Source organism: Arthrobacter sp. ISL-69, assembly GCF_018613775.1.
In the GTDB taxonomy this organism is placed as follows: domain Bacteria; phylum Actinomycetota; class Actinomycetes; order Actinomycetales; family Micrococcaceae; genus Arthrobacter.
Genome location: NZ_JAGGPO010000002.1, coordinates 1 through 56,512, shown reverse-complemented (window position 1 = coordinate 56,512; position 56,512 = coordinate 1). Strand labels below are relative to the sequence as shown.

General features: G+C 66.3%; 54 protein-coding genes and 1 pseudogene (1 of these 55 cut by a window edge). 26 read left to right on the top strand and 29 right to left on the bottom strand.

What is annotated here, in order from left to right; translation table 11 throughout:
• The 5 genes from J7I79_RS00655 to J7I79_RS00635 form a co-directional block, all read left to right on the top strand.
• Positions 1–268 carry the final stretch of a carbohydrate ABC transporter permease gene (locus tag J7I79_RS00655; RefSeq protein WP_214949022.1) on the top strand. Its footprint begins 680 nt before the window's first position, so 268 of the gene's 948 nt are visible here — the last part of the coding sequence; its start codon lies off the left edge, out of view; it ends in the stop codon at positions 266–268.
• A 1-nt stretch (position 269) separates the two neighbouring features.
• The gene (locus tag J7I79_RS00650; RefSeq protein ID WP_214949020.1) at positions 270–1,112 is read left to right on the top strand and encodes a carbohydrate ABC transporter permease; all 843 of its coding nucleotides are present in this window, start codon (positions 270–272) and stop codon (positions 1,110–1,112) included.
• Between the two features lie 55 nt (positions 1,113–1,167).
• Complete coding sequence (locus J7I79_RS00645; protein WP_214949018.1) at positions 1,168–2,028, top strand: ketose-bisphosphate aldolase; 861 nt, start codon at positions 1,168–1,170, stop codon at positions 2,026–2,028.
• A gap of 8 nt (positions 2,029–2,036) precedes the next feature.
• Positions 2,037–3,230: an ADP-dependent glucokinase/phosphofructokinase gene (locus tag J7I79_RS00640; RefSeq protein ID WP_214949016.1), complete on the top strand. Its 1,194-nt coding sequence runs from the start codon at positions 2,037–2,039 to the stop codon at positions 3,228–3,230.
• A gap of 378 nt (positions 3,231–3,608) precedes the next feature.
• Positions 3,609–4,220, top strand: a complete 612-nt coding sequence (locus J7I79_RS00635) for an NADPH-dependent FMN reductase (RefSeq protein WP_214949014.1) — start codon at positions 3,609–3,611, stop codon at positions 4,218–4,220.
• Positions 4,221–4,223: 3 nt separating this feature from the next.
• Here the strand turns inward: J7I79_RS00635 and J7I79_RS00630 are convergent, their stop codons facing one another.
• The gene (locus tag J7I79_RS00630; RefSeq protein WP_311380485.1) at positions 4,224–5,009 is read right to left on the bottom strand and encodes an alpha/beta fold hydrolase; all 786 of its coding nucleotides are present in this window, start codon (positions 5,007–5,009) and stop codon (positions 4,224–4,226) included.
• 129 nt (positions 5,010–5,138) lie between these two features.
• The gene (locus J7I79_RS00625; RefSeq protein WP_214949013.1) at positions 5,139–5,462 is read right to left on the bottom strand and encodes an antibiotic biosynthesis monooxygenase; all 324 of its coding nucleotides are present in this window, start codon (positions 5,460–5,462) and stop codon (positions 5,139–5,141) included.
• Positions 5,463–5,661: 199 nt separating this feature from the next.
• Here J7I79_RS00625 and J7I79_RS00620 point away from each other — a divergent pair, with 199 nt between their 5' ends.
• A complete protein-coding gene (locus tag J7I79_RS00620; protein ID WP_214949010.1) occupies positions 5,662–6,264 on the top strand; it encodes a DUF1992 domain-containing protein in 603 nt (200 codons plus the stop codon).
• A gap of 31 nt (positions 6,265–6,295) precedes the next feature.
• On the opposite strand, the gene J7I79_RS00615 is transcribed toward J7I79_RS00620, so the two are convergent.
• Positions 6,296–6,937 (bottom strand): NADPH-dependent F420 reductase, encoded by a 642-nt coding sequence (locus J7I79_RS00615; protein WP_214949009.1) that lies wholly within the window; start codon positions 6,935–6,937, stop codon positions 6,296–6,298.
• A gap of 155 nt (positions 6,938–7,092) precedes the next feature.
• Between J7I79_RS00615 and J7I79_RS00610 the strand changes: the two genes are divergently transcribed.
• Positions 7,093–7,857, top strand: a complete 765-nt coding sequence (locus tag J7I79_RS00610; RefSeq protein WP_214949008.1) for a hypothetical protein — start codon at positions 7,093–7,095, stop codon at positions 7,855–7,857.
• A gap of 12 nt (positions 7,858–7,869) precedes the next feature.
• Here J7I79_RS00610 and J7I79_RS00605 read toward each other — a convergent pair whose 3' ends face one another.
• A complete protein-coding gene (locus J7I79_RS00605) occupies positions 7,870–8,184 on the bottom strand; it encodes a DUF6221 family protein (RefSeq protein WP_214949007.1) in 315 nt (104 codons plus the stop codon).
• A 6-nt stretch (positions 8,185–8,190) separates the two neighbouring features.
• Positions 8,191–8,340 (bottom strand): hypothetical protein, encoded by a 150-nt coding sequence (locus tag J7I79_RS00600; protein ID WP_214949006.1) that lies wholly within the window; start codon positions 8,338–8,340, stop codon positions 8,191–8,193.
• Positions 8,341–8,478: 138 nt separating this feature from the next.
• On the opposite strand from J7I79_RS00600, the gene J7I79_RS00595 reads away from it, so the two are divergent.
• Entirely contained in the window at positions 8,479–8,883 is a 405-nt protein-coding gene (locus J7I79_RS00595; protein ID WP_146072369.1) for a hypothetical protein, read from the top strand.
• 77 nt (positions 8,884–8,960) lie between these two features.
• On the opposite strand, the gene J7I79_RS00590 is transcribed toward J7I79_RS00595, so the two are convergent.
• The 4 genes from J7I79_RS00590 to J7I79_RS00575 form a co-directional block, all read right to left on the bottom strand.
• Complete coding sequence (locus J7I79_RS00590; protein WP_214949005.1) at positions 8,961–9,245, bottom strand: DUF1540 domain-containing protein; 285 nt, start codon at positions 9,243–9,245, stop codon at positions 8,961–8,963.
• 262 nt (positions 9,246–9,507) lie between these two features.
• Positions 9,508–10,851: an ammonium transporter gene (locus J7I79_RS00585; protein WP_311380484.1), complete on the bottom strand. Its 1,344-nt coding sequence runs from the start codon at positions 10,849–10,851 to the stop codon at positions 9,508–9,510.
• Positions 10,852–11,233: 382 nt separating this feature from the next.
• Positions 11,234–12,637, bottom strand: coding sequence for a GntP family permease (locus tag J7I79_RS00580; RefSeq protein WP_214949002.1), 1,404 nt, complete (start codon positions 12,635–12,637; stop codon positions 11,234–11,236).
• A gap of 53 nt (positions 12,638–12,690) precedes the next feature.
• Positions 12,691–13,236: a gluconokinase gene (locus J7I79_RS00575; RefSeq protein WP_214949000.1), complete on the bottom strand. Its 546-nt coding sequence runs from the start codon at positions 13,234–13,236 to the stop codon at positions 12,691–12,693.
• A 189-nt stretch (positions 13,237–13,425) separates the two neighbouring features.
• Here J7I79_RS00575 and J7I79_RS00570 point away from each other — a divergent pair, with 189 nt between their 5' ends.
• Positions 13,426–14,160: a FadR/GntR family transcriptional regulator gene (locus J7I79_RS00570; RefSeq protein WP_214948998.1), complete on the top strand. Its 735-nt coding sequence runs from the start codon at positions 13,426–13,428 to the stop codon at positions 14,158–14,160.
• Between the two features lie 51 nt (positions 14,161–14,211).
• On the opposite strand, the gene J7I79_RS00565 is transcribed toward J7I79_RS00570, so the two are convergent.
• From J7I79_RS00565 to J7I79_RS00530, 8 genes are all read right to left on the bottom strand, one after another.
• Positions 14,212–16,392: a transglycosylase domain-containing protein gene (locus J7I79_RS00565; RefSeq protein ID WP_214948991.1), complete on the bottom strand. Its 2,181-nt coding sequence runs from the start codon at positions 16,390–16,392 to the stop codon at positions 14,212–14,214.
• Positions 16,393–16,533: 141 nt separating this feature from the next.
• Positions 16,534–18,036, bottom strand: a complete 1,503-nt coding sequence (locus J7I79_RS00560; protein WP_214948986.1) for an NAD-dependent succinate-semialdehyde dehydrogenase — start codon at positions 18,034–18,036, stop codon at positions 16,534–16,536.
• A gap of 22 nt (positions 18,037–18,058) precedes the next feature.
• Positions 18,059–18,883 carry an aldolase/citrate lyase family protein gene (locus tag J7I79_RS00555; RefSeq protein WP_214948985.1) on the bottom strand — a complete coding sequence of 275 codons (825 nt, stop codon included), beginning with the start codon at positions 18,881–18,883 and terminating at the stop codon, positions 18,059–18,061.
• The gene (gene hpaH / locus J7I79_RS00550; protein WP_214948984.1) at positions 18,868–19,653 is read right to left on the bottom strand and encodes a 2-oxo-hept-4-ene-1,7-dioate hydratase; all 786 of its coding nucleotides are present in this window, start codon (positions 19,651–19,653) and stop codon (positions 18,868–18,870) included. The genes J7I79_RS00555 and hpaH overlap by 16 nt, the downstream gene beginning before the upstream one ends.
• A 3-nt stretch (positions 19,654–19,656) precedes the next feature.
• Entirely contained in the window at positions 19,657–20,742 is a 1,086-nt protein-coding gene (hpaD, locus tag J7I79_RS00545) for a 3,4-dihydroxyphenylacetate 2,3-dioxygenase (RefSeq protein ID WP_214948983.1), read from the bottom strand.
• A gap of 51 nt (positions 20,743–20,793) precedes the next feature.
• Positions 20,794–22,308, bottom strand: coding sequence for a 5-carboxymethyl-2-hydroxymuconate semialdehyde dehydrogenase (gene hpaE, locus J7I79_RS00540; RefSeq protein WP_214948977.1), 1,515 nt, complete (start codon positions 22,306–22,308; stop codon positions 20,794–20,796).
• Positions 22,309–22,346: 38 nt separating this feature from the next.
• Complete coding sequence (locus J7I79_RS00535) at positions 22,347–23,048, bottom strand: GntR family transcriptional regulator (RefSeq protein ID WP_214948973.1); 702 nt, start codon at positions 23,046–23,048, stop codon at positions 22,347–22,349.
• The gene (locus tag J7I79_RS00530) at positions 23,041–24,519 is read right to left on the bottom strand and encodes a fumarylacetoacetate hydrolase family protein (RefSeq protein WP_214948972.1); all 1,479 of its coding nucleotides are present in this window, start codon (positions 24,517–24,519) and stop codon (positions 23,041–23,043) included. The genes J7I79_RS00535 and J7I79_RS00530 overlap by 8 nt, the downstream gene beginning before the upstream one ends.
• A gap of 223 nt (positions 24,520–24,742) precedes the next feature.
• On the opposite strand from J7I79_RS00530, the gene J7I79_RS00525 reads away from it, so the two are divergent.
• Positions 24,743–26,659, top strand: a complete 1,917-nt coding sequence (locus J7I79_RS00525; protein WP_214948971.1) for an FAD-binding monooxygenase — start codon at positions 24,743–24,745, stop codon at positions 26,657–26,659.
• Here J7I79_RS00525 and J7I79_RS00520 read toward each other — a convergent pair.
• The 4 genes from J7I79_RS00520 to J7I79_RS00505 all read right to left on the bottom strand — a co-directional run bounded on the left by J7I79_RS00520 (position 26,649) and on the right by J7I79_RS00505 (position 29,094).
• Positions 26,649–27,506 carry a prephenate dehydratase gene (locus J7I79_RS00520; RefSeq protein WP_214948969.1) on the bottom strand — a complete coding sequence of 286 codons (858 nt, stop codon included), beginning with the start codon at positions 27,504–27,506 and terminating at the stop codon, positions 26,649–26,651. The genes J7I79_RS00525 and J7I79_RS00520 overlap by 11 nt on opposite strands.
• Positions 27,507–27,627: 121 nt before the next feature.
• A complete protein-coding gene (locus J7I79_RS00515; RefSeq protein WP_214948967.1) occupies positions 27,628–28,347 on the bottom strand; it encodes a GntR family transcriptional regulator in 720 nt (239 codons plus the stop codon).
• Positions 28,348–28,351: 4 nt separating this feature from the next.
• The gene (locus J7I79_RS00510; RefSeq protein ID WP_214948965.1) at positions 28,352–28,837 is read right to left on the bottom strand and encodes a PTS glucose transporter subunit IIA; all 486 of its coding nucleotides are present in this window, start codon (positions 28,835–28,837) and stop codon (positions 28,352–28,354) included.
• Between the two features lie 26 nt (positions 28,838–28,863).
• Positions 28,864–29,094, bottom strand: a complete 231-nt coding sequence (locus tag J7I79_RS00505; RefSeq protein WP_214948963.1) for a glucose PTS transporter subunit EIIB — start codon at positions 29,092–29,094, stop codon at positions 28,864–28,866.
• Positions 29,095–29,281: 187 nt separating this feature from the next.
• On the opposite strand from J7I79_RS00505, the gene J7I79_RS00500 reads away from it, so the two are divergent.
• From J7I79_RS00500 to nagB, 3 genes are read left to right on the top strand one after another with little or no spacing between them, the layout of a single operon-like run.
• Positions 29,282–30,556, top strand: a complete 1,275-nt coding sequence (locus J7I79_RS00500) for a PTS transporter subunit EIIC (protein WP_214948961.1) — start codon at positions 29,282–29,284, stop codon at positions 30,554–30,556.
• Positions 30,546–31,847, top strand: a complete 1,302-nt coding sequence (locus J7I79_RS00495) for an N-acetylglucosamine-6-phosphate deacetylase (RefSeq protein WP_214948959.1) — start codon at positions 30,546–30,548, stop codon at positions 31,845–31,847. The genes J7I79_RS00500 and J7I79_RS00495 overlap by 11 nt, the downstream gene beginning before the upstream one ends.
• The gene (nagB, locus tag J7I79_RS00490) at positions 31,828–32,646 is read left to right on the top strand and encodes a glucosamine-6-phosphate deaminase (RefSeq protein WP_214948957.1); all 819 of its coding nucleotides are present in this window, start codon (positions 31,828–31,830) and stop codon (positions 32,644–32,646) included. The genes J7I79_RS00495 and nagB overlap by 20 nt, the downstream gene beginning before the upstream one ends.
• A 150-nt stretch (positions 32,647–32,796) precedes the next feature.
• Here nagB and J7I79_RS00485 read toward each other — a convergent pair whose 3' ends face one another.
• Positions 32,797–34,206, bottom strand: a complete 1,410-nt coding sequence (locus J7I79_RS00485; RefSeq protein WP_214948955.1) for an aldehyde dehydrogenase family protein — start codon at positions 34,204–34,206, stop codon at positions 32,797–32,799.
• A 171-nt stretch (positions 34,207–34,377) separates the two neighbouring features.
• Complete coding sequence (locus J7I79_RS00480) at positions 34,378–34,971, bottom strand: TetR/AcrR family transcriptional regulator (RefSeq protein ID WP_214948953.1); 594 nt, start codon at positions 34,969–34,971, stop codon at positions 34,378–34,380.
• Positions 34,972–35,153: 182 nt separating this feature from the next.
• Between J7I79_RS00480 and J7I79_RS00475 the strand changes: the two genes are divergently transcribed.
• The 3 genes from J7I79_RS00475 to J7I79_RS00465 all read left to right on the top strand — a co-directional run bounded on the left by J7I79_RS00475 (position 35,154) and on the right by J7I79_RS00465 (position 38,433).
• Complete coding sequence (locus J7I79_RS00475) at positions 35,154–35,498, top strand: cupin domain-containing protein (RefSeq protein WP_214948951.1); 345 nt, start codon at positions 35,154–35,156, stop codon at positions 35,496–35,498.
• 8 nt (positions 35,499–35,506) lie between these two features.
• A complete protein-coding gene (locus J7I79_RS00470) occupies positions 35,507–36,811 on the top strand; it encodes an NAD(P)/FAD-dependent oxidoreductase (RefSeq protein ID WP_214948949.1) in 1,305 nt (434 codons plus the stop codon).
• A 146-nt stretch (positions 36,812–36,957) separates the two neighbouring features.
• A complete protein-coding gene (locus tag J7I79_RS00465; RefSeq protein WP_214948947.1) occupies positions 36,958–38,433 on the top strand; it encodes an APC family permease in 1,476 nt (491 codons plus the stop codon).
• Here J7I79_RS00465 and J7I79_RS00460 read toward each other — a convergent pair.
• A complete protein-coding gene (locus tag J7I79_RS00460) occupies positions 38,410–39,075 on the bottom strand; it encodes an AmiS/UreI family transporter (protein WP_214948945.1) in 666 nt (221 codons plus the stop codon). The two genes, J7I79_RS00465 and J7I79_RS00460, sit on opposite strands and share 24 nt — an antisense overlap.
• 205 nt (positions 39,076–39,280) lie before the next feature.
• Between J7I79_RS00460 and J7I79_RS00455 the strand changes: the two are divergent.
• Positions 39,281–40,365, top strand: a pseudogene (locus J7I79_RS00455) (hypothetical protein).
• A 30-nt stretch (positions 40,366–40,395) separates the two neighbouring features.
• Here J7I79_RS00455 and J7I79_RS00450 read toward each other — a convergent pair.
• Positions 40,396–41,355 carry a helix-turn-helix domain-containing protein gene (locus J7I79_RS00450; protein ID WP_214948943.1) on the bottom strand — a complete coding sequence of 320 codons (960 nt, stop codon included), beginning with the start codon at positions 41,353–41,355 and terminating at the stop codon, positions 40,396–40,398.
• Positions 41,356–41,483: 128 nt separating this feature from the next.
• Positions 41,484–42,080, bottom strand: a complete 597-nt coding sequence (locus J7I79_RS00445) for a TetR/AcrR family transcriptional regulator (protein WP_214948941.1) — start codon at positions 42,078–42,080, stop codon at positions 41,484–41,486.
• Between the two features lie 122 nt (positions 42,081–42,202).
• On the opposite strand from J7I79_RS00445, the gene J7I79_RS00440 reads away from it, so the two are divergent.
• Both J7I79_RS00440 and J7I79_RS00435 read left to right on the top strand, forming a co-directional pair.
• A complete protein-coding gene (locus J7I79_RS00440; RefSeq protein ID WP_214948939.1) occupies positions 42,203–44,122 on the top strand; it encodes a primary-amine oxidase in 1,920 nt (639 codons plus the stop codon).
• 9 nt (positions 44,123–44,131) lie between these two features.
• Positions 44,132–44,623, top strand: a complete 492-nt coding sequence (locus J7I79_RS00435) for a hypothetical protein (protein ID WP_251042225.1) — start codon at positions 44,132–44,134, stop codon at positions 44,621–44,623.
• Between the two features lie 33 nt (positions 44,624–44,656).
• Here J7I79_RS00435 and J7I79_RS00430 read toward each other — a convergent pair whose 3' ends face one another.
• Complete coding sequence (locus J7I79_RS00430) at positions 44,657–45,985, bottom strand: MFS transporter (RefSeq protein WP_214948937.1); 1,329 nt, start codon at positions 45,983–45,985, stop codon at positions 44,657–44,659.
• 268 nt (positions 45,986–46,253) lie between these two features.
• Between J7I79_RS00430 and J7I79_RS00425 the strand changes: the two genes are divergently transcribed.
• Positions 46,254–47,051 (top strand): IclR family transcriptional regulator C-terminal domain-containing protein, encoded by a 798-nt coding sequence (locus tag J7I79_RS00425; protein WP_214948935.1) that lies wholly within the window; start codon positions 46,254–46,256, stop codon positions 47,049–47,051.
• Position 47,052: 1 nt separating this feature from the next.
• Positions 47,053–47,985 (top strand): threonine/serine dehydratase, encoded by a 933-nt coding sequence (locus tag J7I79_RS00420; RefSeq protein ID WP_214948927.1) that lies wholly within the window; start codon positions 47,053–47,055, stop codon positions 47,983–47,985.
• A 23-nt stretch (positions 47,986–48,008) separates the two neighbouring features.
• Here the strand turns inward: J7I79_RS00420 and J7I79_RS00415 are convergent, their stop codons facing one another.
• Positions 48,009–49,379, bottom strand: a complete 1,371-nt coding sequence (locus tag J7I79_RS00415) for an LssY C-terminal domain-containing protein (protein ID WP_214948925.1) — start codon at positions 49,377–49,379, stop codon at positions 48,009–48,011.
• A gap of 90 nt (positions 49,380–49,469) precedes the next feature.
• The gene (locus tag J7I79_RS00410; RefSeq protein ID WP_214948923.1) at positions 49,470–49,943 is read right to left on the bottom strand and encodes a sensor histidine kinase; all 474 of its coding nucleotides are present in this window, start codon (positions 49,941–49,943) and stop codon (positions 49,470–49,472) included.
• Between the two features lie 336 nt (positions 49,944–50,279).
• Between J7I79_RS00410 and J7I79_RS00405 the strand changes: the two genes are divergently transcribed.
• The 5 genes from J7I79_RS00405 (at position 50,280) to J7I79_RS00385 (ending at position 56,273) form a co-directional block, all read left to right on the top strand.
• Positions 50,280–51,530, top strand: a complete 1,251-nt coding sequence (locus tag J7I79_RS00405) for a sensor histidine kinase (protein WP_251042224.1) — start codon at positions 50,280–50,282, stop codon at positions 51,528–51,530.
• The gene (locus J7I79_RS00400; protein ID WP_311380483.1) at positions 51,523–52,203 is read left to right on the top strand and encodes a response regulator transcription factor; all 681 of its coding nucleotides are present in this window, start codon (positions 51,523–51,525) and stop codon (positions 52,201–52,203) included. The genes J7I79_RS00405 and J7I79_RS00400 overlap by 8 nt, the downstream gene beginning before the upstream one ends.
• A 101-nt stretch (positions 52,204–52,304) precedes the next feature.
• Positions 52,305–53,393 (top strand): DUF222 domain-containing protein, encoded by a 1,089-nt coding sequence (locus J7I79_RS00395; protein WP_396020136.1) that lies wholly within the window; start codon positions 52,305–52,307, stop codon positions 53,391–53,393.
• 385 nt (positions 53,394–53,778) lie between these two features.
• The gene (locus tag J7I79_RS00390) at positions 53,779–55,620 is read left to right on the top strand and encodes a histidine kinase (RefSeq protein ID WP_311380482.1); all 1,842 of its coding nucleotides are present in this window, start codon (positions 53,779–53,781) and stop codon (positions 55,618–55,620) included.
• Positions 55,617–56,273 carry a response regulator transcription factor gene (locus J7I79_RS00385; protein ID WP_214948918.1) on the top strand — a complete coding sequence of 219 codons (657 nt, stop codon included), beginning with the start codon at positions 55,617–55,619 and terminating at the stop codon, positions 56,271–56,273. The genes J7I79_RS00390 and J7I79_RS00385 overlap by 4 nt, the downstream gene beginning before the upstream one ends.
• The last annotated feature ends 239 nt before the right edge of the window (positions 56,274–56,512 follow it).

The following is a 56,512-nucleotide window of genomic DNA, read 5'->3' as shown; positions in this document are numbered from 1 at the left end:
CATGAACATCACCCTCCCGCAGCTGCGCCCCATCATCATCAGCATGGCGCTGCTCGACCTGATCTGGACCAGCCAGCAGTTCGCCCTGATCTGGATGACCACTGGAGGCGGGCCCATCAACTCCACGGAAATGCTCAGCACGTTCACCTACAAACTTGCGTTCAGCGAATACAACTTCTCCATGGCGGCGGCAAGCGCGGTGATCATCCTGGCTTTCTCGATGGTGCTGGCCTTCTTCTACGTTCGCTACCAAAAGGCGCGTGATTGACATGATGACCACAAGACAGCGCCGCGAACAGGCCAGCAAGGCCGGCGTCTTCCTGGCGCTCTGCGTCGGAGCCGTATTTGCCGGGTTCCCCGTGCTCTGGATGTTGCTCAGTTCCTTCAAATCCAATACCGAGATCTTCGAATTCCCGCCCCGCATCATCACGGAGAACTTCTCCTTCGGGGCGTACGGAGCAATTCTGGGAGACCCCGCCAAGGTCCGGTTCTTCACGAACAGCTACGTAGTCTCGTTGACCGTCACGGCGTTGACCCTCGTCGTCGCACTGATGGCGGCCTACGCACTGAGCCGTTTCGAGTTCCGCTTCAAGAGCACCCTGAACGTCGTCATCATCAGCGTCCAGGCGGTTCCGCCGATCACGCTCCTGGTTCCGTACTTCGGCCTCATGGTTTTCCTGAAGCTCTTCAACACCTACCAAGGCCTGATCCTGACCTACATGGTGTTTACGCTTCCATACGCGATCATCATGCTGACGGGCTACTTCAATACCCTCCCCCGGGAACTTGATGAGGCGGTCAAGATCGACGGCGCCGGTCACATGGTGGCGCTTTGGCGGGTCCTGGTTCCCGTGTCAGTGCCCGGAATCGTCTCGGTGGGGATCTACACGTTCATGATCGCCTGGAACGAGTACCTGTTCGCCCTCACCCTCACCAAGACCCCCGACATGCGGACCGTTCCGATCGGCATCCAGCTCCTCATGGGCCAGAACTCCTACGAGTGGAACGAAATGATGGCCATGAGCATCCTCGGTTGCATCCCCATCCTCATCCTCTTCCTGTTTTTCCAGCGCTACTTCATCGGCGGCATGACCTCCGGTGCCGTCAAGTAAGAACGCTGTCAACTAAGCCGCCCATCGTGGGTCAACCAAGAAAGAAGATTAAACAATGTTGGTAAATGGAAAAGTAATGCTCGACGTGGCAAACGCCAATAACTTTGCGGTCCCGGCCTTCAACATCAGCGACTTCGCCATGATGAACGGGGTGTTCGAGATCAGCGAAGAGCTGGAGGCGCCGGTGATCATCGCAATCCACCCCGACGAGCTCAGCCACATCGGCGTGGACATGCTCCCCGCCATCATTTCCCGGGCACACCGCTCTACCGTGCCTGTCACGATCCACCTCGACCACGGAGCCACCCACGAGCAGGTCCTGACGGCCATCCAGGCGGGCTTCACCTCGGTCATGATCGACGGCTCCACACTCCCGTTCGACGACAACGTGACGATCACGAAGAGGATCGTGGAAACCGCCCACGCCGTCGGCCTGTCGGTAGAGGGCGAGCTCGGCACCATCGGCAAGACCGATGATGAGGCCGAGGACGGGACGGCGACGATCATCTACACCGAACCGGCGGACGCAGTCCGCTTTGTCGCGGAGACCGGCGTCGATAGCCTGGCCATCGCCATCGGCACCTGCCATGGCATCTACCCGGCGCACATGAAACCGGAACTGAAGCTGGACCTGCTGCGCGAGATCAAGGACGCAGTCAACGTCCCCCTGGTCCTGCACGGCGGCTCCAATAACCCTGACAGCGAGATTGGCGAATCCGTGAAGCTCGGCGTCAACAAGATCAACATCTCCAGCGACATCAAGGTGGCCTACCACCAGAAGATGCGCGAAATCCTGGCCGACGCCGGTGTGCGCGAGCCCAACACCATCCAGCCGCCGTCGATCGCGGCCATGAAGGTAGTCGCGGCGCACAAGATTGCCCTGTTCGACGCCGCAGGCAAAGCAAAGCTGTACTGAGCACCGCCATGACGCAGAATGTGGTGCTGGGGCTCGGCGGAACGGTCGACTATGAAATCATGTGGGACTCATCCGTTATGGATGAACTGGTGCTGTCCTACGGGATAGTGCCGGAGGAACTATCCCGGACGGTTCCTGTCCAAACCGAGCGCGACCTGACGGTCACCCTGCTCGCATTCCTGCGCGACGGCGTCGGGGGAGAGCGGTTCATTGCCTCCTCCGACGTCGTCGAGGCGTTCGCGGCCCGATTCGAAAAACGCGTCACCCTGGGCGGCACCCCGGTCAGGGCAGCCCTCGCCATGGCCAAGCTGGGCCTTGGCAGCACAGTGCACCTGGTCAGCATCGACGATGACGTGCGCCGGCTGCTGCCGGAGGGCTGCACCTATGTCTGCAGCGCGCCAGGAGACTCGACCGACCCGCACCTGATCGTCCAGTTCAGCCAGGGCGACGCTGTGCGGGTGGGCGATGTGGTCCTGCAGGCGCCGCACCCCAACCGGGTTATCTACACGAACGACCCCCCAAATACCGATATGTTGCTCAGCGACCAGCTGGGCGGCCTGCTGGACGGCGCCGATGTTTTCCTTGTCTCCGGGCTCAACGTCATGAATGACGCCGAGGCGCTGAACCAGCGGCTGCAGGAACTGCGCCGGTTGATCCCGAGGCTCTCCCCGGGCGCACGGGTGGTATATGAGGACGCGGGCTTCCACATCCCGGAGTTCGGCGAACGTGTCCGCGACATCATGGCCGAGGTGGTGGATGTCTACAGCATGAACGAAGACGAGATGCACTCCCACCTTCACCGCACGACGGATCTGCTGGATGTGGCCGCCATGGAACGGGCACTTCGGGACATTCAGGCCGTCATACCGGCAAGAATCGTCGTGATCCACAGCAAGTACTGGTCCCTCGCCATGGGACCCGAGGCTGCCGACTATGAACGGAGCCTCGCAGGTGGCATCAACATGGCAAGCAGCCGGTTCTGCCATGGCGATGATTTCACCGCTGGGGATCACCATGCGGTCAGCCAGCTGGCAGTCAGTGCAGCCGGGGCGGCATTCAGCAAGTCCATCGAGCAGCGCTTCAACGGCACGGTCCGGTGTATTCCAGCCCTCGCTCTGGATCCGGCCAGCCCAACAACCATCGGGCTGGGGGATTCCTTCGTGGGCGGGTTCATCGCGGCGCTTACTAAGGAGACTTTGTGATTGCCCCTTGTCCCGGGTGGCTCTCGACCAAGGATTCAGCATCCTTGTGGTTGTCGACGGGCAGGGCGCGCTCGCGACAGACAACGGCAGCCCGTCTGCGTTGATCCGCGGCGATACCGTCCTGGTTCCGTATTCTGCTGGCGCTCTGGAAATTACAGGCTGCCTTCGGCTCCTGCAGTGCTGCCCGCCAGTTTCGCCTATGGAGTCGTTTGGACACTGAGCTGGCAACGGACGGGCTCTGTAGCGGCGACCCCGCCCCCTAACCTCTGGCCGACACCCGCGTTCTGTGCTGGACTGTCTGGTGGGCTGCGCCTGAGGCGGGCAGCGCCCACCAGTCGGCCCGCCGGCCCAGACCGGCCCAAGGAAGGGATCTGCTTCATGGCAACGTTCAAGATCGGCTACTTCGTCGGAAGCCTGGCCCGCGGCTCCATCAACCGCACCCTCGCCAACGCCCTGATCAAGCTGGCTCCCGGGGACCTCGAGTTCACCGAGATTCCCATCAAGGACCTCCCGCTGTACAGCTATGACTACGACGCCGATTTTCCGCCGGCAGGCCGCGCACTGAAGGAAGCCATCGAGGGTTCGGACGGCATCCTGTTCGTGTCGCCGGAATACAACCGCTCCATCCCCGGGGCGCTCAAGAATGCCATCGACTGGGGATCACGCCCCTGGGGCACCAACTCCTTCGCCCGCAAGCCCACCGGCATCATCGGCGCCTCGCCGGGCAGCATCGGCACAGCCGTGATGCAGTCCTCCATGCGCGCCGTCCTCAGCTTCCTCGACGCACCGCAGCTCAACGCCCCCGAGGCCTACGTTAAGTTCAACCCCGCCGTCTTCGCCGCCGACGGAACGGTCACCGACGAGGGCACCGCGGACTTCCTGCGCCACTACATGGAGGAATACGGCGCGTTCGTGGAACGGGTGCTCGCCGCCAACGCGCCCGGACACATCGGCGACCTCAAACCGGACGCCGCCAAGCTCTCCCGTTAGGTCCTAGGCTGTCTGCTCGAGGATGAACTTCACGGTGGCTTCGGGCTGGTCCCAGTGCGGGAAATGGCCGCAGTCCTCGAACCAGTGCAGCGTCGCGTCCGGGTACAGTTCCGCGGCAACCGCAGCCTGACTGGCCGGGGTGACTTTGTCCTGCCGGCCCCAGCCGATGGCCAGCCGGCCCTTGAGTGAGCCGCTCGGGGCGCCACGCTGCCTTGGCCCGTGCGCCAGCGACTTGCGCGCTTCGTCCACGCTTGGCGACGTCCTGAAGCCGCGAAGTTCGGTCATCACCTGCTCCGGATCCAGCTTCCAGGGCTTGACCGAGAACTGGGACAGGAGCGCCGTCCGTCCTGCGGCGTGCCTGGTGAGGAACGGCAGTACCGGCTGGAGACGCCGAACCAGCGCAATGGACGCGGTGATGCTCGTATTGAAGACAGCCAACTGGCGGTCATTCCAGAACCCGCCGGGATCGAGCGCCACCACAGTGCCCGCGTGCCCGCGGCGGGCCAGTTCAATCACGACCAGGGCGCCCATGGAACTGCCCACGACGTCGGCATTCCCCAGGCCGGTTTCGCGAAGGAAGTCCTGCAGCGCGTCGGTCAGCGTTCCGAAGGTGACCTCCCCTTCCATCGGGGCGCTGGCCCCGAAGCCCGGAAGATCGACCGCGATCACCTCGCGCTCGGCGCCCAAGGCCGGCACTACCGGATCCCAGTTGCGGATGCTGGACCCCAGCCCGTGGACCAGTACCAGCGGTTTTCCGGTTCCGGTCCGTTCCATGTTCAACGAGGCCACTGCTCACCTTTCGTCGTCCGTTGCGGGGCCGGCAGCCTGCACAACGGTAAGGGATGCGTAGTGCCCCCAGTCTAGGCAGACGAAAACGAACGACGGCGGGACGTCCCGCCGTCGACCGCTCTCGCCGGCCTACTGCACCGCGTGGTGCTGCGCGCTGACGCTTGCCGCGACGTCGTAGTCAGCCCCGTGCATGTCCTCGCACAGCGCAACGCACGCACCGATGCGGGTCCTGAACTCGGGATTCTGCTTCCATGCGTCCCTGGACGGTTCGTCAGTCCACTCCGAGTACGACATGTAGCGTCCGGGGACACCCTTGTCATGCAGGAGCTTGGCCACCACCATCGACGGGTAGTTCTCCCGCGACCACTGAAGAAATTCCGTCCACTTTTGCACGAATTGGTCGTCGTTCCCTTGCCTTACATGCCAGACACCGGAAGCGTAATGCTCTGCCATCGGTCTCACACCCTTTCCAGACTGCCCCAATAGAACAATTTTAGGACCGGCGCGTTAGTTAAGACCCAGGCCCTGGCGTCTCCCCGGCCGTGCGGGAAACGCGCAGCATGCCTCCTATTGCCGCGTTATTGAAACTTGCCCGGGGCCTCTGAATACTGGAAGACAGGTTATCCAGGATCGGTCCGGGGACGGTGGGAACATGCCCAGTGAAGGAGCGGGTGGCGCGTTCAGGCGCCGGGTGGAACGTGCCGCCGAACTACGCGCCGTCCGCGCCACCGGCATGACAGCCCAGGAGGAAGCTGAGCTCACCGCTGCCGAGGAAAAGGAACGGGAAAAGCGCCGGAAGGTGGATGACGCCAGAAGGGCCGAATACCTGATCCGGGACGCCATGGCGCAGGGGAAGTTCGACAACCTGAAATACGCCGGCAAACCCATCCCCGGGCTGGGCGAGGGCTACGATCCGGACTGGTGGGTCAAGGGACTGATCCAGCGCGAGAACATCACGGGCATGGGACCGAAAGCCGTCCTCCTGCGCACCGAGGACGCCGAGCTGGATGGCAGGCTGGACGCCCAGTACTCGGAGAAGCAGGTCCGCGACATCCTGCAGGACTTCAACAGGCGGGTGATCGATGCCCGCCGCCAGCTACAGGGCGGTCCGCCCGTTGTTACCAAGACCCGTGACATAGACGCCGAAGTGGAACGATGGCATGAACGCCGGGCGGCTGCCGCCGCAGCCACGCCGCCACCGGAGCCTGAAACAAAGCGCTCCTGGTGGCGGCGGATCCGGGACGGCAGCACGTGAGAACGCGGGCCTAAAACGACAGATCCAGGCGTCAGACGGTGCGGGGAGCCCGGGCGAGGTTCTCGGTAAGCTCGGCCGCATTCTGGCGCACGACGTACGCCGGGCGGTCGCGTTCCACTCGCCAGCTTTCGGACAGCGGGCCGATGTTGACCGTGTCGAAGCCGAACTCGTCGTAGAACCTGGTCACCAGTTCAGCCGCTTCGGGATAGTCGCTGGCCGTGGCAAGTGCGCGGCGGTTTGCCGTGCCTGCGGGTGCACCGTCAGTGCCGATCTCCCTTGCCATGATGTGGTTGAAGCCCTTGGCCACCTTGGACGTGGGAAGGTGCTTCTGCAGCAAACCGGACGTAGTGGCCTGGCCGCTGTCGAGCTCCGGGAACCGACCGTCCCGCTCCCAGTAGTAGTTGTTCGTGTCAATCACGATCTTGCCCTCCAGCGGCGGCACCGGAAGGTCCCCGATGCTCCTGAGCGGCACGGTCACGACGGCGAAATCGCCGGCAGCGGCCGCTTCCGGCGGAGTTGCGGCCCGGGCCCGGGGTCCCAGTTCCGCCACGAGGCCGGTCAGTGTTTCCGGTCCCCGCGAGTTGCTGATGACCACGTCATAGCCGAGCTGCACCGCCTTGCGGGCAATCTGGCTTCCAATGTGTCCTGCGCCGATGATTCCAATTGTTGTCATGTCCGGGCCAACGCCACTCCGGCGGAGGATATTTCACCGCGTGTAATAAATCGTTATGACCGGCCACAGTTCGGTGCCGATCACATCAGGAGCGGTCCCGCAGATCAGGTACGGCGCCACAATGGAAGGACCGGCGTTTGGCTTAGGAGGATGGCATGCGCTCGCGAGTATTTTCCCGTTTTATGTCCCCTGCCGGCCTTCTTCTTGCCTGCGTGCTGGTCGGCTGCGGCCAGCAGTCCGGGCCTCCAGGGCCGGCGTCGCAGAATGCGAGCGACCTGCCGGCCTCCGTGACGGCAACCGCACCGCCGGGATCTAGCGCCCCCGGCGAAACGAAGGGCCCCGAAGCTACCGGAGCTTCCACGCCTTCAACTGCCTGGACCACCTATACGACGGCGGATCGACAGCTGATCTTCGACCTTCCGGCCGTGTGGAGCGTGGAGGACCCGGCGGGCGAGCTGGCAGAGGGCGGTGGCGCCTTTGCCGAGATCACCAACCCGGCGGGGAAACCGTTGGCCACGCTCCGGACCAATATGGCAACAGGATCCACCTGCGTGGACCAGTACCCATACGCCGTCCTGGACTCGCAGGACCTGACGGCGCTCACCCTGAAGGGTGCCACGCCCCGGTTTGTGTTTGAGGCGCGTGGGACCGCGACGGATCCCGGGCCGGCAGATACCCCGGCTGCGGCCTACGGCATCACGTCAGGCCCGCCGCCCTCGGGGGACTCGGCATGCGCCATCTTCCACTTCTTCACCTGGCCCCCGACCGCCGCCATGTTCGGGGCGTTCTACAATCCGGCCAACAACGAAACCCCGGGGGACGCCTCCCTGCCGTATCTGGAGAAAGCCAAGATCTACACGGAGACCGCCGAGTACCGCGACATCAGGCGGATGATCACGTCACTGCGGCCCGCGGGCTAGCCACGCAGGGGCCTACAGCCAGTCCTCCTCGAAATCCGGATGATCGGCATAGGGCAATGCTAGCGCCTTCAGTGAACGCGTGGTCCATTCGATGGCTTCCGGAATCCAGCGGGACTCCTCCTCGAACGGGTCGCTGACCATGGTGGCCAGCGCCGTCTGGCGGGCCGATTCGACAATGCGGATGACCCTCTTCTTCGCCTCGCACTCCAGCAACAGGCGGTGTTCATACCACCTGCCTGACTCGGAGACCGTGCGGTCGGTCAGGATTTTGCGGGCCGCGGCCTCGTCCTCCCTGATGCGCTCGGACAGGAATTCGACGATGTCCACAACCGTTCAGCCGCCGGCGGCCGCCACGTCCGGGATGTCGGCGCCTTCGGCTGGGTCCTGCGAATGCACCCTGATATCCCTCGGATCAGCGTTCTCGTCGCCCTCGGCCGGAGCCTCACTGTGGACACGCTCCGACGCCTGTGGGTTCTCGCTCATGTCCGCTCCTTTTTGCTGTGGTTCCTGTTGTGAATTGGTGGACGCCCCACTACTGATCATCTAGCGCCCGAAGCCGCGGGGCTGTCAAGGAGGACAATAGGGTCCATCGGATGACGGCCCACGCGAAGGAGCATTACGGTGTCAGACACGAACGGACCACGGCGCGCGGCGCAACAGATGCAGGAAGCGGCCCGCTACCTCGCCCGCGCAGCCAGGAACCTGGACGCACCCTCGGACAGCCACGAGATCCTCCGCAGCCTCCAGGAAACGCAGGGCTCCATCGCCCAGACAATCCGGGAACTGGCCCAATGGCACCGGGCAGCGGCGGCAGGGACGCATTACTCCCGACCGCACAATGAAAGTGCCCGCGGAGTCATGACGGCGGTGTCCGAACTGGACCTGGCGGCCCAGGAGGCCGACGCCCTGCAGGAGACACTCAACCGGGCGCACGGCGGCAGCAGCGTGGTGGACTGGCTGGAGACACCGGACGCTGAGGCGACTGAGCCGGAAACCCAGGAGCCGGAAAAGCCCCGCAACGACTGATGGCCCCGGGCCGGAACGCAAGGGAACGACGGCGGGAAGTCCCGCCGTCGTCCTCTGCTATCAGTTAGTGGTCCCCGCTACGCGTGCGAGTAGGTGAGGCAGTCCGCGTTGTCCGCGCCGGGTCCCACGTGGACTTCGGTCGCCTTGCACATCAGATGGTCGTTGTGGACGCATTCCGAGCGCTGGCAGGCCCCGACGTCGGCCAGGACCTTGGGCAGGCCGCCGTGGGTGCCGGTGTCGATGAAGGTGGCGCAGGATGCATGGTCCTGGGTCCCGCCCACCGTGATGGCGGCGGCGTTGCAATTCGAGTGGTCGTTGAAGGAACAGTTGGAAACGCTGCAGTCTGCGACGTGCGTTGTCATGAGAAAGGATCCTCCGTGTCTCGGCTGCCCGGGCGGGCGGCTCCCTGTGACCACGGTAGGCCTGTTGGGCCCGATCAAAAAGACCCAATCGTGTGACCTATTTATTCCGGTCCGGCGGTTAGGGCATTACGGCCTATGGTCCGGCGGAGCCCCGCTTCCTAGAATGTAAGTAGGGCCGACGGCACGACTCCCGGCACGTCCGGGGGGCCTTCCCAAACGGCCGCCGGCCCCTCAACCTCGGCCCTACGCCCTCTGCGAAGCCCTAGGCGAAGCTTTCTTCCTTCTCCCGCACTGCATCCGTGCCCTGCCGTGCCGCGGCTTCCTCGTACGTGCCTGCCGGCGCGGTTGCGTGGTGGTGGAACGGGTTGAACCGGCTGCGCGACAGCTCACCGAATGCATAGGCCGTCTCGGCGTGTTCGGAGAGGTCCACCCCCGCGGTTTCGGCTTCCTCGCTGACCCGGAAACCGAGGGTTTTGTGAATGGCCAGGCCCAGGGCGGCGGTCACCAGACCGGAGAGCAGAACGGTTATCAGCACGGCAACGGTCTGCGCCACGAGCTGCTGGAAGCCTCCGCCATAGAAGAGGCCTCCGCCCTGGCCGTCCACCGGCAGTGCAAGGAAGCCAAGCGCCAGCGTGCCGATGAGGCCGCCGCCGAGGTGGACGCCCACAACGTCGAGGGAGTCGTCAAAGCCGAAGCGGTACTTCAGGTCCACGAAGATCGCGCAGAGGGCGCCCGCCACGAGGCCTAGGCAGATGGCCGCCACCGGGCTGATGTTGGCGCAGGAGGGCGTGATGGCCACCAGGCCGGCAACCACGCCCGAGGCTGCTCCGAGGGAGGTGGGGTGGCCGTGGCGGATCTTCTCGGTGACCAGCCAGCTGAGCATCGCCGCGGCGGGGGTCACGAGTGTGTTAATCCAGATCAGGCCGGCCTGCTCCGCTGTGGTGGCGGCGCCGCCGTTGAAGCCGAACCAGCCGAACCAGAGGATGGCGGCGCCCAGCATGATGAAGGGGATGTTGTGCGGCCGGTGGTTGGGGTCCTTGCCGAAGCCCTGGCGCTTGCCCACAATGACGGCCAGGACCAGTGCAGCAACGCCGGAGCTGATCTCCACCACGGTGCCGCCCGCGAAGTCGATGACGTGCCCGAACACGGCGGTGATGGCTCCGTCAGCGCCCAGCAGGCCGCCGCCCCAGACCATGTAGGCGAGCGGGCAGTACACCAAGGTGACCCAGATGGGCACGAAGAGCGCCCAGGAGCTGAACTTGGCGCGATCCGCGATGGCGCCGCTGATGAGGGCGACCGTGACCATGGCGAAAGTTCCGGAGTAGGCTGCCTTGATGAGGTCCGGAGACCCGATGAGGTTGCTGAGTCCGAAGCTGGCGAACGGATTGCCGAAGATACCCAGCACGCCTTCGCCGCCGGTCATGGAGTAACCCCACAGGACCCAGATGACGCCGACGATGCCGACGGAGATGAAGCTCATCATGATCATGTTGAGGGCAGCCTTGGCGCGGGTCATGCCGCCGTAAAAGAGGCCGAGGCCAGGCGTCATGAACAGTACGAGCGCCGTTGACACCAGCACCCAGACGTTTTCCGCAGTGATTTCCACCTGCGTGTCCCTTCTCATCAAGTCTTCTGTACGGGACCTCGAGTGATTCCGGGCCACGCCCCCGGTCAATAGTTCACGCTCCGTGTTTCCGGCAATGGGGCGCTAGGTTGCCGGTAAGTTACAGGAACGGAGACTGCGTGAAGATCATGTGACCGCGTTGTTTCGGGCATGTTAACGACGCCTCTTGGCGGGAGTGATCGGGGGAGGCTGGTGATCCACGTTTCGGCAAGATGACGGGCTGCTCACCACACCCGGACCGGCGGTTGACCGGCTGAACGGGCGGGGGATGAGCCGACGCTAAAAAACGAGAACGACGGCGGGACGTCCCGCCGTCGTTCTCTGTTGCTTTGCCCGGGTGGATCCGGCTGGATGGACTGGCTGGCTAACCGGCCAGGCCGGCCACTCCAAAGATGGCCGCCGCGATCGCGAAGCCCATGACGCCGATGAGTGTCTCCATTACGGTCCAGGTCTTCAGCGTGGTCTTGACGTCCATGCCGAAGAAGCGGCCCACCAGCCAGAAGCCGGAGTCGTTGACGTGGGAGACCACCACGGAACCGGCGGCCACGGCGATGACCAGGGCGGCCACCTGCATGCCGTTCATGCCCGCGAGGGCCACAGCGGGAGCGATCAGCCCGGCGGTGGTGGTGAGCGCCACCGTGGCGGAACCTTGGGCGATGCGCAGGATGGCCGAGATCAGGAAGCCGGCAAGGAGTAGGGGAATGCCGATGTCGCCCAGTACGCCGGCCAGGGCGGTGCCGATGCCGGATGTGCGCAACACGCCGCCGAACATGCCGCCGGCGCCGGTGATCAGGATGACGGAGCAAACCGGGCCGAGGGAGGATTCGAGCAGCTTCTCCAGCGTGGCGCCGTGGGAGCCGCGGAGCCTGCCCAGGACGAACATGGCCACGAGTACGGCGATCAGGAGGGCCACCGGCGTTTCACCGAGGGTGCGCAGGATCTGGAACCAGGCCTCGGACTTGGCGGAGGCCGGAAGGACTCCGGCGGAAGCCATGGTGCTGAGGCCGGTGTTGAGGAAGATGAGGACCAGCGGAAGGAGCAGGACGCCCACGACGGTGCGGAAGCGAGGCGGGTTCTCCTCGGCGGCGGGATCAGCGTGGCCCAGCAGTTCCGGAACAGGGAGCACCAGCTTCTTGCCGGTCCACAGGCCGAAGAGGTAGGCGGTGACGTACCACGTGGGGATGGCGGTGATGAGGCCGGCGATCAGGACCAGCCCGATGTTGGCGTCGAAGAAGGTCGCTGCAGAGACAGGGCCCGGGTGCGGGGGCAGGAAGATGTGCATCACGGAGAAGGCGCCTGCAGCGGGCAAGCCGTAGCGCAGCACGCCGCCGCCGAGACGGTGGGCCACTGCGAAGACCACGGGCAGCATGACCACCAGGCCGGCGTCGAAGAAGATGGGGAAGCCGAAGATCAGCGAGGCGAGGCCCAGGGCGAACGGTGCGCGCTTCTCACCGAAGAGGCTGATGAGGTAGTCGGCCAGCGCTTTGGCGCCGCCACTGGTCTCCACGATGCGGCCGAGCATGGCGCCCAGGCCGACCAGCAGCGCTACGGTGCCCAGCGTGCTGCCGAATCCGCTAACCAGCACCGGAACCACCTTGTCCGCCGGGATGCCGGTGGCGAAGGCGGTTGCCAGGCTGATGAGGATCAGGGCGAGCAGCGCGTGCATGCGCAGCTTGATGATGAGGAACAGCAGCACCAAAATGGCGGCGCCTGCGATCAGCAGCAGGGGGCCTGCGCCGAGGGTTTGAGTCCATCCTTCGATGGTCATGGTTCTCCTTTGAAGCAGATGTTGGGGCTGTGGGGCTTAGGGGAAACGGGAGATCAGGAGGTGCAGGGGGCGTGGCCCGCCGGCAGGTGAAGGGCGGCCTTGATGGCCTGAACCAAGTCCTCAGGCGTGCGAGTGATGTCCAGCCGCAGGCTTCCGGCGGCGATCTCCTCGGGCGTCAACGGCTCCAGGGTGGCAAGCTGGCTGGGCAGGAGCGTGACCGGCATGAAATGGCCCTCGCGTCCGCGCATGCGCTCGCCGAGCAGGGCGGGATCGCCGTCGAGGTGGATGAAAACCACCGTTCCATCCGCCTGCGACAGCAGCTGGCGGTAGCTGTGCTTGAGGGCGGAGCAGGTCAGGACGGTGCTTTTGCCTTCCGCGGCCTGGGCGGTCATCCAGTCGCGGATGGACTGCAGCCAGGGCCAGCGGTCCTCGTCCTGGAGCGGCGTGCCGGCGTTCATCTTGGCGATGTTGGACTCCGGGTGGAACTGGTCCGCCTCGGCCATGTCCCATCCCAGATCCAGGGAAAGGGCCCCGGCGATGGTGGACTTGCCGGCTCCGGCGACACCCATGACTACCAAGTGCATGGCAGGAAACTTCATTGTTCTACCTCCGTAGAAGACGTCGTTGGCTTCGGAATGAAGCTCAAGCCAGCAACTCACGCTGGATAGAAAAATAAGATAGCACCATTTGAAGCCATTAGTAGTATCTTTTGTAACACAGGTCATACCTTTACCTTCATGTGGCCTAAACTGGAAGCCAGGCACGACGGCGCAGGGGGAGGCTCAAGGATGTCGACGGCGACAGAGAACCACGCGGGGTCAACCGATGGTGAACCGGTAGTTCCGGCCTTGCACCTGCGGGTACTGGACGCCCTTGGAGAGGCCATCGTTTCCGGTGAGCTGGCCCCGGGCCGGCGGCTGACGCTCGATGATCTGCAGCAGCACTACAACATTTCCCGCACCCTCGCCCGGGACACCATGCGTGTCCTGGAATCGATGAACCTGGTGTACTCCCGCCGGCGGGTGGGCATCGTGGTGCAGGACCCCGAACTCTGGAACGTGTTCGATCCCAAGCTGGTGCGGTGGCGGCTCGCATCCAGCCGCCGGGCCGAGCAGTACAGCAGCCTCACGGAACTCCGGATCGCCGTCGAACCCATCGCTGCGGCGGGTGCTGCCCGCCGTGCGGGCGCGACGGAGCGCCGCCAGCTCACGGCGCTGGCTGCCGAACTGAGGCGGCTTGGCGAAGCCGGCGAGCTGGAAGAGTTCCTCAAAGCGGACATCGCTTTTCACAGCCTGCTCCTGCACAGCAGCGGAAACGAAATGTTCAAGGCCTTGGACGGCATGGTGGCCGAAGTCCTGTCCAGCCGGACCCAACAGGGATTGATGCCCTTCAAGCCGCGTCCTGAAGCACTGGAGGCGCACGAGGCCGTGGCGGCGGCGGTTGCTGCGGGCGATGCCCGTACCGCCGAGACGGCCATGCACCACATCCTTGACGAGGTCCGGACTGCGATGGGTCTGCCCTAGCCACTAACGAGGGTTGCTGCGCCCGATGGGGGAGCGAGTGGGAGGACGAGCCTACCGGGAGGGCGTCGGCGTCGGCCGTTGCGGGGTGCTCATCGACGCAGGAGGCGGCGGGAAGGCCTCGGCCGGGTACAGCCCGGCCACCTGCAGCATGTAGTTGGCCCACTGCGGCCCGGCGAGCATGTAGCCGTCGATGTTCTTGTAGAAGGTGCCGTTGATGGTGACGTTCTGGCCGGCCCGTTGTTGGCCCTCCAGCGTGTCCCCGAAGAAGGACACCGTGGCCAGGCCGGAAGTGTAGCCCGACACCCAGGTGGCGCCGTTGTTGTTGGACGTTCCCGTCTTGGCCGCCACCGGCACCCGGCTCTGGACCTTCGGGTTGATGTAGACGCCGGATCCCATCTTCAGAACGTCCTGCAGCACCGCGTTGACGCCGCGGGCCACCTCGGGCTTGACGGCGGCCCGGCACTGCGTGGCTTCGGCCGGCAAATGCCGCCCCGTCGGGTCACTGACGTCCGCGACCGCGATCGGGCTGCAATACCGGCCGTCATTGGCGAACGTGGCGAAGGCGTTCGCCAGGTGCAGGGGAGCCACACCGATGGCGCCCAGCAGGTTGCCGAGCTGATGCATGTTCACCTGGGCGCCGTCCAGCCCGCTGTGGATCCCCACCGCGTCCACCATCTTCTGGATGCCGCAGAAGTCCAGCTGCGTGGCGGTCGCAAAGGTTGCCGTATTGATGGAGTTGTAGAGGCCGTAGTTGATGGGCATGGGCCGGTAATACCCGGGGTCGTTGTTCTGGAGATCGTCTGCCGCACCCAGCCCGGCGTTCTTCTCGGCCGTGCTGTAGGCACCCAGCACCTTCCCGCAGCTGGACCGCCATGGAAAGTTGAGCGGATAGGTCCGCCGGGACGCATCGATCATCGCGTTCAGGGGCTTGCCCTGGTTTAGCCATTCCGCGAAGGTGAACGGCTTCATGGTGGATCCGGGCTGGAACCCGCCCGCCCCGTTGAGGTCATTGCCGTTGGCGTCCCTGGAATCGACGTTGAAATTCAGTTGGGTGTCGAATTTCCCTTCCGCCGGCAGGAACACGGTGTTCTGCGCCATGGCAAGGATCCTGCCGGACCCGGGCTGGATAGTAACCAGGGCGGCGCCCCATTTGTCCGGATTCGCGCCTGCGGTGGCGTCCACCTGGGCCTGGGCGGCGGCCTGCAGCCTGCTGTCCAGCGTGGTGACGATGGTCAGGCCACCGCGGTACAGCAGCCTCTCGCGGTCGTTGAGGTCCGCTCCGTAGGCGGGGTTGTTGAGGATCAGGTGGGACACGTAGTCGCAGAAGTACGGTGCAATCACGGCGGCGGCGCAGCCCTGCCGGCCCGGTGTGATCTTCAGGTCCACGCCGGTGGCGACGGCGGCATCGTGCTCTGCCTGGGTGATTTTCCCCTGCTCCAGCATATTGCCCAGGACCTGGTTGCGGCGTTGCAGAGAGTTCTCCGGGTGCACGGCGGGATCGTAGAAGCTGGGGCTGTTCACGAGCCCGGCCAGCAGCGCCGCCTGCGGTAGCGTGAGGTCCTTGGCGGAGGCGCTGAAGAAGTGCCGCGCGGCGGCCTCGATGCCGTAGGCGTCCCGGTTGAAGAACACGATATTCAGGTAGCCTTCGAGGATCTGGTCCTTGGTGAACTTCTTTTCCAGCTCGACGGCTAGCTTCATTTCCCGCAGCTTGTCGCCCACGGTCTTCTGTCCGCTGAGGACGATCTGATCGCTTTGATCCGCGGAAAGATGCGACTCATTGATCACGTTGGTGACGTACTGCTGGGTGAGCGTGGACGCACCCTGGCGGCCGCCCTGGGTGAAATTGAACGTCAGTGCCCGGAGGATCCCCTGCGGGTCAAGGCCGCCATGCTCGTAGAAGCGGCTGTCCTCGATCGCGATGATCGCGTCCTTGATAAACGGCGACATCTGGTCGAGGGTGACCCGCACCCGGTTCTCGGCGTAGAACGTGGCGATGGGCTGACCGTCTGCGGTCACCATTTTGGTGGACTGCGACGGAGGATCAACCGTGAGGTCGCCGGGCAGGCTGTTGAAGAACGTAATCGAATTGCTGACCGTTACGCCGGCGGCCGCCACGCTGGGGGCCACAAGGCTGGCAGCCAGGACCCCACAGATGGCGCTCACGGCAACAAATCCGACCAGCCTTCCCAAGGCTGCGGCCAGACGAGAACCCAATCGCTTCTTCGGCGCCATTTGTATCCAGCTATCACGCGTGCCAGTGCGTCAAGAATACGCCGGGCGGCAGACAGCCGACCAGAGTCCTAGTGCCCACACGCCGGGGGCACGCCGGTGATCGAGCCTATCGAGATCAACCACCGGCGGGCGGGCGGCCCTTCAGTCCGCGTAGGGGTCGGCGATGCCGATGTACTGCGTGGTGGTGTATTCGGCGATGCCTTCGGAGCCGCCTTCGCGGCCCAGGCCGGACTGTTTGACGCCGCCGAACGGTGCCGCGGCGTTGGAGATGACGCCGGCGTTGAAGCCCACCATGCCGAACTCGATCTGCTCGGCCACGCGCAGGAGCCGGTTGAAGTCCCGGCTGTAGACGTAGGAGGCCAGACCGTACTCGCTGGCGTTGGCCAGCCGGATGGCGTCTTCCTCGGTGGTGAACGTGGTCACCGGGGCCACCGGGCCGAAGATCTCCTGGCGGAGGATCGCGGCGTCATTCGGGACGTTGGCCAGCACCGTGGGCGGGTAGAAGTAGCCGGGTCCGTCCACGGGTGCGCCGCCCGTGATTGCGGTGGCTCCGGCGTCGACGGCGGCGGTCACCAGGGCGTGCACGTCGTCGCGGGCTCCGGCATCGATGAGCGGGCCGACTTGGGTGGCCGGTTCCGTCCCGCGGCCTGTGGCCAGGGCGCCCATGGCGGCGGCGAACTTCCGGGTAAATTCGGCGGCGACAGATTCCTGGACCAGGAAGCGGTTGGCCGCGGTGCAGGCCTCGCCCATGTTCCGCATCTTGGCGGCCATGGCTCCCTCCACGGCCTTGTCCAGGTCCGCATCCTCGAACACGATGAACGGGGCGTTGCCGCCGAGCTCCATGGAGGTGCGCAGGACGTTCTGCGCAGCATCGGCGATGAGTCGTTTGCCCACCGGGGTGGAGCCGGTGAAGGAGACCTTGCGCAGCCGCGGGTCGGCGAGCAGCGGGCCGGAGATGCCGGAGGCGCTGGCGGAGGCCACCACGTTCAGGACGCCGGCGGGCAGTCCGGCGTCGAGCAAGGTTTGCGCGAAGTACTGCGCGGTCAGGGGTGTGAGTTTGGCCGGCTTGAGGACCATGGTGCAGCCTGCGGCGACGGCCGGGGCGACCTTGCGGGTTGCCATAGCCAGCGGGAAGTTCCACGGGGTGATCAGCAGGCACGGGCCCACCGGCTTGTGCTGGACGAGGATCTTGTTTTTGCCCTCGGGGGTGGTGAGGTAGCGGCCGTAGTCGCGGACTGCTTCTTCGGCGAACCAGCGCAGGAATTCGGCGCCGTAGGTGACTTCGCCGCGGGCTTCGGCCAGGGGCTTGCCCATTTCCAGGGTCATCAGCAGCGCGAAGTCCTCGGCCCGTTCGGTGACCAGGTCAAAGGCGCGGCGCAGGATTTCGGCCCGCACCCGGGGCGCGGTCCGCGCCCAGGACGCCTGGACCTTGTCTGCTGCATCGAGCGCGGCCACCGCATCCTCGCTGGTGGCGGACGCCAGGGTGGCGAGCACCTCCCCGGTGGCGGGGTCGTGCACGTCGAACGTGCCGCCGTCGGACGCGTCCCGCCACTGGCCGCCGATCAGCAGGCTGGTGGGGACGGAAGCGAGGAGTGAAGCCTCCCGCTCCGGGGAAATGGCAGGGGAGATCGCGGAAAGTGTCATCAAAGAAGTCCTTGGAAGTGGGTCAGTAGCTGGCGGGGGTCTCGCCGGCAGGCTCAACGGCCGCGGCCGGCGGGATGTATTCGGCGGCGAGTGCCTCGGAGCCGCGGGCCAGGATGGCGACGTCGGCGCCCACCAGCACAAACGCGGCGCCGGCCGCCAGATAGCTGCGGGCGGTGGCGGGGTTGAAAGCGTTCACACCGGCCGGTTTGACGGCCGCTGTGGCCGCGGCGAGGCAGTGTTCGACGGCGGCACGCACCTCGGGGTGATCCTGCTGTCCCAGCACGCCCATGGAGGCGGCGAGGTCGGAGGGCCCCAGGAAGATGCCGTCCACGCCGTCGACCGCGAGGATGTTTTCCACGGCGGCGACGGCGGCTTCGGATTCGATCTGAACGGTGAGGCTGATGGTGTCGCCGGCGCGGGCGAGGTAGTCCGGGATGCGGTTCCAGCGTGAGGCCCTGGCGAGGGCTGAGCCCACCCCGCGGACGCCGTGCGGCGGGTAACGGGTGGCGGCAACGGCGGCCTCCGCTTCGGCGGCGGAGTTCACCATGGGCACCAGCAGGTTCTGGACGCCCAGGTCCAGGTACTGCTTGATCACCACGGTGTCGTTCACCGGCGGCCGGACCAGGGTGTGGACCGGGTAGCCGCGGACTGCCTGCAGCTGGGCGAGGACGGATTCGAGCCCGTTGGGGCTGTGCTCGGCGTCGATCAGCAGCCAGTCCAGGCCGGCCCCCGCGCAGAGCTCCGCCACCAGCGGGCTGCCGGAGCACACCCACATGCCCATGAGGGGACGGTTGGCGGCGGCCAGGGCGTGCCGGAACGTGGCGTCCGGTTCTACTCGAAACGGCATGTCACAACCCCCAGGGGTCCGTAGTCGGCGTGGACGGTGTCGCCCTTGTACACCCACAGCGGGCGGGTGAACGATCCGGCCAGGATGATGTCCCCAGCCTTCATGCCGTCCCCGTGCGCCGCGATCTTGTTGGCGAGCCAGTGCACGCCGTTGGCAGGGTGGTCCAGGACCCCGGCGGCGACACCGGTTTCCTCCACGGTCTGGTTCTTGTAGAGGATTGCGGAGACCCAGCGGAGGTCGACGGCGTCGGGCTTTACCGGGCGGCCGCCCACCACCATGGCGCCCATCGCGGCGTTGTCCGCGATGGTGTCCACGATGGTCCGGCCCTCCATTTCGATCCTGGAGTCCAGGATCTCGAGGGCCGGAACCACATAGTCGGTGGCGTTGAGGACATCGAAAATCGTGCAGCCCGGACCCTTGAGCGCGTGCTTCAGGACAAACGCGAGCTCGACCTCGACCCGCGGATGGGTGTACTTGTCCCACTCCACCGAGCAGCCGGTTTCGAGGACCATGTCATCGAAGATGGCGCCGTAGTCCGGCTCCGTGATGCCCGTGGCTGCCTGCATTGCCTTGGACGTGAGACCGATCTTGCGCCCCACCAGGGTCCGGCCAGCTTCCTCGTTGCGGCGGCGCCACAACTGCTGCACGGCGTAGGAGTCCTCCACCGTCATGTCCGGGTAGCGGGCCGTCAGGCGCGGCACCGGCTTGCGGTTCCGGCCGGCTTCGAGCAGTTCGTCGGCAATGGCTTCGATCGTCTTTGCGTCCATCATGGTTTAGACCTGGGCCCCGAGCTTGAAGCCCGTCCGATCGTCGTCGGGGGACCCGTCCTTGCGCGTGTAGGAGAAGCCGTCGGCGCCGACGGTGACGGCCATTTCGCTCTTTTCCTCACGGACGATGACGGGCTGCGGGTTGCCGTCGAGGTCCAGGACCAGGGAAGCCTCGGTGTACCAGGACGGGACCACGGGGTTGCCCCACCAGTCGCGGCGCTGGTTGTCGTGCACGTCCCAGGTCACGGTGGGGTTGTCCGGGTCGCCGGTGTAGTAGTCCTGGGTGTAAATCTCCACGCGGTGGCCGTCCGGGTCCAGGATGTAGAGGTAGAAGGCGTTGGACACGCCGTGCCGGCCGGGGCCCCGTTCGATCCGGTCCGAGATGCGCAGCGCGCCCATCTTGTCGCAGATCTGGATGATGTTGTGCTTCTCGTGGGTGGAGAACGCGATGTGGTGCAGGCGCGGGCCGTTGCCGCCGGTCAGGGCGGTGTCGTGCACCGTCTGCTTGCGATGCATCCACGCGGCGTACGTGACGCCGTCGGAGTCCTTGATGTCCTCGGAGACGCGGAAGCCGAGGTCCTCCAAGTACTTGCGGCCGCGGGGGACGTCCGGGGTGACCTGGTTGAAGTGATCCAGGCGGACCAGCTCGCCGGCGGAGTAGAGGTCGTAGCGCTGGGTGAGGCGTTCCACGTGCTCCACGTCGTAGAAGAACTCGTAGGGGAAGCCCAGCGGGTCCTCGACGCGGACGGAGTCGCCGACGCCCTTGGTGAAGCCGTCCTTGCGGCGTTCGGTGCGGCAGCCCAGTTGCTTGTAGTAGGCCTCGGCGGCGTCCACTTCGGCCGGGGACTTCACGCGGTAGGCGAAGGCCGCGGCAGCGGCCACCGGGCCCTTGCGCAGGACCAGGTTGTGGTGGATGAACTCCTCGAAGGAGCGCAGGTAGATGTTGTTCTCGTCTTCTTCGGTGACGTGCAGGCCCAGCAGGTCCACGTAGAACGCGCGGGACTTGGCGAGGTCCGTGACCACGAGTTCCAGGTACGCGCAGCGGACGATATCCGGGGCCGGGACAGAGGGGGTGGGGACGAAGTTTGTCATCGGATTCTCTCTTCTTTGAAAGCGGGTCTGGTTGGCGCTGGGCGGAATCGCTCAGGCGCCGAATTTCGGGGTGTGGACGGTGCCGAGGGTGATGTGCACGGCCTGCTGGTCGGTGTAGAAATCGATGGAGCGGTAGCCGCCCTCGTGGCCCAGGCCGGAGGCCTTGACGCCGCCGAACGGGGTGCGGAGGTCGCGGACGTTGTGGCTGTTGAGCCAGACCATGCCGGCCTCGACGTTCTGCGAGAAGTTGTGGGCCCGGGTGAGGTTCTGGGTCCAGATGTAGGCCGCCAGGCCGTACTTGGTGTTGTTCGCGAGGGCCAGGGCTTCGTCGTCGTTCTCGAACGGGGTGATGGCGACGACCGGGCCGAAGATCTCCTCCTGGAAGATCCGGGCGTCCGGGGCGACGTCGGCGAACACGGTGGGGGCGATGTAGTTGCCTTCGGGGAGGTGTTCCGGGCGGCCGCCGCCGGCCAGCAGCCGGCCTTCGGACTTGCCGATCTCCACGTAGGAGGCCACCTTTTCGTAGTGCTCCGGGTGGACCAGGGCGCCCACCTGGGTCTTGGGATCGTGCGGATCGCCGACCACGATGTTCTTCGCGCGGGCTGCGTACTTCTCGCAGAACTCGTCATAGATGGCGCGTTCCACGAGGATGCGGGAGCCTGCCGTGCAGCGTTCGCCGTTGAGCGAGAACACGCCGAACAGCGCGGAGTCGATCGCGGCGTCGAGGTCGGCGTCGGCGAACACCACGCACGGCGACTTGCCGCCGAGCTCCATGGACAGGCCCTTGAGGTTGGTGGCCGCGTTGCGGAAGATCGTCTGCCCGGTGGTGGTCTCGCCGGTGAAGGAAATCAGCGGGACATCCGGGTGCTTGACCAGGGCGTCGCCTGCCTCCTCGCCGAGGCCGTTGACCAGGTTGAAGACGCCGTCGGGCAGGCCGGCGTCCTTGAAGATCTGCGCCCAGAGCGAAGCGGAGAGCGGGGTGAACTCGGCGGGCTTGAGGACCACGGTGTTGCCGGTGGCCAGAGCCGGGGCCAGCTTCCAGGACTCCAGCATGAACGGCGTGTTCCAGGGGGTGATGAGGCCGGCGACGCCGATCGGCTTGCGGTTCACGTAGTTGATCTGCGAGCCCGGGACCTTCATGGCGTCGTCGAACTGGGCCACGATCAGGTCCGCGAAGAAGCGGAAGTTCTCCGCCGCGCGCAGTGCCTGGCCCTTGGCCTGGGTGATGGGCAGGCCGGTATCGAAGGTCTCGAGCTCAGCGAGGCGTTCCTCCTGGGCTTCGACGGCGTCCGCGATCCTGTTCAGGATGCGGGCGCGTTCGCGCGGCTTCATTCTCGGCCAGGGGCCGTTGGTGAAGGCGTCGCGGGCGGCGGCGACGGCGAGGTCGATGTCTTCTTTCTGGCCGGCCGCGGCGGTGGCGTAATTGGTGTTGGAGACCGGGTCCAGGACGTCGAAGGTCTCGCCGCCCACGGAGTCAACGAACTCGCCGTTGATGTAGTGCTGGATGTGGGTGGGGAGATCCTGCGGAACGTAATGGGTTTTAGTGTCTTCGGCAGTGAACGTCATTGTTTTCTTCCTTTACTGCTGTTGGGTCCGGGGGAGGATCAGATGTTTTTGGCCTGGCTCAGGTAGGCGTCCAAGGTGGCGGAGCGGTGGAGCCGCGCGGCTTTTTCGATGGTGTCCGCGCCGGCGCCGGATTCGATCAGCTTCAGGAGTGCCTCGTGTTCATCCACCGAGTCATGGGCGCGGCCCGGCACAAAACGGAAAGTGGATGACCGCAGCGAGGCGAGCCGGTTCCAGCCGCGGTGGACGAGGTCAAGGATGTGCGGGTTGGGGCAGTGCTCGAACAGGACGCTGTGGAAGTCCTGGTTCAGCGCGGTGAAGCGGACGGGGTCGAAGTGCTGCAGGCATTCCCGCATCTGCTCGTTCAAGGCACGCGCCCGGGCAATGTCGGCCTCGCCGATCAGGGGTGCGGACAATGCCGTGGCGGCGCCTTCGACGATGCTGAGGGTCTGCATCGTGTAGAGGTACTCGGTGGGGTCGATCCCGGACACCGTAGCGCCTACATTCCGTTCGAACTTGACCAGTCCCTCGGCTTCGAGCCGGCGGATGGCTTCGCGGACCGGAACGACGCTGACGCCCAGGTCCTCGGCGATCTTGGCGAGCACAAGCCGGTAACCGGGCGAGTAGGTCCCGTCCACGATCCGGGCCTTGACCGCGGCATAGGCCTGCTCGGATTTGCTGCCGGCCGACTTGCCGGCTGTGGTTCCACTTTCGGTGGCTGTTTCCATAGCCGTCTCAGTCATGTTCCGGGCCTTCCCATTCCTCATACTTGGCGCGCCATTCCGTGTTCAGCGGGTAGAGTCCGTCCACGCTGTGACCCTGTGCCACCATCTCGGCGATGAAGACTTCCTCGCGTTCCTGGGCGATGGAATCGTCCGCGAGCTCTTCGGCCAGGGCCGGCGGGATCACCAGGATGCCGTCGGAGTCCGCCACGATGATGTCGCCCGGCTGCACGGTGGTGCCGCCGCAGGCGATGGTGATGTCCGTGTCCCACGGGATGTGCCGGCGGCCCAAAACGGCCGGGTGCGGGTTGGAGTAGTAGGTGGGCATGTCCATGGCGGCCACGGCGGAGAAGTCGCGGACGCCGCCGTCGGTGATGATTGCCGCCGCTCCCCGGACCTGGGCGCGGAGGGCCAGAATGTCGCCGATGGTGCCGGTGCCCTTTTCGCCGCGGGCCTCCATCACCAGGATCTCGCCTTCGTTGACGGAATCGATGGCTTTCTTCTGGGCGTTGAAGCCGCCGCCGTGGGTCTTGAAGAGGTCCTCGCGGTTGGGCACGTAGCGCAGGGTCCGGGCCAGGCCCACGATCCGCTTCTCCGGGCGGGTGGAGGTGAGGCCGTCGATGCTGACGTTGTTCAGGCCGCGCTTACGCAGCTGGGAGGACAGGGTTGCCGTGCAGACACTTTCCAGTTTGGCTTTCAGTTCCGGAGTCAGGAGCGACGCCGGGGTCCCGGCGGGCGCCAAACCGGCGGCTTCCCGCGAACCGTACGCTTCCTCCCGCTGGAGGTCATCGGTCCTGGGCCGGGCACCGAAGTCCGCGAACGGCGTCGTGCCTTCCGCCACCCTGGTGACCAACCGGCCGGTGCTGAAGCCGGCTGTGCTGACTTCGACTTCGACGACGTCGCCCGGCTTGGCGACGGAGGCGCCGGCCGGGGTGCCGGTGAGGATGATGTCGCCCTCTTCGAGCGTGAGCAGCTGGGACAGGTCTGCGACTAGCCGGGCGAACGGGAACAGTAGGTCTTCGGTGGTGTCGTCCTGGACCATCTCGCCGTTGTGCCAGGTGCGGATCCGGAGTTTTGCGGGGTCCACGGCGTCCGCGGCGATGAGTCCCGGGCCCACGGGGGTGAAGCCGTCGCCGCCCTTGGAACGGAGATTGGAGCCTTTGTCTGCGTAGCGGAGGTCGTAGACGCCGAGGTCATTGCTGGCCGTGACCCACTCGACGTGGCTCCACGCGTCCTCCACGCTTATGCGTCGGGCGGGCTTGCCGATGATCAGGGCGATCTCGCCCTCGTAGCCGAGGAGTTCGCAGCCGGCGGGGCGCTCCACCGTTGAAGGGGCCTCTGCCGAGCCGAACGCCAGGGAAGACGATGGCTTCAGGAAGTACGAGGGCTGTTCCGGGGTGCGGCCGCGCTGGGCTGCCCGGCTGGGGTAGTTGATGTGCACCGCGATGACCTTGCGGGCCGCGGCCAGGATGTGGTCGGTGACCTGTTCCAAGTATTACTCCTCATCGAGTACGAAATCGTATACGATAACTATTACCTAGGAGCTTCCGGACGTCAACCCCTGATTTTTCGGGAGTTTTGAGAGGCGCTTGTAACGCAGGTCATACCTGCGTACAGTTTTGAATCAGAAACCAAATTTCTATTATCGAACGATTAGTTCCGATATCGAACACATAGACGGCCCTAGTCAGCCACACAACGAAGTGAGGAATCCCGTGCATTTCCACCACCACGGTTACGTATCAGGTGACCCGCGAGTCCAGCCGGGCGCCGGCGTCGGCATTGACCGGCCCACCCAGCTTCCCGACGAAGTGGACGTGCTCATTGTGGGCACCGGCCCTGCAGGCATGCTCACCGCTGCCCAGCTGTCCCAGTTCCCGGGCATCACCACCCGCATCGTGGAGCGCCGCGACGGCAGGCTTGCCATCGGCCAGGCAGACGGCATCCAGGCCCGCAGCGTCGAAACCTTCCAGGCCTTCGGCTTCGCCGAGCGGATCATCGCCGAGGCCTACCGGATCACCGAAATGGCGTTCTGGAAGCCGGACCCCCGGAACCCTGCGAACATTGTCCGCGCCGCGCGCACCCTCGACGACGCGCACGGGATCAGCGAATTCCCGCACCTTATCGTCAACCAGGCCCGCGTCCTGGACTATTTCGCCGAGGTTATGGCCAACGCCCCCACGCGCATGTCGCCGGACTATGGCTATGAGTTCCGCAGCCTCGAAGTCGGCGAGGGGGAGTACCCGGTTACCGTAACGCTCGTCCACACCAGCGGCCCCGATGAAGGCCGGGAACGTGTTGTCCGGGCCAAGTACGTGGTGGGCGCCGATGGTGCCCGCAGCAAGGTCCGGGAGTCGATCGGCTGCACCCTGGCCGGCGACCAGGCCAATCACGCCTGGGGCGTTATGGACGTGCTCGCCAACACCGATTTCCCGGACATCCGCCTCAAGTGCGCCATCCAGTCCCACGACGGCGGCAGTATCCTGCTGATCCCGCGGGAAGGCGGGCACCTCTTCCGCATGTATGTGGACCTCGGTGAAGTGCCCGCGGACGATCACGGCGCGGTCCGCAAAACCACCATCGAGCAGATCATCGCCAAGGCCAATGCGATCGTCCACCCCTACACCGTGGACGTGCGCAATGTGGCCTGGCACAGCGTTTATGAGGTGGGCCACCGCCTTACCGACAGGTTCGACGACGTCCGCCCGGAAGACATGGGCACCCGCACACCGCGTGTATTCATCACCGGCGACGCCTGCCACACGCACAGCGCCAAGGCCGGCCAAGGCATGAACGTGTCCATGCAGGACGGCTTTAATATCGGCTGGAAACTCGGCCACGTCCTCGAAGGACGCAGCCCGGAGAGCCTCCTGTCCACCTATTCGGCCGAGCGCCAGGTCATCGCGAAGAACCTCATCGACTTTGACAAGGAATGGTCCACGCTGATGGCGAAGAAGCCCGAGGAGTTCGCCTCCCCCTCGGAGCTCGAGGACTTCTACGTGAGCACCGCCGAATTCCCGGCCGGCTTCATGACCCAGTACGCCGCGTCGATGCTCGTCGGCAGCCCGGCCCACCAGGGGCTTGCCACCGGGTTCACCATCGGCAAGCGCTTCAAGTCCGCGCCCGTCGTGCGGGTCTGCGACACGAACCCGCTGCACCTCGGCCATCAGGCCAAGGCTGACGGCCGCTGGCGCATCTACGTTTTCGCGGACACGGCAACCCCCGTCATGGGAGAGGAGGGTACGGCGTCACCGGCCGCCGACCTGGCCGGCTGGCTCGCCAGCGCGCCGGACTCGCCGCTCGCCGCCACACCGCCGGGGGCTGACGCTGACGCCTGGTTCGACGTGAAGGTCATCTACCAGCAGGACCACACCAGCATCGACATCAACGCAGTGCCGGCCGTGTTCAAGCCGGAGGTGGGCCCGTTCAAACTCACCTACCTGGAAAATGTCTACGGCAGCGATCCGGCGGCCGATATCTTCGAATTGCGCGGCATCGACCGCGGCGGCGTGATGGTGGTGGTCCGCCCGGACCAGTACGTGGCGAACGTCCTGCCCTTGACGGCGACGGCGGAGCTGGCCGCGTTCTTCGCGCCGATCCTGCACGGGCGTCAGACGGCTGTCAGCCGCTGACGGCCTGAGCTGTCCGGTACTCCGCGGCTGCATATACACCCAGGATCCGGACCTCGGCGGTGAAGAAGTCCAGTTCCTCGAGGGCAAGCTTCAGCGGCAGGTCCTCGGGGTGGCCTTCGACATCGGCCATGAACATGGTGGCGGCAAACTCGTCGCCCACCATGTAGCTCTCCAGCCGGGTCATGTTTACGCCGTTGGTGGCGAACCCGCCAAGCGCCTTGTAGAGGGCGGAGGGGACGTTCCGGACGCGGAAAACGAAACTGGTCACTGCCGGCCCGGGCAACTCATCCCGGGTCGGCAGTTCCTTTTCCCGCGCCAGGACCACGAAGCGTGTGGTGTTCGACGGATCGTCCTCCACCCGCGACGCCAGTACTTCGAGGCCGTAGATCTGGGCCGCGAGCGGGGGAGCGAGGGAGAGCTTGGCGGGATCGTTCCATTCCCGCACTTCGCGGGCGGACCCGGCAGTGTCTCCGGCGATGACGGGGCGCAGCCCGGCTTCACGGATCAGGCGCCGGCACTGGCCCAGCGCGTGGATGTGGCTGTGGACCTCCGTGGCCGCCTCGATGGTGCTGCCGGGGATGCCCAGCAGGTCGAAGTGGATGGGCAGGAAGAACTCTCCCACGATCTGCAGGTGCGACTGGGGGAGCAGGATGTGGATGTCCGCCACCCGGCCGGCAATCGAGTTCTCGATCGGAATCATGGCCAGGTCGGCCTCGCCGCCGGACACCAGTTCAAAGACGTCCTCGAAGCTGGCGCAGGGGACGCTTTCCAGATCGGGGAACATCTGCTGGCACGCAATATTGGAGTTGGCGCCGGGCTCACCCTGGTACGCAATTTTCTGGGTCACGATCCGTATGGTTTCACGCCTTTCACCCATCCGCCCAAGTGAGTAGCAGCAGGTGTCGTTTTGAGGGCCCAAAACGACACCTGCTGCTACTTAGTTGGGGTGAGGCGCGAACAGTCCTGTCTCAGCCAAGCGCCAGCCGCATCGACACCTGGTACCGGTCCGAGCGGTACGTCGAGATGGAGTATTCGATGGGCGTGCCCGGATCGGCCTCTCCGGTAAACGACCGGCGCCGGAAGAGCAGCACGGGCGCGCCCGGTTCGATGTCCAGCAGGGCGGCGGTTTCCTCCGGTGCGGCAGCGGCCTCCACGGTCTGTTCCACGTGCTGCACCGGATGCCCGGAGGTGGAGAGGACACGGTAGAGGGATCCCGTCAGGTCCTCCGAGAGGAGGTCAGGCAGGAGCCGGGGCGGCAGCCAGGATTCGTCCACGCTGACGGGAGCCCCGTTCGCCAGGCGCAGCCTGCGGACCTGGTAGGCGGCCTGCCCCGCGGCGAGCCCCAGGTGCTCGGCCGCCGCGGCGGGCGGCTCCGCCGTGGCGGCAGTGATGACCCGGGTGCTGGGCTCAAAGCCAGCCTGCCGCATGTCCTCATTGAAGGAGGCCAGGTGCAGGGTGGAACGCACCAGTCCGTGCGAGACAAAGGTCCCCTTGCCCTTGATCCGCACCAGCGCTCCGTCCTGGACGAGGTCCGAGATCGCCCGGCGCACCGTAATGCGGGAGACCCCGAACTGCTCCTCCAGCTGGCGTTCGCCCAGCAGCGCGTCCCCGGGCCGCAGCGTCGAAGCCACCAGGTCCTGGAGCTGCCTTCGCACCCAGACGTGTTTCAGTTCCCCTGCCGTATCCATGGGTCTATTGTCCGGGCAGGTCGAACAGATGCCCGCCGGCTTCCACCCGCGCTCCACTTTCCGGTGATTCGATGGCGTCCGGTGCGCTGTCCAGGATCACCACGGGGCTGCACATGCTGAGGTTTTTCGAGCGGACCAGTGTGACGTCAACGCTGATCATGGGATCGCCGGCGCGGACCTGGTCGCCCTTCTGCGCCAGCACGCTGAAGCCCTCGCCCTTCAGGCCGACCGTATCGATTCCCACGTGGACCAGCACCGCGGGCCCGGAGGCGTGCTGGACGATGTAGGCGTGCGGCATGACCTTGATGACCTTGCCGTCCAAGGGTGCGACGGCGGTCAGCACGCCCGCGTCGTCGTCCGGGATGACGGCGGCGCCGCCGCCGACCAGCCCTTTGGCGAACACGGGGTCCGGCACTTCGCTCAACGGGATGAGCCGGCCGGGCAGGGGAGAGGCCACGCTGATGGCCGCCGCGGGTGCTGCAGGTTTCACGTCAGGCGTGCTTACGTTCGGCGCGCTCACATCAGGTCCTGGATGTCTTCGGCCAGGCTCTCGGCTTCGGGGCCCACAACCACCTGGACCACCGTGCCGGCCACCATGACGCCGTGGGCACCCGCGGCCTTCAGGGCGGCCTCGTCAACGCGCGAGGCATCCAGCACTTCGGTGCGCAGGCGGGTGATGCACCCTTCGATCTCTTCGACGTTATCGGCGCCGCCCAGGGCGGCGAGGATGATTTCTGCTTTGGACATGTCCACTCCTGTTGGTGTTTCGCGGTGAAGGCCTGCCGGCTCCGGAGGTCTTTTTTCCTGCCTGAGGTTGACAACTGAGCCCGGTGCACTTCACAGTGATGATTGTCACTGGTTATAACCAGTTAGCAAAACAATACTGAATCCCGCATCCCCGCACAAGCACCCCCCTTTCGAAACGAGGAACAACATGTCCACGGAAAACCCGTCCGCATCCGTCGGGGCAGGCCCGTTGGCCGCGCCGGCCCCCGGAAAGGCCAAGGGCAGCGGCAAAGCGCTGCAGAACATGCAGCGTTTTGGGCGCAGCCTCATGCTCCCCATCGCCGCCCTTCCCGCAGCAGCGCTCCTCCTGCGGCTCGGCCAGGACGACCTGCTGGGCAGGTTCGAAGGTCTGACCACCGTTGCCCAGGTGATCGGCGCGGCCGGCGGCGCCCTGTTTGAGAACCTTCCGCTGCTGTTCGCCGTCGGCATTTCCTTTGGCTTCGCCAAGAAGGGCGACGGGTCCACGGCGCTGGCCGCCGTCGTCGGCTTCCTGGTCCTGACCAACGTTTTCAAGGTCATGGCACCCCTGGTGCTCGGCGCCGCCCCGGAAGGCGGCAAGGATCCCGTCATCAACTACGGTGTGCTCGCAGGCATCGTGATGGGCCTAACGACGGCGTGGCTGTGGCAGCAATTCCACCGGACCACGCTGCCGGACTGGCTTGGCTTCTTCGCCGGCCGCCGGCTGGTGCCCATCCTGACCTCCTTCGCTGCGATCGTGATCGGCGTGGTCATGGCCCTCATCTACCCCTTCTTCAACACCGGCCTGACCGCGGTGGGCAATGCCGTCGCGGACAACACCGTGGTGGGCAGCGGGGTCTACGGCACGCTCAACCGCCTGCTCATCCCGCTGGGCCTGCACCACATCCTGAACTCCATCGTCTGGTTCATCATCGGCGACTACAACGGCGCCCACGGCGACCTGAACCGGTTCTTCGCCGGCGACCCCTCAGCGGGTGTGTTCATGACCGGGTTCTTCCCCATCATGATGTTCGCCCTGCCCGCGGCCGCCCTGGCCATCTGGCACGAAGCCAAGCCATCCCAGAAGAAGATCGTCGGCGGCGTGATGCTCTCCACCGGCCTCACCGCCTTCCTCACCGGCATCACCGAACCGCTGGAATTCTCGTTCATGTTCGTGGCCTGGCCGCTCTACGTCGTGCACGCCGTCCTGACCGGCACGTCGATGATGCTGGTCAACTTCCTGGGCATCCACCACGGGTTCGGTTTCTCCGCGGGTGCCATCGACTACGTCCTCAACTTCGGCATCGCCCAAAACCCGCTGTGGCTGATCCCCATCGGGCTGGGCTACGCGGCGGTGTACTACGTGGTGTTCCGCTTCGTGATCCGGCGCTGGAACCTGCGGACCATGGGACGTGAAGACGAGACTGACGAGAACGGTTCGATGGTCAAAGCCGATGCGAGCTGACGGCCTGCCGGCCGGAGCCGGAGGCGGGCTGGGGCTGCGGGGGCGCCTCGTCACGGGCCGGACCGGCGACGGAGTGATCGACGACGGCACCGTGGTGATCGCCGGGGGCCGCATCCTTTGGTGCGGCCCGTCGGCGGAACTGCCCGCCGGCGTCGACGTTGAAACAACCCGGGTTCCGCTCATCCTGCCCGGGCTGGTGGACGTGCACTGCCACGGCGCCGTCGGGCACACCTTCTCCGCGGATGCTGAGGGCGCCCGCCGGGCCGCGGGCTACCATGCCGCGCAGGGGACGACGTCGGTACTCGCCTCGCTCGTATCGGCGCCGTCGGATGTGCTGCTGGAGCAGATCGCGGTGCTGCGGGAGCTGGTGCAGGACGGCACGCTGGCCGGCCTGCACCTGGAAGGACCGTTCATCACCAGGAGCATGTGCGGGGCGCAGGACCCGGCGGCCATCATCGATGGCAGCCCGGAACTCCTGAAGGAGTGGCTCGAGGCGGGACAGGGCACGGTCCGGTCCATCACGCTGGCACCGGAAACCGCGCACTTCGCGGAACTCGTCGCCCTGTGCCGGGACTACCGCGTGGTCCCGTCGCTCGGCCACACCGACGCCACGGCGGCCGGGACGCGGGAAGCCCTCGGCGGATGGTCCGGCGGTGCGAGTGGCATGGGTGCCGAGGACGGACCGTGGTCGGCCACGCACCTGTTCAACAGGATGCCCGCGCTGGGACACCGCACGCCCGGCCCGATCCCCGTCCTGCTGCAGGCGGCCCGGCAGTCACCGGACCGGATGGTCCTGGAGCTGATTGCCGACGGCGTGCACGTTGACCCGGAGATCGTCCGCATGGTCTTCGACCTGGTGGGCCCGGACTCGATTGCCCTGATCACGGACGCCATGGCCGCGGCAGGGATGTCCGACGGCCACTACACGCTCGGCAGCCTGGACGTGCTGGTCCAGGACCGCGTGGCGCGGCTGGTTCCCGACGGGCACGATGCCCATCCCGGAGCGATCGCCGGGGCAACCAGCCTGTTGCTGGAGAACGTCCGCCGCTGCGTGGACTGGGGGATACCCCTGGCTGACGCCGTCACCGCGGCCTCGGCGACCCCGGCCCGGCTTATGGGCCTGGACCAGCCGGATTCCAACCAGCCAGGCTCCGACCAGGTCGGCGTGCTGGCCGCGGGGTTCCGCGCCGACGTGCTGGTCACCACCGAAGACCTTGAACTGTTGCAGGCCTACCGGGCCGGCACACCACTAACTCAGGAAAGGAATGCGCGTGCAGATTATTCTGTGTGAGTCCGCCGAACACGTAGGGGGCAGGGCTGCCGACATCATTGATGCCCGGGTCCGACAGGGACCGGCCGTACTGGGACTGGCCACGGGAGGTTCGCCGAAATCCACGTACCAGGAACTCATCCGGCGGCACCGCGAGGAGCAGCTCAGCTTCAGCCAGGTCACGGCCTTCACCCTGGACGAATATGCGGGGCTGCCGCCGGAGCATGAACAGAGCTATTACTCCACCATCCGGCGGGAGTTTGCCGATCACGTGGACCTGCCGCTGGAGCAGCTCATCACCCCGCACGGGGATGCCCCGGACCTCGTGGCCGAGGCCGAACGCTACGACGCAGCCATCACGGCGGCCGGCGGAGTGGACATCCAGATCCTCGGCATCGGCGCCAACGGCCACATCGGGTTCAATGAGCCCACCTCGTCCCTGGTTTCGCGCACCAGGGTGAAGACCCTGGCCGGAGCCACCCGAGCGGACAACGCGCGGTTCTTCCCGGAGGGTGACGTCCCGCGGCTGTGCCTGACCCAGGGATTGGGGACCATCCGTGAAGCCAAGCTGGCGGTACTCGTGGCCATGGGCGAGAACAAGGCTGGTGCCGTCCAGGCCATGGTGGAAGGACCGGTCAGCGCACACTGCCCCGCCTCGGTACTGCAGATGCACCGCCGCGCCGTGGTCATCCTGGACCCCGCCGCCGCGTCCCACCTGAGCCTGCTGGACTACTACCGGGACGCCCAGGAGTTCAACGACCAGCTGGGCCAGACACCCACCCGGCCCTGGCTGCAGCAGCCTCTGGTCCAGCAGGGCTGAACCGGGGCTGCCCAGGCTGAGCAGGCTGGGCTGAGCACGAATCCGAGGCTTGTCCGCGATTCCGTACCTACAAGGTGCGATTCAGCGGACAGGCCTCGGATTTTGTGCGTGACGGCCGGGACGCCGCCGGTCAGCTCCGCGCGGTGCGGCCTAGCCGTTGATCACCTGCGGAACACCGACGGCCTTCAGGCCTTCGACGCCGAATTCCAGGCCGTAGCCGGACTGCTTGGCCCCGCCGAAGGGGACGCGGGGGTCCACGGCGCCGTGCTTGTTGATCCAGACGGTGCCGGCCTCGATCCGGGCAGCGACCTTGCGGGCTGCGGCGAGGTCCGGGGACCAGACGGAGGCGCCGAGTCCGACGTCGAGCGCGTTGGCCATGGCGACCGCCTCATCAACCGTGCTGTAGCGGATGATCGGCAGGGCGGGGCCGAACTGTTCCTCGGCCACCAGCGGGTTGTTGTTGTCGATGTCGGCCACGAGAGTGGCGGGGTAGAAGTGGCCGGGCTGGTCCGGGTCCGGGTTGCCGCCGATGAGGATCCGGGCGCCGGAGTCCCGGGCGGCTTCAACGAGCCCGGCCACGATGTCGTACTGTGCCCTGTTCTGCAGCGGGCCCAGGACGTTGTTCTCGTCGAGGCCCACACCCATCGGCATCGCCTTCGCCACGGCAGTGAGTTCCTCGCACACGGCGTCGTAGATGTCGTCGTGGACGTAGAGGCGCTTCAGAGCCGCGCAGGTCTGGCCGGTGTTGATGAAGGCGCCCCAGAACAGGCCTTCGGCAATGGCTTTCGGGTCCGCGTCGGGCAGGACGATGCCTGCATCGTTGCCGCCGAGCTCCAAGGTGAGGCGTTTGACGGTGTCCGCGGAGGACCTGATGATCGACCGGCCGGCGTCGGTGGAGCCGGTGAACATGACCTTGCCGATGGCCGGGTGTTCGGCCAGCCGGGCGCCCACCTCCCGGTCCCCGGAGACGACGGTCAGGAGGCCTTCGGGGAGTTCCTCGTTGAGGACCTTGGCGAGGGCCAGGACGGAAAGCGGGGTCATCTTGGAGGGCTTGACCACGACGGCGTTACCCATCCGGAGGGCAGGAGCGATCTGCCAGATGGTGATCATCATGGGCCAGTTCCAGGGGCCGATTGCTCCGACGATTCCGATGGGCTTGTAGTGCAGTTCGGCGTAGGTTTCGCCGTCGTCCACCACGACTTCCGGGTCGAGCGGCGTGGTGGCGGCGGCACGCAGCCAGGCGGCGCAGGCGCCGACTTCGAAACGTGCGTTGGGGCCGTTCAGGGGCTTGCCCTGCTCACGGGAGAGCAGCCGGGCGAGCTCTTCGGCGGAGCGTTCGACGGCGTCGGCCGCCTTGAGCAGCGCGGCGGACCGGGCTTCGTGGCCCAGGGCAGCCCACGCCGGCTGCGCGGCGCCGGCAGCCTTGATGGCGGCCTCGAGGTCCTCAACGGTGTGGACGGGGGCCTCGCCGACAGCAGTGCCGGTGGCGGGGTCAAGGATGGTCCGGGTTTCGCCGGTGGCCGGGGTGATCGAGGCCAGGAGGGCGTCGTAGGTTTCCAAGGGGTACTCCACTTCGAGTAGGCGATGCGCACCGGCCGGCGTGGCCTGAGGCTATGCCTCGAGTCTGCCCGGCCGCACTCAAGGGCGTCTTGGATATCCGCGAAGAGCTGTTGTGCGGGAGCGAACGCCTGCGCGTCCGGAGCGCACCTCGCCTGCTCGTCCGGGCACACCTTACGGTCGCGTCCCGGGGCCGATCCGGAGCAGGAGCACGTCGTGGACCTCGTCAAGGGACGCCGCAATGGCTGACCGATCGACGCCTGCCAGGTACTGGAGGACCAGGCCGTCGAGGGCGGCGAAGAGCGTGCGGGCCACCACACGCACGTTGGTTGTCAGGCCGGCGGCGCCGAGTCCGGCGGCCAGGGCATCGACATAGCTTTCGTAGAGTGCGGTAACCGCTTCGGAAAGCTCGGGCCGGCGCCGCGCCTCCAGGATCATCTCGTACTGGAACACCTGCAGTTCGGGTTCAGCCAGCAGTTCGTCCAGCAGCGTCTCGGTAAACGAGTGGCCCAGCGCGGCCGCCTCGCGCAGCCTGGAAGCACTGATGGACTGCTCAGTGGCCCAGCCCAGGGCCGCGGCGATCAGTGCGTCGCGGGTTCCGAAGTGGTGGGCAACGAGCGTGTTGTTGACGCCGGCTGCTTCCGCCACCGAGCGGTAGGTCAGCCCCCGCAGTCCCTTGCGTGCCACGACGGAGACGGCGGCGCGGAGCAAGGCCTCCTTGCCCGTTCCGTACTTTGACGGCGGGGCGGTGGCAGCGGATGACTTCATGAACCGAGTCTAGCCAGTGCCCAGCAGCCCGGGCGGCGTTATTGACTTAAACTATGCAAGTGCTTAGATTGATGTGATTGGTGATGCGGCTCACTTTTCAGCCCGCCCGCAGCCCCACCCCATCCCAACCCACACCCCGCCCGGCCGAACCGCCGGAGCGCGCCGTCAGCCCTGGAGCCAACGTGTCAGAATCCCCTGCTTTCACGACTTCGTCCGTCCTCGATCCGTCCAAAAATGAACCCTTCGAACTTGGCCAGGTCCAGTGGGTCCGCCGCCTGGGGGAGGGCGACCGTCCCGGCCTGGCCAGCGGCTACTGGCACGTGACGCCAGGGGAGGCGCCGGAGCCCTTCGACTTGCTGATCGAAGCCGATGAGACGATTTCCATCGTCGAAGGGCACCTGCGCATCGAGGTGGAAGGCGGGGAAACTTACGATCTCACCGCCGGCGGTGCCGCATCCTTCAACAGGGGTGCCCGCACCAGGTGGGCGGTCCTCGCTCCCACGGTCGAATTCTTTGTGTACTCCTAGGGGCCGGCGTGGAAAACGAACTGTACGACGTCGTCGTGGTGGGTGCGGGCTTCGCAGGTCTCACGGTAGCCCGCGAACTCAGCAGGCAGGGCCTGTCCGTCCACATCGTGGAGGCGCGGGACCGGATCGGGGGCCGGACCTGGCTGGACCACCGGCTGGGACGGGACCTGGAAATCGGCGGTACGTGGGTGCACTGGACCCAGCCGTATGTCTGGGCGGAGCTTACGCGCTACGGCCTGGACACCACGCCCAGCCCCGAGCCGGAGCGTGCATTCTGGTGGGCGGACGGCCGACGTCACGAGGGCGGGCCGGAGGAGTTGCTCGGGCTCATCGGCCAGACCAACGCGCTGCTGGTCCAGGACTCCCGCAAGTATTTCCCGGAGCCCTACCGGCCCCTGGCCAACGACGACTTCAAGGCGATCGACGACGTGTCCGTCCAGGAGAGGATCCGCGAGCAGTTCCCCGCCGGCGGACCACGGGACATCCTCGAATCCTTCTGGGCCCTGAACTTCAACGGTCCGCTGGACGACGCGGCCCTGACCCAGGCCCTCCGCTGGGTTGCCCTGACCAACGGCGACTGGGCGGTGAGCTTCGAAGCGTGCGCCACGTACAAGATCGTTGGCGGCACGGCCGCCCTGGCGGACGCGATGCTGGCGGACTCGGGGGCCAGCATCGAGCATGGTTTCACGGTTGAAGCCATCACGGATGACACGGCAACCGTGGGCATCCGCAGCACTGACGGGCTGACGGTCCGGGCCAGGACCGCGATTGTGACGGTTCCGCTCCACGCCCTCAAGACCATTGACTTTGAGCCGCCCCTGCCGCCGGCCAAGGCCGAAGGCGCGAGTCTTGGCCAGGTGTCCAAGGGTGCCAAGGTCTGGCTCAGGCTTCGGGGCGAACATGCGCCCTTCGTAGCGCTGGGCGGCGCCGACTGGCCCCTCAATTTTTTCCAGTTTGAGTACGCGCTCGACGGCGACACGATCGCCGTCGGGTTCGGTCCTGACGCGTCGAAGATTGACGTTGAGGACCCGGCGGCCGTCCAGGCGCAGCTGGAGCGCCTGGTGCCCGGCGCCGAGGTGGTGGACGTGGCCAGCCACAACTGGGTCGCGGATCCGCTGTCCGGTGAGACGTGGCCCATGCACCGCACCGGCTTCCTGTCGACCCATCTCCCCGCCATGCAGGCGGCGCATGGCCTGGTCCTGTTTGCCGGTTCCGATATCGCCAACGGCTGGTGCGGGTTTATTGACGGGGCAATCGAGAGCGGCATGGGGGCCGCCTTGGACGCTGCCATTGCGCTTAGGAACAACAACTGATCGCTGCAAGACAAACCGCCAGCCGGCGGCAAGTGCCATGCTGGAATTCACGGCGAACCCCGGCCGGGCCCGGCACCCTTCCCAAGCTCTCTCCCCGGAACACCCCAGCACATTCCCCAGCACTCATGACCGTTAAGAAGGATCCAATGAGTATTTCGAATCCCGAATCCCGGACCGCAGAACCCGGGTCCCGCCAGGAACACTCCACTGCACTGCGCGCAGGCAGCATCGGCGTCCTGGGCATCCTGTTCTTTGTCCTGTCCGCGCAGGCACCGCTGACCGGAATCGTCGGAGCAGCACCGCTCGCGGCCGCACTCGGCAACGGTGCCGGCGCCCCGGGCGCCTACCTTGTCGTCGGCATCGTCATTGTGATCTTCGCCGTCGGCTTTGTGGCCATGAGCCGCAAGGTACAGACCAACGGCGCCTTCTACGCCTACGTCACCGCAGCGTTCGGACGCAAGATCGGTGCCGGCGCTGCCTGGTTAGCCCTGCTGGCCTACAGCACGGTGCAGGCGGCAATGTACGGATTGTACGGAGCGGCCTTCTCCGGCCTGCTGGCCTCCGCCGGGATTGCGGTTCCGTGGTGGCTGCTCGCGCTGGTCACGATGGCCGGCGTCCAGGTCCTGGGATCCATGAACATCGAGCTGGGCGCCCGCGTCCTTGCCGTACTGGTGGGCCTGGAAGTGGCCATTCTCCTGATGTTCGGTTTCTCTGTCCTGTTCAAAGGCGGCGGCCCGGAGGGGCTGGACTTCGCAGCCTCGTTCGCGCCGGAAGCCATCGCCAGCGGAGCTCCCGGGGTTGCCATCATGTTCGCGGTGGCCTCCATGTTCGGCTTCGAATCGACGGCCATCTACTCCGCCGAGGCCAAGGACCCGCACCGGACCGTTGCGCGGGCCACCTATCTCTCCGTGGGCATCATCGCCGTCTTCTTCTCCTTCATCACCTGGATGCTGGTCAGCTTCTACGGTCCGTCCCAAGTCGTCGGCGCAGCAGGGGCAGCCCTCGAATCCGGCGACGCGACCTCGTTCGTGATCGGCCCGATCGTTGAGATGTTCGGACCGTGGGCCGGAGTGACCGCCGGCGTCCTGCTGGTGACGTCCCTGCTGGCCGGCATCATCGCGTTCCACAACGGCATCAACCGCTACCTCCACTCGCTGGCGCTGCGTGGCTCCATGCCCGCCGTCATCGCCAGGACCAACAAGCACCGTGCGCCTGCCACTGCGGCCTGGATCCAAACGGTGGTCGCCGCACTGCTCGTGTCGCCGTTTGCGCTGCTGGGACTGGACCCGGTGCTGACGCTCTTCTCCTGGTTCAGCGGCCTTGCCGTCGCGGCACTGCTGGTGCTGTACATGCTGTCCTCCCTCGCCGTCGTCGGCTACTTCCGCCGGGAACGCGTGACCGGACGGCAGTGGCAGACCTTCATCGCCCCGGTGCTCGCGTCCGTGCTGCTGGCGTGGGTGCTCTACCTGGTGGTCAGCAACTTCACGTCCCTCATCGGCGGAAGCGCCGAAACGGCCGTTGGCCTGCTGGTGGCCGTCCCCGTGATTTTCCTGGCCGGAGTGCTGGTCGAGATCCGGGTGGAGAAGCGGGCCCGGAACCTAGACCTTGAGTTCGCCGGGTAACGGACTTTCGACGGCGACGGCGACGGCGGCGACGGCGGGGCGGGCGGCGGTTTGGTGCCGCCCGCGCCAGGCGAGGCCGCCGGCAAGCAGCAACAGCGCCAGCAGCGACACGGCCGCTCCCGCGGCAATCTCCGGTTCGCCGGGCCACCGGCCGGTCAGTCCCATAAATGCCGGCACCGTGGCAGAGGCCTGGCTGGTGAGGACAAGGGACCAGCCGATGAGCGGTGTGAGGCGCTCCATGCCCAGCGCAAGCTGAAGGTAGAACAGCAGCCACAGGTAGGTCCAGCACAGCCAAAGGACGGCCAGCAGCGGGTCCTCCCCGGACCAGGCTGCGGCAAGCAGGAGGCCGCACAGGCCCACCATCCCGCAGAACCAGCCGAGCCCCCTGGACCCGAGCCCCAGCAGGAAATCCAGGCCGACGTACACGTAGGTCAGTCCAAACAGGAACATCCCGGATGCTCCGAGGAGCAAATGCAGGCCGCCGTCGCCAGTAATCCCAAGGTACGTGACGCCGAGGACCAACTGGGTGCCGCCGATGACCAGGCTGAATACGGCAGCGTCCCGGCGGGGGAGGAGATCCAGCGCCGCAAGGCCGTTGAGCAGCAGCGCGGCTCCGGAGAGAAGCAGGCAAATGTGGGCCATCAGAAATCCCTCGCCGGAGCCGGAACCGCGGCCGTAACTTTCGTTTCATGGAAATTAAATGTCACAATACGGAGGTTAGCGGAAGGCTGATTGGGCATGCGTGGCCCGCGCAGTCACAAATGGATATGTTGAAGTTTCAATAAAAGGGTGCCGGCGCGGCGTATGCCGGAGACTTTCCGCGCCCGGTTCGACTTGAGGAATCATCATGGATGCACGGCTCGAGGTCATCAGGGACACCGTCCTGGCCAGGAACCCCGGAGAAGCCGAGTTCCACCAGGCCGTGACCGAGGTGTTCGATAGCCTCGGCCCGGTCCACGACCGCCACCCCGAATTCCTTGAAGGCGCGGTGCTGGAGCGGCTGTGCGAGCCCGAACGCCAGATCATCTTCCGGGTGCCGTGGACGGACGACTCCGGCCGGGTGCAGATCAACCCGACGTGCCGGCGGGCGACATCGGCGTGGGCGGCCGCGAAATCGGCTACCTCTTTGGCCAGTACAAGCGCATCACCAACCGCTACGAATCCGGCGTCCTGACCGGCAAGGGCATCTCCTGGGGCGGCTCGCTGGTGCGGCCCGAAGCTACCGGCTTCGGCACGGTGATCTTCACCGGGGAGATGCTGAAGACCAGGGGCTCGTCCTTCGACGGTCAGCGCGTGGTGGTCTCCGGCTCCGGCAACGTGGCCATCAATGCCATCGCGAAGGCCCAGGCGCTTGGCGCCACCGTAGTGGCCTGCTCCGATTCCTCCGGCTACATCGTGGACGAGGCGGGAATCGACGTCGGCCTGCTTCGCCGGATCAAGGAAGTGGAACGCGGACGCCTCAAGGACTATGAGGTCCGCCGCCCCGGAGTCTCCTATGTCGACGGCGGCTCGGTGTGGGACGTTGACGCCACGGTGGCGCTGCCGTGCGCCACCCAGAACGAGCTCGACGGCGACGCTGCCGCCCGGCTGGTCCGCAACGGGCTGCTCGCCGTCGGTGAAGGCGCCAACATGCCGTCCACCCGGAAAGCCGTGGCGGTGTTCCAGGAAGCCGGTGTGCTGTTCGCGCCGGGCAAGGCCGCCAATGCGGGCGGCGTGGCCACATCAGCCCTCGAGATGCAGCAGAACGCGAGCCGCGACTCCTGGTCCTTCGAGCACACCGAGCAGCGCCTCGCGGACATCATGGTGGGCATCCACGACCTCTGCGCCCAGACCGCCGACGAATACGGCGAGCCCGGCAACTACGTGCTGGGCGCCAACATCGGCGGCTTCGTCAAGGTTGCCGACGCCATGCTCGCGCAGGGCCCGATCTAGGCGCTCTGGCGCCCTGGCGCAGGGCCTGGTCTAGGCGCCGCGCCGCCAGTCGCTGGGGGATTCGCCGAAAGCGTCCCGGAAGGAGCGGCTGAAATGCGCCGCGTCCAGGAATCCCCAGCGGGCGGCGACGGCACCGACGGACGTCCCGGTGTGCAGCGGGTCCCTCAGGTCGCGCCGGATGCGGTCGAGCCGCTGGCTCCGGATCCAGCTGGCCACGGTGGCGCCGGACTCATGGAAGACATTGTGCAGATGCCGCGTGGAGATGAAGTGTGCCGCCGCGATGCTGGCCGGTGACAGCTGCGGATCGGCCAGGTTGGCCTCGATGTATTCGCGGACCGACGTGGCCAGCAGCACCTGGGGCTTCATGCTGTCCGCCGCCATGTCCAGTTCCGAGTGAAGCATCGTTGAGACAAGATCAAGGGCGTTGGCGGCAAGTCGGGACCCGCTGGGGCCGCTGAGCAGCTCGGGGTTGGCCGCGAGCTGGGCAATGAACGGGCCAACGATGCCGGTCACGCCACTGCCGCCGGCCAGGCAGACCGCGGAAAGCTGGCCCACGTAGTCCGGCGGGAGCGTCAGTGCGTCGTGGGGGAACATCACCACCATCATCCGTGCCTGCTCTTCGAAGGCGAGCGTGTACGGCCGGTTCGTGTCGTAGATGGCGAGGTCGCCGGGGCGCAGCACAGCCTCGCGGTTGTCCTGGATGAGGAGGCCGGTGCCTTCCAGCTGGAGATTGAGCTTGAAATAGCGCTGGTCGGACTGCGCCAGCAGGGCCGGTGTGCGGTGGACGCTGTGGGACGTGGCCGAGACCTCCACGACGCCCATGCGGTCCAGCACGCGGGACCGCATCCGGCCGCGGAATGTGTCCGGGTGGTCGGTCTCCGCCGCCAGTGGCACAAAGGACTCCGCCACGAGGTGTCGCCAGTGGTCAAACGACGTGGCCACGCTGGAGGTGAGGTCCTGGCCCGCGGGGCGGGCGGTAGTTGCAGACATGGATGTTCCTGACGCCGGTCGGCCATCTGTATGTTGTCCCCCAAGGCTGTGTCCTACGACACAGTCATTTCAGGTTAGCGCCGAACTTCCGCCATGTCATTCTTTTTTCGACAGTTGTCGAAAAAAGATTATCCGCCGGCCGCAAGCAGCGTCAGGAAGGCGTCCAGCTGGTCAGCCAGGCCCGGATCCGCCCGGCCTTCGGGGGCGAGGGCGGCGGCAATCTGCGCGCCGAGCAGCATGTTCAGCAGGTGGCCGGCGACGGCTGAGTCGTCGACGGCGGCGCTGACGGTTCCGTGCTCTCTGGCCTCGGCCAGGTATCCCAGGATGGAGGCGTGCCACTGCTCCATGGACTCGCGGTGGATGGCGGCCTTCCCGGGATCGTTGATGGCCTTTTGCCAGAACGGAACGACGATCCGCGCTTCATTGACGCGCTCGGAATCCAGCGGCAGCACCTCAACGCAAAACGCCTTCAGTGCCGGAATCCCGGCCTTGCCCGCGGTCACTTCCCTGATCCGCTCGTTGGTCCGGTTGAAGACGTGCCCGAACGCGAATGTCAGCAGGGTGTCCTTGGTGGGAAAGTATGGCTTCAGGGCACCGTTGGCGAAGCCGGCCTCCAGGGCGATCTCCCGCATGGTGGCGCCCTCAATGCCCAGCCTGGCGATGATCCGCCAGGTTGCATCCACCAGTTCCAGCCGACGCTCGTCATGGTCAACAATCTTTGGCACGCTGGCGCTCCCCCGGAACTTTTTTGTGTCGAACCCTTGTGGTCCATCTTACGGACGGTTTATTCTCTACAACTATAGAAAATAAAAATCCGACCTGCCAAGGTCCCGGACAAAAGGCCGTCATGACACCCTCCATAACTGACACGCTTACGCCGTACCGCCTTGCAACGGGCGCTGAAATCACCGAGGTCCAGGGCATTCTTCGCGCCGGGGGACTGCTTGGCCCGGAGAAGCGGATCGCCTACCTCGGCCTGCTGGACCCGACCCGGGACGCGGCGCCGGATGCGGAGGACCGGCGCTTCCGGGTGTTCATCCACGATGTGTCCGGCGGACGCCCTCTGGACGTAACTGTCTCCGCCACGGGCGGCGCGGTGACCTCCGCCGTCGAACTCGACACCGCAGTAACGGGCGAACTGCCCGTCCTGGAAGATGAATTTGAAGTCGTCGAGGAACTCCTGGCGTCCGACGAACGCTGGCTCAAGGCCCTCGCGGACCGCGGGCTGGACGTCGGCAAGGTCCGCGTTGCGCCGCTGTCCGCCGGCGTCTACGAATACCCCGAGGAGAAGGGCCGCCGCATCCTCCGCGGACTGGCCTTTGTGCAGGAGTTTCCCAAGGACAGCGCCTGGGCGCATCCGGTGGACGGCCTCGTGGCGTACGTCGACGTCGTCAGCAAGGAAGTCACGCAGGTCCTGGACCTGGGGGCCGTCCCGGTTCCGGCGGAGCACGGCAACTACACCGATCCGGAACTCACCGGCCCGTTGCGCACCACCCAGAAGCCCATCAGCATCACCCAGCCCGAAGGACCCAGCTTCACGGTCACCGGCGGCAACCACGTTGAGTGGGAAAAGTGGAGCGTCGACGTCGGCTTCGACGTCCGCGAGGGCGTGGTGCTGCACAACCTCGCCTTCCAGGACGGCGAGCGGAAGCGCCCCATCATCAACCGGGCCTCCATTGCCGAGATGGTGGTTCCCTACGGCGACCCGTCCCCGATCCGGTCCTGGCAGAACTACTTCGACACGGGCGAATACCTTGTGGGCCAGTACGCCAACTCGCTCGAACTGGGCTGCGACTGCCTCGGTGAGATCACCTACCTCAGCCCGGTGATCAGCGACGCGTTTGGCAACCCGCGCGAAATCCGCAACGGCATCTGCATGCACGAAGAGGACTGGGGCATCCTGGCCAAGCACAGCGACCTCTGGTCCGGCATCACCTACACCCGCCGCAACCGCCGGCTGGTGATCTCCTTCTTCACCACCATCGGCAACTACGACTACGGCTTCTACTGGTACCTCTACCTCGACGGCACCATTGAATTCGAGGCCAAAGCCACCGGCGTCGTGTTCACCAGTGCCTTCCCCGAAAGCGGCTCGGACAACATTTCCCAGCTGGCCCCGGGGTTGGGCGCACCGTTCCACCAGCACCTCTTCAGCGCGCGGCTGGACATGGCCGTCGACGGCTTCACCAACCGGGTTGAGGAGGAGGACGTGGTCAGGCAGCCCATGGGCGAAGGAAACGAACGCGGCAACGCGTTCTCGCGGAAGCGGACTGTCCTGGCCCGAGAGTCAGACGGCGTCCGCGAGGCCGACGCCCGCACTGGCCGAACCTGGATCATTTCCAACCCGGAATCGCGCAACAGGCTGGGCGAACCCGTGGGCTACAAACTGCATGCCCAGAACCAGCCCACGCTGCTTGCCGATCCGGAGTCCTCCATCGCCCGCCGGGCGGCGTTCGCAACCAAGGACTTGTGGGTCACGCGGTTTGCGGAGGACCAGCGTTACCCCACGGGGGATTTCGTGAACCAGCATTCCGGCGGTGCCGGCCTGCCGGCGTACATTGCCCAGGACCGGGAGATTGACGGCCAGGACATCGTGGTGTGGCACACCTTCGGGCTGACCCACTTCCCCCGGATCGAGGACTGGCCGATCATGCCCGTGGACACGGTGGGCTTCAAGCTGCGCCCGGAAGGCTTTTTCGACCGCAGCCCCGTGCTGGATGTGCCGGCGGGTTCGCCGCCGGCCGCCGGCGGCCACTGCCACGGCTAGGCCCGCGCCATGACAGCCCTGCGGGGATGGGGCGCTGCCGGCCCCATCCCCGGGCCCCTCCGGCCAAAACCTGTCCTCCGGCCGCGGCCCGTCTTCCATCCGCGCATGGTTGCCGCGGCGACTGCCGCCTCCTGCCTGGTGCATCTCTGGCTCGTCGCGGGCAACCACCACGGGCCCTGGCTGAAACTGCTGATGCTCGCGATGGTGGGAGTCTGCCTGCCGTGTGCCGTGCATATCTGGCGCGACGGCCGGGTGGGTTCCCTGCGGCAGGTGATGGCATGCGGGCTGGCGATGACGGTGCTGCACGCCGTCCTGCTGCTGGGAGCGGCCGGTTCCGGCAGCGGGGCATCCGGCCACAGCCACGGGGCGGCCGCGCTTCCGGCGGCAGCTGCCGGATCCGCGGCCGGTTCGGCCGCTGGCGGGCTGCTGGCCGTCATTGCCCTGGAAATTACGACGGCGCTGCTCGCCGCCACGCTGCTGGCCCGGCTCCGGCGGCGGTGACTTGGGGGACCTGGGACTTAGGGGACCGGTTACTTAGCGGACCGGGTTGCCCAGTTCGCGCAGCGGCGTCTTGTGGGTTTCGCGGGCCCACAGTGCACCGGCGACCGCCAGCAGTGACGACGCCGCAACGATCCACGCCGCCGGACCCCAGTTGGCCTTGGCGGCACCCACAAGCGCGGTTCCCAGCAACGGCGTGAAACCGGCGCACAGGATGCCGACCTGCAGTCCGATGGCCATGCCCGAGTAGCGTACCTTCACGTTGAACAGCTCGGAGAACCACGCAGGGTAGATCGCGTTGGACATGGCGTAAGTGCCGGCGGTGATCAGGGTGCTGGCGAGGAAGATCATCGGAATGTTGCCGGTGGAGATGACCGAGAAGTACACGAAGATCATGGCGCCGGATCCGAGGACTCCGGCGATAAAGACCGGACGCCGGCCGAACTTATCCGACAGCGCTGCCATGAGGGGCTGGGTGGCGATGGCGATGACGTTGCCGAGGATGCTGACCCAGAGCATGGTGGAGGCAGGGACGCCGACTGAGACGGCGTAGGCCAGGCCGAAGGACTGCATAAAAGTGTTGGTGACGGTCTCGAAGGACATCAGGGCCACCTGGAAGAAGTGGGCCGGGTGCGTTTTGAACATCTTGGCGAAGGGCAGCTTCACCAGTTCGCCGTGATCGTGCTTCTCCTCGAAGACCTCTGGTTCCTCCAGAGAACGGCGGACCATGTACGCCACGAAGAGCACGATGACGGAGAGCCAGAACGGGATGCGCCAGCCCCATGCGAGCCGGTCAGCCTCGTTCATGGCGGCCACCGGCAGGAAGGCCAAGGAGGCCAGCACGATGCCGAAGGAAATGCCGCTCATGGCGAAGCTGGCAAAGAAGCCCCGCCGGCCGGCGGGGGCTTCCTCCGTGGTCAGGGCCGAGGCTCCCGCGGTTTCTGCGCCCGCCGAGAGGCCTTGCATGAGGCGGAGCAGCACCAGCAGGGCGGGCGCCCAGTAACCGGCGGTGTTGAAGTCCGGCAGGACACCGATCAGGAACGTGGCAGCACCCATGAGAACGAGGGTGAGGACCAGGGTTGCCTTGCGGCCGATCTTGTCGCCGAGGTGGCCAAAGAAGACTGCGCCAAAGGGGCGGGCTACGTAGGCCACGCCGAAGGTGGCAAAGGAGGCGAGCAGCGCCACGGTGGCCTCACCCGACGGGAAGAAGATCTTCGAAAAGATCAGCGATGCTGCCGTGGCGTAGATGAAGAAGTCGTAGTACTCAAGGGCACCGCCGAGGAATGCTGCCAGCGCGGCCTTCTTGGCCCGCTTGAGCTTGCGCTGCGCCTCTGCGATCTCGGCCGTGGTTGCAAGATTGGTCATTCTGATGGTCCTTCCACACTGAAAGACAGTTGCTCCGGTGCATGGATGCGATCTGATTTGTGCGCATTACGAACAGCTGTGCGATATGCGACTATGGAATAGCGTACCGCAGAGTGAGGTGCCTCACAACGCCTCCCGACTGCGTCTCCCAACTGAGAGGTGCCACCATGGAAATTCCGCGGCGGGTTATCCGGATATGATCGGAATAAGCCTGCGGCCAAGCGCCCGCGGGGGCCGACGATGAGCTTCAGGGAGGGCAATCGATTCCATGGCGGAGCAACCCGCGTACTTCGTGAAGTCGGTGGAGAAGACCTTTGACGTGCTGCGGGCCTTCACCCCGGACGAACCCCGCCTGACCGTCTCGCGGGTCGCCGCGAAGTCGGACATGACCAGGGCCTCCGCCCGGAGGTTCCTCCTGACGCTGGCGGATCTGGGCTACCTTCGCGCCGACGGCGCCTACTTCGAACTGACGCCCAGGTCGCTGGACATCGGGCAGTCCTTCCTGGCAAACCTGGCGCTCCCCAGGATCGCGGAGCCGCACCTCAAGTCGCTTGCCGCGGACCTCAACGAGACAACGTCGCTGTGCATCCTCGACGGCACGGACGTTGTCTATGTCGCGTGCGTACCGTCACCACGGCTCCTGAGTGTCTCCATCAGCGTGGGCACCAGATTCCCGGCCTGGGCCACGTCCATGGGACGGGTGCTGCTGGGTGCGCAGTCCGACGCCGAGCTGCGAACGTACTTCGATTCCGTCCAGCTGCAGCGGTTCACCGAGCGCTCGATCGGAACCCTCGACCAGCTGCAGGCCGAAGTGGAACAGGCCCGGGCCAAGGGATGGTCCATGGTTTCACAGGAGCTGGAGGAAGGGCTCCGCGGAGTCGCCGTCCCGGTCTGGCGCGGCCACGACGTCGTCGCCGCCGTCAACGTGTCCCTGCAGACCCACAGGGCGCCCGCGGACGCGATCGAAAAAACAGTCGTCCCGCTCCTGCAGGATGCCGCACGGCGGATCGGCCACGATTACGGCGGACGCGCCACTGAACCACACAACACTTCAACCCGGGGATGAAATGATCACACGCACTGACGTCGATGAAGCCGCTGCCAGGATTGCGGGGCTGGTGCGCCGCACGCCCGTCATCGAAGCGGACAGTGGGAGCTTTCCGGGGAACGTCTGGCTGAAGTGCGAGTTCATGCAGCACACCGGAACGTTCAAGGCCCGGGGTGCGTTCAACCGGGTGCTTGCCTGCCGCGAGCGGGGGGAGCTGAAGGAGGACGTGGGCATCGTGGTGGCCTCCGGCGGCAACGCGGGCCTCGCCAACGCCTATGCCGCGGCCCGGGCCGGAGTGCCGGCCGCAGTTTTTGTCCCCGAGACCGCTCCCGCCATGAAGGTGAAGAAGCTCCGGGAATCCGGAGCATCCGTCATCCAGCGGGGTGCTGAATACGCCGTTGCCTACGACGCCGCCATCGCGTATGCGGCTGAAACCGGCGCCGTGTACTGCCACGCCTACGACCAGCCGGAGATCGCCGCAGGTGCCGGCACCGTCGGTTCGGAACTCCTGGAACAGCTGGGCGGCCTGGACACCGTGCTGGTGGCGGTGGGCGGCGGGGGACTGATGGCCGGGATCGCGGCCGCCGTCGAAGGCCTGGCCAATGTGGTGGGCGTGGAGCCCGCCGCGGCTCCCACTCTCCACGCCGCGCTGAAGGCGGGAGAACCGGTGGATGTTGCCGTCGCCGGCGTCGCCGCCGACTCACTCGGGGCACGGCGGATCGGACAGATCGGCTATGACGTCGCGGTCAGGACCGGTGTGAAGAGCGTGCTGGTGTCCGACGACGAGATTGTCGCCGCGCGCTCGCAGCTGTGGGCCGACTACCGGATGGTCGTGGAGCACGGCGCGGCGTCAACCTTTGCCGCCCTGACCTCGGGGGCCTACGTCCCGGCGGACGGTGAACGCGTTGCCGTGATCCTGTGCGGCGCCAATACGGACCCGTCCACCGTCTGATTTTCCAAGCCAAACCTCAGCGCTCAGATCGCTGCGCGGCCTCCGGGCCGGGCCGAGATCCGCTTTGGTTCCTTGCGGTCCCGGCGGGCATAGACGCGGGACCGCTGGCTGGACAGGGCGAGGATGAGCAGGATGTCCAGTGTGAGGCCGGGGAGGTTGGTCTGCAGGGTGACGCCGGGACCTCCGTTGGCCACATCGATGACCTGCAGGCCGATCGCGACGGTGCTCACGGCCATGGTAAGCGTGCGCGCCCAGTTCCGTCCCAGGAAAACGAGCCAGGCCAGCAGCAGTTCGGCGAGCGCAAAGAGCACCACGACGGCCAGGCCGGCGTAGAGCACCAGCTGCGCCTGGTCCGCGGTCAGCCCTGAGCCGGAGCCATTGCCGGAGCCTCCAGCGGGCTGAAGGAGCGGTTCCAGGTGCTCTTCGGGGAACAGCACGAAGGACATGGCGAGAGCGGCCGCCGCCAGTGCGCGGCCGGCGACGAGGGCGGCGCCGATGATGGTGGGGGCGGGGCGCCTGTTCCGGCTGTCGCTCGGGAGCCGGGGAACGGCCACGCCGAGCACCGGTGTTCCGCGCAGGTCAACGATGGGAAGGTCGCCATCGGTGGCGATTTCATCGCCGCCGCCGTTGCGGGTGTGGTAGCCGGTGGAGAAGTCCCGGATCACCCGGACGGCAGCCGACGGGTCGGCGTCGGAAACGGACCTGACGATATGGTCGCGTTCATCGTCCGTGTGTTCGTCGATCTTGTGCGTGATCTGGAGCGTGAACAGCGAAAAGCCGACGCTGCGGTCGTAAGTACCGGCGGCCAGCCAGTCCACGGCCACGCCGCCGGGGAGCAGCCAGCCGGGCGGGCAGTGCCAGAAGCGGACGTGGTGCCGTTTGCCGGGGCTTCCGTCCACTTCCTGCTGGTACGCGAAGTCCTGCTGGCGGCCGAACAGGAAGAGGGGGCTGACCGGAGCCTCAAGGTAGCTGCGGCGCAGGACCGTGGACGTGATGATCCTCCAACTGCTGGCCAGGGTCATGTCATCGGCGACGGTCCAGCCCGCCAGTCGCATGACCCGGTGGAGCTGTCCTTCGGAACCGAGCAGGGCAACGTTGACGGGATCCCCGAGCAGGCCGTCGCTGGTGCGGGCGCGTCCGATGAAGTAATCGGGCACGTACACGCGGGTCAGGATGGAGTGGAGCCGGGGCAACACGAGGTAGGCGAGCATCGCCCAGAAGATGAACGTGAACCAGATCTGGCCCCAGCCCCACTGGAAACTGAGCTCAACGAGAAGATAGGTCAACCAGACGGCGGCGACACCACCGACCAGGAAGAAGATCCTGTCCCATACGGTATCCAATGCGGTGCGCGATACGCCCGCGACAGGGACCTTCACCGCAGGCCTGGTCATGAGCAAAATGATACTGGAGCCGGTAGTTGGTTCCGTGGGCGCAGCGGCCCGGGCTCAGATGCATGGTGATCCCCCCAGAGAATCGTGTGGTTAGTCCAGCGGAAGCGTGACCGTGACGCAGGTTCCCTTGCCGGGGGCTGCGTCGACGGTTACGGTGCCGCCGGCTTCGTGGACCGCGATGGACATCAGGAGCAGTCCGAAGCCCTGCTGCCGGTTGCCGGTGTGGTCGTTGCGGTCAAACCCGGCGCCGTTGTCGGCCACTATCAGCCGGATGCCGTGGTGCACTGCAGCGAGCCGGACGGTCAGTTCGGTGGCGCCCGCGTATTTGAGTGCGTTGCTGAGGGCTTCCTGGGCAACGTGGTAGAGCAGCGCGGCACTGCCGGCCGGTATCTCGATGCCGTGGTGCGGGGTCTCCCACCGGACCGAGGTCCCCTGCTCCCGGAGCGGGGCGGCGAGCCGGTCTATGCAGCCGGCGAGCCCGAGGGCGTGGAAATCCACCGGACTCTGATCGGTGATGACACCGTGGATCGCGGTGACCTCGTTATCAGCTGGAGCCTTTTTCATGGCTAGTCCTGCTTCCTTGCAGCCTGTGATGCTTTCTTCTCACGGGTGCTGGGTTCCCGCCTGGATGTTATGACTCAAGGGTGGAACGAAAGAATCAGGGACTCCGCGAGGTTGACGCAATTTTGGCTCAAGTTCCAGGGTCACTGGCCCGAAGGATGAATCTGCTGGCTTTGAGGTTGAGCTCAGGCAGAAATGGCAGCCATTGACACCGGTGCGCCGCGGCGCGTGGATAGGGTGACAGGCATGGAACCACTTCTGAAATCAATGCGGCATTGGGGCGCCCCTGTGGCGGCCGTTCTTTTCTTCGCACTGTGGTGCGTTGGCGAAGCAGGAAGGATGGGGCCGTGGCCCGGACTCAACGTCTGGCCAGGAACAGTGCCGCTGGCGCTGATGACGTTGGCCATCGCCGTGTCGGTGTGGCAACCTCTCGCCTCCCTCGCCCTGACGGCGCTCCTGCTGATCGGCCAGTTCCTCTACGTCATCCCGGCGATGTATTCGAACCACTGGGCAATTTACATCGGATCGTTCATTGCCCTGGCATTCATCCTGTGGACCGCGGGCAAACGGACAGTCATCATTGCCGTTTCGGCCAACGCGGTCTTTATCGTGGCCATGACGTTCCTGATGATCTCCTGGCGGTACAGCTACGGCGTGGGCTGGTTCTACCCCCTGTACGGCGGCGACCGCGTGGCCCTCCAGGTCCACGGCTGGCAGCTCGTCTCCGTCCTGACACTCATCGCCGCGGGCTGCGCCGCCGTCGGCCTCGCTCTAAAGCTGTACCAGGAACGCGGCAGCCTGTTCCACGCCCGGAACATTGCCCAGGCGGGCCTGAAGGAAGCGGAAATCGACCTCATCGTGGAGCAGGAACGGACGCGCATTGCCCGGGATCTTCATGATGTCCTGGCCCATTCCCTGGCAGTCATCGCGGCCCAGGCCGACGGCACGCGCTACCTGAGTTCAGACCAGCCCAAGGCCGTGCTCAACGCCCTGGAGAATATCGCCAGCTCAGCCCGCGGTGCCCTCGTGGACGCGCAGCGCGTCATCGAAGGCGTCCGCGACGACGGCATGGTTGCGCCCCAGCCCCGGCTCAGTGACGTGGCCCCGCTGGTCGCCAGGATGCGGCAGGGCAGCCTGGCGATCCACCGCAGCGAATCGGGCTCTCCGGTAGAGCTGACCGCCGGCCAGGAGCTGGCCGTGTTCCGGATCGTCCAGGAGTGCCTCACCAACGCACTGAAGCACGGCGGCCGCGGCACCGCTGTTCGGCTTCATTTTGACTGGAGCGGTCCCGGGCTGGCGCTGCATGCGGCGTCAGCGTTGGCGGCCGCCGGGACGGCAGGTGAAGCTGACGGCCCCGAGCGGGTGGGGCGGGGTATACCCGGTATGCGGGAGCGGGCGCACTTGGCCGGGGGCTGGTTAACGGCCGGGCCGGATGGCGAGCAATTCCGGGTGACAGCATTCGTCCCGTACGGGCTGCACGCCGCTGGTGCCGGCGGCGCGGATGACCGGGAGGCCACAGGACCGGAACGGGCGGAACTGGAAGCGGCGCCACTCGAAGACGCCCGGCCGGAAGCGGCCGTCCGTGGCTGATGCCGCAGGGCGCATCTCGGTGGCGCTCGTGGACGACCAGCCCCTCTTCCGGGCCGGAATCCGGATGCTCATCGAGAGCCAGGCGGACATGGAGCTTTCGGGGGAGGCGGGCGACGGCGAAGAGGCAGTGGCGCTCGCGATGGAACGGAACCCTGACGTCATGCTGATGGACCTGCGGATGCCAGTGCTCGACGGGGTCACCGCCACACAGCGCATCCTGCAGCAGGCGGGTTCCGAAGGCGGGATCAAGCCAAAGATCATCGCCCTGACCACCTTCAACCGCGACCAGGCGGTGGTGGACGCCGTCCAGGCCGGGGCCAGCGGATACCTGCTCAAGAGCGCGGAACCTGAATTCCTCCTGGCGGCCATCCGCACTGTCCACTCCGGCTACTCCGTCATCGCGCCAGGCTCCGTCCATGAGCTTTTTCAGCATGCAGCCCGCACCTTGCCCTCCGCGGGACCGGACCTCTCCGTCCTCGAGGTGCTGTCAGCGCGTGAACGCGATGTCTTCCTGCTGGCGGCCAAGGGTCTGGCAAACGCTGAAATGGCTGACAGCCTGTTCGTCTCCGAGGCCACCATCAAAACGCACCTGCGCAGCGTGCTGGACAAGCTGGGACTCCGCACCAGGCTCCAGCTCGTTGCCTTCGCCTACGAACGGCGGCTGCTGGGGTAGGGCGTGGCTTGAAGCCCCGGCGCACGGTGTCAGTCGATGCAGAGCCGCAGCACAATCCGGGCGTCGGCCTTAATGTCAGGGGTGGCTGTCATGCTGTGGGTATGGACAGCAGCGCAGCAGTGGAGACGTTGGAGGACATCAGTGCCTCCGCCGCTGCGCTGGCTGTTGCGATCCGCCAACGAACGCACCACCCGAGTCAGGGTGGTGCTGGCCCGCTTCGGGAACTGGCGGACGTGTTTCTTGACGGGCTGGCCGAGGCGGCCAGGATGGAGGCCCGAACGGCCGCCCTGAAAGTGCGCTTGGCCGCCGGATACGCCATCGCCGCCGGGGCCTTGGCGCCGCCGGCTGTGTCCCCTCAGGACAACGCCGCACGGGAAATGTCCGTGACCGCCGAGGTCGCCTGCGCACTGACCATCAGCGAACGCAGCGCCGGTGCCCTGCTGTCCGAGGCCAGCACCCTGACCACGGTGTTGCCACTGACTTTGGCCGCGCTGCAGGCCGGCACCGTGTCGTGGCAGCATGCCAGGGTGTTGTGTGATGAAACCACCGGGCTGGAACCCTCGGCCGTGGCGGCGCTGGAGGCGCATTTCCTGGACCCGGACACCCCGAACCCGGCGCGGGGCTGCCCGGCCGGGGACCTGACGCCCGCACGGTTCCGGGCAAAGGCACGCACCTGGCGGGAGCGGCACCACCCGGTGAGCCTCGAAGCACGCCACCGCAGGAGCGCCGCGGACCGGCGGCTGGAGTACTTCCCGGACCGGGACGGGATGGCCTGGCTGTCCGCCTACCTTCCCGCCGATACCGCGGCCGGGATCTGGGACCGGACCACCACCGCCGCACGCGCACTCCAAGGCCCCGCCGAACCCCGCACGCTCACCCAACTGAGGGCCGATGTTGCCGCGGCGTGGTTACTCATGCCAGCAAACGCGGTTGACGGGGCTGACGGTGCCCCTGCGGGTTCCGGGCGGACAGGTGATGTCCCGTCACCTGGGGCGCAGGTCCTCGTCACCGTTCCGGTGTTCTCGTTGCTTGGCCTGACCGGGGAACCGGCCGTGACGGACGCTGCCCATTCCCGGGCTGCAGCAACCACTCCCTGGACAACGACGCGGATCACCTCCTGGCCTGGTCTGACGGCGGCGGAACCGGAATCAGCAACCTCGGCCAGCCATGCCGGAGGCACCACCGGCTAAAACACGCCACAGCATGGAAACCGATTGGAGCCACCCGCGACAACCCGCCCGGCTGGACCTCACCCACGGGACGCTCCTACCGCAGCGAACAACAGGACTGGGAACCGCCCGACTGGCCGGACTGTGTGGGCGAAGGCCGAAATTGGGAGCTGCCCGACTGGCCGGACCTGACGGACCGACCAGGCAGTCCCGCGGGCTCAGTGGGTCTGGGTCTGTCATTGCCTGTGGATCCCCTGCCTGTGGATCCCTTGCCCGGCTGGGCGCAATTCACGGCGGCCTAGGATCGCCCGTGCCTCGGATACCTTGGCTGCCTCGGACTATGGCTCCGAACTATGGCCCGCCGCCGGGCTACGTGGGATTCTTAAGCTTGGCGGAGGGAAGCACCGTGACTCCCAAGCAACTGATACTTATAGTGGCTGCCACCGTGGGCGTCCTGGCCCTGGTGCTGATCTCGATCGACTGGCGGCCGGCTGCCCTGCAGGATCCCGCCCGGACGCTGGGAGTCCTCAACGCCCAGGGAGTGATCCGCTGGGGCGAAAATCCGGACCGGCCGCCGTTCTCCGTCTTGGAGCTGTCCCTGTTCATCGCGGTGGGGCTGGCCTTTGTCCTGGCGGGAGTGACTGCGTGGCAGACCCGGCCCAACCGGAACCCCGGACTGCTCCTGGTGGTCGCCGGGCTGCTGTGGCTGGCTGCCGGCGTGCGGCGGTCCAGTGATCCGGTCCTGTTTACGGTGGGCGTGGGGCTGACGCTGATGTACCAGCCGCCGCTGCTGCAGCTGGCCCTGAGCTTCCCGTCGGGTGTGCTGCGCTCACGGGTGGAACGGGCTGCGGTGATCTTCTTCTTTGCTGCATGGGCTGTTGTCGCAGCGGCCAGCTGGGCGTTTTTTGATCCGCGGCTGCACATCGCCGCCGGGCAGTCGACGTCCCGGAACCTGCTGCTCATGTGGGACAGCCCGCAGCTCACCAACACCATCGGGGACGCGGCCAGGATTGTCCAGGTGGGCGTCGGCCTGGCCATCGTGGCCGTCCTGGTGTCCCGCTGGCGGTCCGGTTCACCGGCGTACCGGGCGGCGTTCCTGCCACTCTGGCTGGCCGTGATCATCAAGACGGCATCCACCGTCTGGGTGTCCCTGGCTGTGGTCCAGCTGACCGGCTCACTCTCCAACGAGGCCCTGCTCTGGCAGTACCCGGCGACCGCCATCGTCCCCCTCGCCGTCCTGCTGGGCCTGTGGCGTTACCGGTTCGCCCGGGGTGCGCTGGGCGACCTGATGGTGGAGATCGGGATGGCCCCGGTCAGTGACCGGCTCATCCGCGCCCTGCGCAGATCGGTCCGGGATCCCACCCTCAGCCTGTGGCGGTGGTCGCCGTCGTTGTCCGGATTCGTGGACGACGACGGCGTGCCCCGCGCCGTGCCGGAGGACGGATCCGGGCGGGCGGCCATGGTGTTGGAACGCAACGGCACGCCCGTCGGTGCGCTGGTCTTCGACGAAGCCCTGAGGGACCAGCCGCAGCTGCTGGCCGCCGTTCGGAGCGCCACCTCACTGGCCCTGGACAACCAGAACATGGAGCAGCAGTTGCGGGACCAACTGGTCGAGGTACGCCGCTCCCGGGAACGGATCGTCACCGCCGGGGACGCCCGGCGCCGTGAGCTGGAACGGGACCTCCACGACGGCGCGCAGCAGCGTTTGGTTGCCGTATCCATGGACCTGGCCAGGGCGCGGCGTGCCGCGAGCCCTGTGGAGATGAAGGAGCTGGTGGACCACGCCAGTGACGTGCTTGCCGTAGCCCTGGCCGAACTGCGTGAGCTGGCCAGGGGCGTCTATCCGCCGTCGCTGCGGGAAAGGGGCCTGGCCGGCTCGCTCACGGCGCTCGCGGAGCGCTCCGCACTGCCCATCCAGCTGGAGGTCGACCTGCCGCAGAGGCCCCCGCCGCAGGTGGAACTGGCGGCGTATTTCATCTGCGCCGAGGCCGTGACCAATGCTGCCAAGCACTCCCGCGCCTCCACCCTGCTGATCGGCGTCGAAGGCACAGAAACCGAAATCGGCCTCCGCATCACGGACAACGGGATCGGCGGGGCCAGCGCAGGCGCCGACGGCGGCCTGCTGGGACTGGCCGACCGGGCGGCGGCACTGGGTGGCTCCCTCGCTGTCACCAGCCCGGAAGGCCGCGGAACCACCGTGGCTGCAACGCTGCCGTTCTTGGCAGATCCAACGGAGGACATGCCATGAAACTGCGCGTCGCCATTGCGGACGACTCGGCGCTGCTCCGCCGGGGACTTGCCGCCCTGCTCAGTTCCGAAGGGTTGGAGGTGGTCTGCGAGGCCGCGGATGCCCAGGAACTCCTGGAGTGCGTTGCCGCCCTGCGGCCGGATGTCGCCGTCGTCGACATCCGCATGCCTCCAACCTTCACCACTGAAGGCATCCAGGCCGCCACGGCCATCCGACGCGACCGGCCCGGAACGGGGGTCCTGCTGCTGTCCCAATACGTGGAAACCGAAAATGCAATGTCGCTCTTCGGGAACGGAGCGAAAGGTTTGGGCTACCTCCTGAAGGAGCGGGTCTCCGACATCGACGACTTCATCGATGCCCTGCACCGAGTGGCGGCCGGCGGCGTGGCTGTCGATCCGGAACTGGTGGCCCGTATGGTGGCCCGGCCGCATAACGGCCAGCAGCGGGACGACGAACTCAGCGGCCGGGAGCGGGACGTCCTCGAACTGATGGCCGAAGGGCGCACCAACCAGGCAATCGGGAAGACCCTGTTCCTGGGAGAGCGGACGGTGGAAGCCCACATCCGGAGCATCTTTCTGAAGCTCGGGCTGCGGCCGGAACCCGAGGACCACCGCCGGGTCCTTGCCGTGCTCACCTACCTCCGCCAGCAATAGCAAACCGGCGGCAGCCCCTTTCGGGGCGGTCGCCGGTTCGTTGGCCAGGACCGGCTAGGAGACTGCTGAATTAGTGGGCTTCTTGGCTGCTGGCCATTGGTTTTCTTCTTATGGCAGCGGTGTGAGTCTGACCGTACGGGATCTGATGGGGCTTCCGCGCAGGTCGGTGACCGTCCGTGAGGGCTTTGCGGGCCTCGTGTGGGCTTCTCCTGATCCTGGCAGGTTGGGCGGTTGTCTGT

Bases quoted from the DNA above. Each gene is read 5' to 3' on its own strand.
- J7I79_RS00575 (WP_214949000.1), bottom strand. From the start codon at position 13,236: ATGAAGTTTCCTGCCATGCACTTGGTAGTCATGGGTGTCGCCGGAGCC.
- J7I79_RS00570 (WP_214948998.1), top strand. From the start codon at position 13,426: ATGTCGACGGCGACAGAGAACCACGCGGGGTCAACCGATGGTGAACCG.
- J7I79_RS00555 (WP_214948985.1), bottom strand. From the start codon at position 18,883: ATGCCGTTTCGAGTAGAACCGGACGCCACGTTCCGGCACGCCCTGGCC.
- J7I79_RS00610 (WP_214949008.1), top strand. From the start codon at position 7,093: ATGCGCTCGCGAGTATTTTCCCGTTTTATGTCCCCTGCCGGCCTTCTT.
- J7I79_RS00505 (WP_214948963.1), bottom strand. From the start codon at position 29,094: ATGTCCAAAGCAGAAATCATCCTCGCCGCCCTGGGCGGCGCCGATAAC.
- J7I79_RS00650 (WP_214949020.1), top strand. From the start codon at position 270: ATGATGACCACAAGACAGCGCCGCGAACAGGCCAGCAAGGCCGGCGTC.
- J7I79_RS00620 (WP_214949010.1), top strand. From the start codon at position 5,662: ATGCCCAGTGAAGGAGCGGGTGGCGCGTTCAGGCGCCGGGTGGAACGT.
- J7I79_RS00440 (WP_214948939.1), top strand. From the start codon at position 42,203: ATGACACCCTCCATAACTGACACGCTTACGCCGTACCGCCTTGCAACG.
- J7I79_RS00640 (WP_214949016.1), top strand. From the start codon at position 2,037: ATGACGCAGAATGTGGTGCTGGGGCTCGGCGGAACGGTCGACTATGAA.
- J7I79_RS00430 (WP_214948937.1), bottom strand. From the start codon at position 45,985: ATGACCAATCTTGCAACCACGGCCGAGATCGCAGAGGCGCAGCGCAAG.
- J7I79_RS00415 (WP_214948925.1), bottom strand. From the start codon at position 49,379: ATGACCAGGCCTGCGGTGAAGGTCCCTGTCGCGGGCGTATCGCGCACC.
- J7I79_RS00625 (WP_214949013.1), bottom strand. From the start codon at position 5,462: ATGGCAGAGCATTACGCTTCCGGTGTCTGGCATGTAAGGCAAGGGAAC.
- J7I79_RS00420 (WP_214948927.1), top strand. From the start codon at position 47,053: ATGATCACACGCACTGACGTCGATGAAGCCGCTGCCAGGATTGCGGGG.
- J7I79_RS00600 (WP_214949006.1), bottom strand. From the start codon at position 8,340: ATGAGCGAGAACCCACAGGCGTCGGAGCGTGTCCACAGTGAGGCTCCG.
- hpaD (WP_214948983.1), bottom strand. From the start codon at position 20,742: ATGACAAACTTCGTCCCCACCCCCTCTGTCCCGGCCCCGGATATCGTC.
- J7I79_RS00535 (WP_214948973.1), bottom strand. From the start codon at position 23,048: ATGACTGAGACGGCTATGGAAACAGCCACCGAAAGTGGAACCACAGCC.
- J7I79_RS00465 (WP_214948947.1), top strand. From the start codon at position 36,958: ATGAGTATTTCGAATCCCGAATCCCGGACCGCAGAACCCGGGTCCCGC.
- J7I79_RS00590 (WP_214949005.1), bottom strand. From the start codon at position 9,245: ATGACAACGCACGTCGCAGACTGCAGCGTTTCCAACTGTTCCTTCAAC.
- J7I79_RS00410 (WP_214948923.1), bottom strand. From the start codon at position 49,943: ATGAAAAAGGCTCCAGCTGATAACGAGGTCACCGCGATCCACGGTGTC.
- J7I79_RS00615 (WP_214949009.1), bottom strand. From the start codon at position 6,937: ATGACAACAATTGGAATCATCGGCGCAGGACACATTGGAAGCCAGATT.
- J7I79_RS00425 (WP_214948935.1), top strand. From the start codon at position 46,254: ATGGCGGAGCAACCCGCGTACTTCGTGAAGTCGGTGGAGAAGACCTTT.
- J7I79_RS00405 (WP_251042224.1), top strand. From the start codon at position 50,280: ATGGGGCCGTGGCCCGGACTCAACGTCTGGCCAGGAACAGTGCCGCTG.
- J7I79_RS00480 (WP_214948953.1), bottom strand. From the start codon at position 34,971: ATGAAGTCATCCGCTGCCACCGCCCCGCCGTCAAAGTACGGAACGGGC.
- J7I79_RS00580 (WP_214949002.1), bottom strand. From the start codon at position 12,637: ATGACCATCGAAGGATGGACTCAAACCCTCGGCGCAGGCCCCCTGCTG.
- J7I79_RS00450 (WP_214948943.1), bottom strand. From the start codon at position 41,355: ATGTCTGCAACTACCGCCCGCCCCGCGGGCCAGGACCTCACCTCCAGC.
- J7I79_RS00495 (WP_214948959.1), top strand. From the start codon at position 30,546: ATGCGAGCTGACGGCCTGCCGGCCGGAGCCGGAGGCGGGCTGGGGCTG.
- J7I79_RS00515 (WP_214948967.1), bottom strand. From the start codon at position 28,347: ATGGATACGGCAGGGGAACTGAAACACGTCTGGGTGCGAAGGCAGCTC.
- hpaH (WP_214948984.1), bottom strand. From the start codon at position 19,653: ATGATGGACGCAAAGACGATCGAAGCCATTGCCGACGAACTGCTCGAA.
- J7I79_RS00560 (WP_214948986.1), bottom strand. From the start codon at position 18,036: ATGACACTTTCCGCGATCTCCCCTGCCATTTCCCCGGAGCGGGAGGCT.
- J7I79_RS00645 (WP_214949018.1), top strand. From the start codon at position 1,168: ATGTTGGTAAATGGAAAAGTAATGCTCGACGTGGCAAACGCCAATAAC.
- J7I79_RS00635 (WP_214949014.1), top strand. From the start codon at position 3,609: ATGGCAACGTTCAAGATCGGCTACTTCGTCGGAAGCCTGGCCCGCGGC.
- J7I79_RS00500 (WP_214948961.1), top strand. From the start codon at position 29,282: ATGTCCACGGAAAACCCGTCCGCATCCGTCGGGGCAGGCCCGTTGGCC.
- J7I79_RS00460 (WP_214948945.1), bottom strand. From the start codon at position 39,075: ATGGCCCACATTTGCCTGCTTCTCTCCGGAGCCGCGCTGCTGCTCAAC.
- J7I79_RS00395 (WP_396020136.1), top strand. From the start codon at position 52,305: ATGGACAGCAGCGCAGCAGTGGAGACGTTGGAGGACATCAGTGCCTCC.
- J7I79_RS00385 (WP_214948918.1), top strand. From the start codon at position 55,617: ATGAAACTGCGCGTCGCCATTGCGGACGACTCGGCGCTGCTCCGCCGG.
- hpaE (WP_214948977.1), bottom strand. From the start codon at position 22,308: ATGACGTTCACTGCCGAAGACACTAAAACCCATTACGTTCCGCAGGAT.
- J7I79_RS00565 (WP_214948991.1), bottom strand. From the start codon at position 16,392: ATGGCGCCGAAGAAGCGATTGGGTTCTCGTCTGGCCGCAGCCTTGGGA.
- J7I79_RS00435 (WP_251042225.1), top strand. From the start codon at position 44,132: ATGACAGCCCTGCGGGGATGGGGCGCTGCCGGCCCCATCCCCGGGCCC.